Source organism: Pseudomonas sp. ANT_J12, assembly GCF_008370045.1.
GTDB lineage: Bacteria > Pseudomonadota > Gammaproteobacteria > Pseudomonadales > Pseudomonadaceae > Aquipseudomonas.
Genome location: NZ_VOBN01000024.1, coordinates 1 through 57671, shown reverse-complemented (window position 1 = coordinate 57671; position 57671 = coordinate 1). Strand labels below are relative to the sequence as shown.

Sequence of the window (57671 nt, the reverse complement as noted above, 5' to 3'; positions counted from 1 at the left end):
AACCCTGTGGGACCTGTGGGAGCGGGCTTGCTCGCGAAGGCGGTGTGTCAGCCAACACATGTATCGACTGACCCGACGCCTTCGCGAGCAAGCCCGCTCCCACAGGGGTTATGGGTGGGGGTGTTAGAGCCCGCCCATCAACAGGTATTTGATTTCCAGGTAGTCTTCCAGGCCGTACTTGGAGCCTTCGCGACCGAGGCCCGATTCCTTGATGCCGCCAAACGGCGCGACTTCCGTGGAGATGATCCCTTCGTTGATCCCGACCATGCCCGCTTCCAGGCCTTCGGCCATGCGCCAGACGCGGCCGATGTCGCGGCTGTAGAAGTACGCCGACAAGCCGTACGGCGTGTCGTTGGCCCGTTGCAACACTTCGGCTTCGTCCTTGAAGCGGAAGCACGCGGCCACCGGGCCGAAGGTTTCATCCTGGGCAATCAGCATGTCGCTGTTGGCGTCGGTGAGGATGGTCGGCTCGTAGAACGTGCCGCCCAGGGCATGGCGGCGGCCACCGCACAGCAACGTAGCGCCCTTCTCCAACGCATCACCGACATGCAGTTCAACCTTGGCCAAGGCAGCGGCGTTGATCAGCGGGCCTTGCTCGGTTTCACCGTCCAGGGCACTGCCGACGCGCATCGCCGCGACCGCTTCGGCGAGTTTGCCGGTGAAGGCTTCGTAGACGCCGTCCTGGATAAAGAAGCGGTTGACGCAGACACAGGTTTGCCCGGTGTTGCGGAATTTCGAGGCCATGGCGCCTTTGACGGCGGCATCCAGATCCGCATCGTCGAAGACAATGAACGGCGCGTTGCCACCCAGTTCCAGCGAGACTTTTTTCAAGGTTTCCGAGGCCTGGCGCATCAGCAATTTGCCGGTTCGGGTCGAGCCGGTGAACGACAGTTTGCGCACGACGCTGGAGGCTTGCAGCGCCCCGCCGATTGCCACGGCATCACCGGAAACGACGTTGAACACGCCAGCCGGAATGCCCGCCTGCTCGGCCAGCACCGCCAGGGCGAAGGCCGACAACGGCGTCTCTTCCGACGGTTTGAGGATCATCGTGCAGCCCGCCGCCAGGGCCGGGCCGACCTTGCGGGTGACCATCGCCAGCGGGAAGTTCCACGGCGTGATCGCCGCCACCACACCAATGGCTTCCTTGACCACGATGATGCGTGCGTCGGCCTTGTGGCTCGGGATCACGTCACCGTAAGCGCGTTTCGCCTCTTCGGCGAACCACTCCAGGAAACTCGCGGCGTAGACCACTTCGCCCATGGCTTCAGCCAATGGCTTGCCCTGTTCGCGGCTAAGCAAGGTGGCCAGGTCCTTCTGGTGGCTCAGCATCAGCTCGCTCCAGCGCTTGAGCTTCTGGCTGCGTTCCTTGGCGGTCAGTTTGCGCCAGGCCGGCAACGCCCGATTGGCGGCGGCGATAGCGAGGTTGGTTTCCTCGGCGCCAGCCTTTTGCACCTCGGTGATAAGGGCACCGTTGGCCGGATTCCACACCGGATAAGTGGGACCACCGCTGGACCATTGGCCATCGATGAAGTTGCCATTGCGGATCAGCGCGCTCATGCCACGGCCTCGGTCAAGTTGAAGCGTTCCAGCCCCGGACGGGCCGAGCGCAGGATGCGTTTGCCGGCGGTGTAATCGTTGATCACATCGCATGGCGTGTAGTTGCGTTCCAGTTCATGCAGTTCTTCGGCGTCAAGCTTGGTTTCCAAGGCTGCCAAAGCACTGTCGAACTGCGCGGTGGTGTCGGCGCCGACCAGCATGCAATCCACACCTGGATGGTTAGCGACCCAGGCCTGGGCGATCTGCGCGTTCGACACGCCACGGGCACGGGCCACGTGCTGTACCGAATGGGCGATCTGGAACGAGGCTTCGTCGCTGTACATCTGCTGGGTGAAGAAGTCGGTCTGGTTGCGGGTCGATTGCACGTCGCCGGTCAGCAGGCCACGGGCCAGTGGACTGAACACCGAAACACCCAAACCTTGATCGCGGCAGAACGGGATCATCTCGCGCTCTTCTTCGCGGTAAGCGCAGTTCAGTTGCAGTTGCATGTTGATCGGCTTGACCCAGCCATTGCGCTCGCAGGCCATGAGGATCTTCGCCAGTTGCCCGGTGAGCATGGTCGAGACGCCGATGTAACGGGCCTTGCCGGAGCGCACGATGTCGTTCATCGCGCTCATGGTTTCCTCGACCGGAGTGTTCACATCGAAGTAATGCAGCATGAAGACGTCGACGTAATCCATGTCCAGACGCCTCAGCGACGCATCGATGCTGTCCATGATGTGCTTGCGCGAATGGCCGCTGGCATTGATGCCGTTGCGGGTGCCGTAGCCGACTTTGGTGGTAATCACCAGGTCATCGCGACGGGCCAGGCGCTTGACGATGCGCCCCACCACTTCCTCGCCGACGCCGGCGGAATAGAAGTCCGCGAGGTCGATGAAGTTCACCCCGTTGTCGAGGGCGTGAGCGACGATAGGTTCGCTCTGCTTCTCATCGAAAATCCACGGTTTCCAGTCCGGGGTGCCCATGTTCATGGTGCCCAGGCACAGGCGGGAAACTTGCAGGCCGGAGTTGCCCAAACGAATGTATTGCATGGCGCGGACCTCAGGCTTTTGGCGTGTAGAAAGGGTTGCTGATGTGATCGACCACATCCGCCAGTTGCGCGGTTTCCGGCTTGCCGGTCAGGGCGGCGCGGATTGCGGTGCGGCAGGCGTTGTAGTTGTTCAGGTACACCGCATCGAGGTCATCGCAGGCCGGGTTGACCCAGTTGGCGGTGACGATGGCCCACTCATCCTCGGCTTCCGGCGGCAGCGTGCCATCCAGCAATGCTTCCAGAACAGCCTTGGCGATCCCGGCCTGGGACGCGCCCCACGTGGCGTTGCCGTGCAAGTCACTGCTGATCGCGGCCTTGTTTACATAAAGGGTCATCGGCTTGACCGGGATGTTCGGCTGGGCGATCACCATGAATGGGCAATGGCCCTGGCTCGGCGACGCCAGGCTATTGGCAAACGCCTGCCCCGCCGGACCGTTGCGCGGGCCGATCAGGATGTTGATGTGCGCGGCGTTCACGCCCGGGCCTTCGAAACCTTCACCGATGTACAGGTCGAGTTCTTTCATGGGTCATTACTCTTTTTGGATTTTTTGGGTGATCAGAAGCGCACGCAGATCGTGAAGATCGCGGGGCAAATGTCGGGGATCGAAGAGCGCAGCACGGGGCTGGCGAGGACGCGGCAGTGAGGCTGGGTCATTGTGCAAACGCTCTTTTTTGTTGTTGATGAGCTGGTTTGCGATTTTTTAACACTGGGGGTTGGCGGGGCTGTAACCATTAAAAGTCATGGGGGTATGAGGTTAGGTCATACCCTTTTTCAGGCTGTAGAAAACCTGTGGGAGCGAGCCTGCTCGCGAAGGCTGTGTGTCAGTTGATGTGAATGCTGACTGACACGACGCCTTCGCGAGCAAGCCCGCTCCCACAGGGGTATTGGGGTTGGCTTGGGTTATTGCGACATGGCGTCTTTTTTCATGGCGTCTTTGCTCATGCTGTCCTTGGACATGTTGTCTTTCTTCATCGTGTCCTTGCTCATGGCGTCCTTGGACATGCTGTCTTTCTTCATGGTGTCTTTGGCCATGTTGTCCTTTTTCATCGTGTCTTTTTTCATGCTGTCTTTGGACATGGCGTCTTTGGACATCGAGTCCTTGCTCATGCTGTCGTTGCTCATGGTGTCGGCGGCGTAGACGCTGGCGACGCCCATGGACAAGAACAGGGACAGTGCGGCGGTGGCTAGCTTTTTCATGGTGGTGTTCCTTATAGAGTTGAGTGTGCTTGCGGTGAAGTACTTGGGCGTTCCTCAGCTACCACCGAACCAGTTGTAGCCCTGGTCTTCCCAGTAGCCGCCGCTGTAGGTGTTGCTGACGAAAATCGCCTGAATGTGTTTGGGGTTCTTGTAGCCAAGCTTGGTGGGCATGCGCAGTTTCATCGGGAAGCCGTACTCGCGGGGCAGCACGGCGCCGTCGTAGGTCAGGGCCAGCAGGGTTTGCGCATGCAGGGCCGTGGCCATGTCGATGCTGGTGTAGTAGTCGTCGGCGCATTTGAAGCCGACGTACTTGGCGCTGGTGTCGGCGCCAATGCGCTTGAGGAAGTCACTGAAGCGCACGCCGCCCCAGCGGCCGATGGCGCTCCAGCCTTCGACGCAGATGTGCCGGGTGATCTGGTCGGTCTGGGCCATGGCCCGCAGTTCTTCGAGGCGCCAGTTGCGTTTGTCGGCGACCAGGCCGGTGACTTCCAGGCGGAAGCTTTCTTCCTCGACGGTCGGTGCTTCGTCGATGCCGTAGAAGGCATTGAACGGGAACGGTCGGGTGATCATCGACTCGGGATAGGTCGGCGCCATGGCGTTGGGGTTGAACAGCCAGCCCTGGACCCGATCGTTGAGGCGGGACATGGAGGACAGCGCGGTTTCGACGCTGTCGTTGTCGGTGATGTTGCAACCGGACAACATGGCCACCCCGCCGAGGGTCAGGCCGCGTAGCAGGAACGAGCGCCGGGAACGGTCTTCGATTTGCGGCGCCAGTACCTTCCGGGCTTCGCTGAGGATGGACGACTCGTCGAGTCCTTCGATGCGCTTTTTCATACCGGCTCCTTGCGACCAACAATCATGGCCCACAGCGTTTTCGGGACCAGCAGTACCATCACCAGATGCACCACGATGAAGGCCACCAACAGCGCCATCGCGATGAAATGCACCTGCCGCGCCCCTTCGTAACCACCCAGCAATTCACGCAACAACGGGAACTGCACGGACTTCCACAACACCAGCCCGGACACCACCATCAGCGTGATGTCGAGCATGACGAACAGGTAGGCGAAGCGCTGGACCTGGTTGTAATGACTGAGGTCGGCGTGCCCCAACCGCCCTCTCAGTGCCGCCCACAGGTCATGCAGGATGCCTTTGGGCGATACCGGGAAAAACCGACGCAACAGTCGACCGCTGGCAATGTTGATGGTCAGGTAAATGAGGCCGTTGATGGCGAGGAACCACATCGCCGCGAAATGCCATTGCAGCGCCCCGCCGAGCCAGCCACCGAGGGTGATCGACGCCGGGAAGCTGAAATCGTAGAGCGGCGAGGCGTTATAGATGCGCCAGCCGCTGCTGATCATGACCACGACCGCCAGGGCGTTGAGCCAATGGGTCAAACGCAGCCAGCGTGGGTGGCTGGCCTTGGGTGAAGCAGTTGGCTGCGACATGTCCGGCTCCTTGTTTGTTGTTCGATGGGGCCGAGTATGGAAGCCAACTGTTCGCCAAATCCTCACGTAAAGTTAAATTAATCGTGATAACTATCCGGACGTCCCCGGGATTCATTTGTGGTTAAAATGCCGCCCACTCACATTGCCGACGTTGCCCGATGAACCCTGACGCCCTCGCCACCCTGCACACCCACCTACTGACCGCCCTGGCCACCGCCCAGGCCGAAACCCGCCGCTTGTTCCACGGCCGTGGGCGTTGCTGGCCGGGGCTGGAGCAGTTGACCGTCGACTGGTTGCAGGGGGTGGTGCTGGTGTCGCTGTTCAAGGAGCCGGAGCCGCAACAGCTGGAGGATCTGAAGCAACTGCTGATGGGCCTCACCGGGTCCGCCGAATGGCAGCAATCCGGCGCGCATACATTGTTGCTGCAACACCGTTACCTGCTGCAAAGCACCACCGAATGGCTGCTTGGGGATGCGCTGGAAGAAATGACCATCACCGAGGGCGGCCTGAAGTATCGGGTGGACCTGGGCCGTAAACAGAACGCCGGGCTGTTCCTCGACATGCGCTACGGCCGCGATTGGGTGCGAGCGAATGCGGACGGCAAGCGGGTGTTGAACCTGTTCGCCTACACCTGCGGGTTTTCGGTCGCGGCCATCGAGGGTGGTGCGGCGCACGTGGTCAACCTGGACATGTCCAGTTCGGCGTTGAGCCGTGGCCGTGATAACCATCGGCTCAATGGCCACGACGTGAGCCAGGTGACATTCCTCGGCCACGACCTGTTCAAGTCCTGGGGCAAAGTGATTGGCAAGGGACCTTATGACCTGGTGATCATCGATCCGCCATCGTTTCAGAAAGGCAGTTTTTTGCTGACCAAGGATTACCAGCGGGTGCTGCGTCGGTTGCCAGAACTGCTCACCGAACAGGGGACGGTGCTGGCCTGCATGAATGATCCGGCGTTTGGTTCGGACTTTTTGATTGACGGCGTTACCCGTGAGGCGCCGAGTTTAAGTTTTGTCGAGCGGCTGGAGAATCCGCCGGAGTTTCCGGATGCGGATATTGAGTGCGGGTTGAAGGCGTTGGTGTTTCGGCAGGGCTAGCTGAAGATCAAAAGATCGCAGGCTTCGCCAGCGCCTACATTGACCGCGTGAAAACCCGAGCCTCAACGCGGCTGCAGCACCAACGCAAACAACTCCCCATGCCCGCTGACATTGAGCTTGTGGTAAAGATTGCGCCGATGCACCTTCACCGTTTCCGGGGAGATGCTCAGTTGTTGGGCGATGGCTTTGCTGGAGAAACCCTGAAGAATCAGGCGCGCAGTCTCGACTTCACGCACCGTCAACCGTGCGTCGAAACGATCGAGCAAGGTCGCCAGATCCCCGGCCACCGTCGTTGGCCCTTCCGGCGGCACCAATTGCAGATGCCGGCCCATCGCCGCCAGCACCCAGTCGCGCACGCATAGAAGTCGGCCGTGTTCTTCGGGGGTGAAACGCGTCGAACGACCCAGCGACAAACCGAGCACGGCGCCATCCACATTAATCATGAACTGCAATTCATCGCCGCCCACCACCGAGCGGAAGTAACTCTGGTAGTACTCGCTCTGCTGAAACTGGTCCGGGGCCACTGAATCGAGGCTGTGCAAGCCGTCAGTGATGCCGGCGCAGGCTGCCTGGTAGAAGGGATCAATCAGGTACATGCCGGCGCTGTAGTCAGCCAGTTCCTCCTCCTCGTGCGCGCTGGCACGGGAGTCGAAATCGATCAGCAACTGCGGCACCCGCCCTGCCTGCATCACCGCGACCAAGGCATTATCCAGCGGCACCAGCAACCGCAAGGTATCCACCAGCGCCCGCCAGAAACCGTCGCGGCCCAGCGCGCCAAACACTCGGGCCAGCCCTTGGTGCACCGGCAACTCTTTCAGCAACGCCTCCACGCTCTACCCCTTTTGTGTAACCCATGATGGGAATGGGTGACGAGCACCCCGGTCGATACGCTGCATGCACTTATTGACCACCGGCCTGTAGCAGGCCAGGAGTGCCGCATCATGAGTCGTCATCGCACGTATATCAACCTGGGACTGGGCGCCTGTCTGTCGGCCTGGATAGCAGCCGCAGCGGCGGATGAACCGACCGTGCACGTCTACAACTGGTTTGACTACATCGGCCCGACCACGCTGAAGGATTTCCAGCGCGACACCGGGATCAAACCCGTCTATGACACCTTCGACAGTGGCGAAGTACTGGAAGCCAAGCTGATGACCGGTCACAGCGGTTACGACGTGGTGGTGGCCAGCAACTTCATTCTGCCGGCCCTCATCAAGGCCGGAGCCTTGCAGAAACTGGACCGTAGCCAGTTGAGCAATCTGCACCACATTGACCCGGTGTTGCTGGAAAAGCTGCGCGCGAACGACCCGGATAACCAATACGCCGTTCCTTACCTGTGGGGCACCGACGGCATTGGCTACAACGTCGACAAGGTCCGCGCGGTCCTCGGCGATCAGGCGCCAGTGAATTCTTGGGACCTGCTGTTCAAAGAAGAAAACCTGGCCAAGCTCAGCCAATGTGGCGTGGGGATTCTGGACGCTCCAGCCGAGGTCATCCCGATCGCCCTGCACTACCTCGGCCTGCCGCCCAACAGCAGCAACCCCGCGGACTACAAGAAAGCTGAAGCGCTGATGCTCAAGTTGCGTCCGCACATCACCTATTTCAATTCGTCGAAGATCCAGACCGACCTGGCCAACGGCGATATCTGCGTCGCCCTGGCGTGGTCCGGCACCGTGTTCGGTGCCATGCAAGCCGCCAATGAAGCGGCGAAGGGTGTAAAGATCGAATACAGCATCCCGGTCGAAGGTGCGCCGATGTGGTCCGATAACCTGGTCATGGTCAAGGATGGCAGCAATCCACAACAGGGGCTGGCCTTTATCAACTACCTGCTCCTTCCCGAAGTTGTCGCCCCCGCTACTAACCTGGCGCTCACCGCCAATGCCAACAAAGACGCGACGGTGTTGCTCTCGGACGAGGTGCGCGGGTACAGCAACATCTACCCCTCCGCCGAAGTGATCGCCAAGGCATTCACCCTGCAACCGCAGCCCCACGAGATCGAACGTGTGCGCACGCGCTCCTGGAGCAACATCAAGAACGGTCAGTAAAAACACCGCCGTCCCCTGTAGGAGCAAAGCTTGCTCGCGAAGAGGCCATCCCATTCAACAAAGATGTCGCCGCCTGATCTACCGCTTTCGCGAGCAAGCTTTGCGCCTACAAGGGGTCTGCCAATGAGTTTGACTTGAACATGAGAACGACAATGAAACCACGTGCCCGCGACCTGAATATCCAGTTCGGCCAACTGCAACCCGGCCCGCTCAATGCCATCACTGATGTACCCGGCGTGCGGGTCGGCCACAGCGATGTGCGCGGCCGCACCGCTAACGGCCGCGACATCCTCACCGGCGTTACCGTGATCGAACCTCGCGCCGGTTCCACCAGCCAGCAGCCGTGTTTTGCCGGGGTCCATGTGCTCAACGGCAATGGCGATGCGACCGGTCTGGAATGGATTCGCGAGGCCGGGCTGTTGACCAGCCCCATCGCCTTCACCAACACCCACAGCCTCGGCGTGGTGCGCGATGCGCTGATTGTGCTGGACCGCGAGCAGCAACCGGACGACGGGCGACTCTACTGGAACATGCCGGTGGTGCTGGAGACGTTCGACGGTTTGCTCAACGACATCAACGGCTTTCACGTGAAGCCCGAACACGTGGCCGAAGCCCTGAATACAGCCGTCGGTGGACCGGTCACCGAAGGTAATGTCGGTGGCGGCAGCGGCATGATCTGCCATGAATTCAAGGGTGGGATCGGTACTGCGTCGCGCCGCTTGAGCAGCGCTCAGGGTGGCTGGACGGTGGGCGCCATCGTCCAGGCCAACCACGGCATTCGCAACGAATTGCGCGTCGATGGTTACCCGGTCGGGCGCTATATGGAAAAGGCTGACTCGCCGTTTCTCAAGGCGTCGCTGCCGCATCCGGGCATGGGCTCGATTGTCGTTTGCCTCGCCACCGATGCGCCGTTGCTGCCGCACCAATGCACCCGTCTCGCGCAACGTGCCAGTCTCGGCCTGGCCCGCACCGGCGGGGGCAATGAAGACCACAGCGGCGACATCTTCATCGCCTTCGCCACGGGCAATGATGTGCCGCCCGCGGCGTATGAAAGCAAGAAAGCGCCGACCTGCGACAACTTGCGCATGGTCAACAATGACCACATCAGCGAACTGTTTTTGGCCGCGACCGAAGCCGTCGAGGAAGCGATCATCAACGCCCTGCTGGCGGGGGAAACGGCTGAGGGTAACGGGCATGCAGTGCCGGGGCTGGATGCCACAACACTGCTCGATGCCTTGCGCCAGGCAGGTTGGCCGGGAGCCCAATAAAAGAACCTCCCGAAGTCGCTGACACCACCGCAACGGGGGATGCTCATGGATCGCAGGCGTCCCCCGTACATATCGATCGCCACGCTGCTTCTGCCAGCAGGTCCCGATAATCCTTCGGCCGTCCCTTCACCCGCCCCGACAACCACGTCCGGCAGTAGCTTTCCGCCTGACCGATGATCAGTGACGGCATCAATTCCGCCGGAACCCCTTTCAACTCATCGCCCCGCTCCGGGGCTGACAGCCATTCCCACAGCTGGCGGTTGCGGGTTTTGTTGCGGGTCGCCAGTTCGTCCTTCAATGGCCCTTTGGTCACGGCAAATCGCGCGTGGTACTGGAACCGTGCCCACTCGGGCTGGTTATCGACCCAATCCACATAACTGTGCACCAGCGCGTAAACCCCGGCGCGCGTCGTTTCGGCGTCGGCCAGATAGCTGTCGCGAAGCTGCGCCTGATCGTCCAGCGCAGTGAAAAACAGCGCGGCCACCAAGCCTTCCTTGTTGCCGAAATGGTGGTAGATCGCACCGACGCTGGTATCGCATTCGGCGCGGATCATCTCGATGGTCGTGGCCTCGATCCCCTGCTCATTGAACAGCTTGAGGGCTTTTCGAAAAATGTCGCGCTTGAGTTCGGCTCTTCGTCCGGGGTAGCAGCGCTCGAGTAAATCTGCAGTTTCCATGCTGAACACCAGCCCAAAAAATCAACGGCAAGGCAGACACCTGCCCACGGATAAGTCGCGCTAGGTTGACAGATTTCCCATCGACAGAATACTGTTCCGTAACAGAACATTATTCTGTTACGGAACATAATTCTGTTAATCCACCCCTCAGCGAGGCTTCAACATGAACCAGGTTCTCAGCCTGTACACCAGCGCCGGCCCCGAAGCGTTCAGCAAAATGGTGTGCCAGATGGCGCCCTACTTCAGCACCATCCACCCGGTTTTCTCGGCACTGCGCCAAGGCTATGCAAGCGTGCAGGTGCCATTTTCCAGGGAAATCACCAACCACCTGGGCACCGTGCACGCGATCGCCCTGTGCAATGCCGCGGAACTGGCAGCCGGCACGATGACCAACGTGTCAATTCCCGAAGGCGCGCGCTGGATTCCGAAAGGCATGACGGTGGAGTACCTGGCCAAGGCCAAGACGGATGTGACGGCGGTCGCGGATGGGGAAGCGGTGGACTGGTTGACCGAGGGCGACAAGATTGTGCCGGTGGACATTCACGATGCCGAGGGCAAGAAGGTGTTCACGGCGCGGATCACCATGAACGTGAAGCTTTCCTAAACACTTTTAACTGTAGGAGCGAAGCTTGCTCGCGAAGGGGCCGGCACATCCAACATTGATGTCGGCCAACAGGACGCCTTCGCGAGCAAGCTTCGCTCCTACAGAGGGGATGTGTGGTCAGACCAACCGCAGTCTTGGAGTGATGGCTGGCACGGCCTCATCACCCAACCGCCCGCGCACAAACTCATTGGCCTTGCGCGTCAACTGATCCAGATGCCGGTCGCGCTGTTTCTCGGCATCGGTCATCGCCCGTTTGCCGTGCTTTTGCAGCAGGTAGGTATGAATCTGCCGCACTTCCAACGCGCTGTAGATCGGTGCCGTGTCCAGCACCGCCATCAGGCCGTCGGTCCCGTGATCGCGGGTGTTCATCAGCACTTGCGTGGCGCGCACACCCAGCACCTGGAAGCCCATCGCTTCAAAATACGGGACTTTTCCAACGCTGCACGTCAACTCAGCGTGAGGGTAGCGGCCGACCATTTCCCGCAGCATCGCCCGGGCAACACCCTGGCCGCGATAGCTGGCATCGACGGCCATATAGGCCACACCGCACGCCTCGGGATCGTCCTTGACCGGCAGGTACAACACAAAGCCGATGACCTTCTCCGGGTCGTCCACATCCGTCGCCACGATCAACTCGACCGCCAGCCCCTTGGCCCCGCTCAACGCCTCCAGATACAGGTGGACCTCATAGCCGATCGCGTATTGGTACACGTTGTACAGCAGGTTGCTTTGCGGCAGAGCGACCGCGCTGATGTCGGTCAGGTTGTCGACCACCAGTTGCAGGATCTGGCTGGTGATGTGCTCGGGGCACGGGGTTTTGAAATGGCTGATCTGGGGCATTGCGCGACTGACTCCGGCGGTTAAGGCGTACCCGCGACGTGAAGAATGCGTCGCGAGTGCGGCCATCATAACGCGCGACGGGGCAATTCCCCGAAACTGAGGGGTTGCCCCAGCGAAACAGGCTTTCTCACACAAATAAAAATCAATGCAACCCGTTGATTAGCAAACGGTTTAAACAAAAATATCGCCCATGGCGCGGCTTTTGCTTTATTCCTCTTTAACGCACCGACGGCCCTCGCTTCCAGGTGATGGCTGCTATCGCCGTGCCGGCCTGACGCAAGGGGAAAAAAAATGAAAAGCCCAGCCTCGGAGCACCGTTGGCCCAGCCGTTTGCTGGGTTCGGGTGTCGCCTCCGTCATGCTCATCACCTTCAGCCTGACCACGGCCAGCGCGGCCCCGCTCGATGATGTCGGGCAACCGCCCCCCACGGATCCCTCGGCCTTTACCAATCCCCCGGCCGATCCCAAGGCTGCGCTGGAAGCACTGAAAACCTTGCCTGAGGCCAATCAAGGCGCGATTGCCCTGCCCAATGGCGTGTTCGGCGACCGCACTACACCACGGGCCGACAACGTATTGCCCCCATCTCTGCAAACGTCGTTCAACTTCCCCACCAATGGCAAACCCAGCCCCTTGTTTGGGGCCGAGCCTTTTACCCAGCAATTGCTGTTATTCGAAGAGTTCGGCACGGAAAAACTCGACCCGACCACCCCGCCACCGACCCTGACCTTCCCGGTGCCGACCCTCGGCCCGGCGCCCCAACAAGACCCGAACAACGTCGCCCGCAGCGGTCCATCCAGTGCCGCAATCGAAGCCTTCATGCGTCAGCCGGGGTTGTTTCCGTTTCCGGCGCAGTTCTCCAATGTGCTGGACCGCAACCCCTGGAAGGCACAGATCGAAGCCTTCCTCAACCGCCACCCGGTGGGTTCGCCCGCCGAGGGCCGGCCACCGGGCAAAGGCTGGTCGCATCAGCGCTGGAACGAGTTCTTTCCTCAGGTGCAGTTCAAGACCGTGCAAATGGGCACGCGCACCAATCAGGGCCTGCGTGACCGCAAACAACTACACAATTACGCCAATGGCGAATTCGCCCCCGGCGGGCTCTACTACCAAACCTCGGACATCCCGGAAACCGCCGGCACCACCCGGGGCATCGACGCGCGCTTCCACTCCAAAATGCCGATACAGAATCACAACTCGTTATGGACGTTCGACGGCACCTTTCCGCCCAAATTGCTCATGGTGCGTTACGGCCAACCCGTGCTGATGCGTCACTACAACGCCCTGCCGATCGACCCGGCGGCCAACGCCGGTTTCGGCCTGCACACCATCAGCACCCACGAACACAACGGCCATTCCCCAGCGGAAAGCGACGGCTACACCAACGCATTCTTTTTTCCGGGGCAGTACTACGACTATCGCTGGCCGCTGCAACTGGCCGGCTACGACACGATCAACACCACCGCCCAGGACCCTCGGGCGGCGTTCCCCTGCTCACCGGGCGAAACCCTGTACGTCAACGACGCCAACCCCGGCCTCAAGACCTGTGACCACGGCAGCATCAAGATTCGTGGCGACTGGCGCGAGACCATGAGCACTCACTAGTTCCACGACCACATGCTCGATTTCACCGCACAGAACGTCTACAAGGGCAACGCGGTGATGATGAACTACTACAGCGCCCTGGATCGCGGCAACGAGGCCATCGACGACGGCGTCAACCTGCGCTTGCCCAGCGGTTCGGCGCTGCCCTGGGGCAACCGCGACTATGACGTCAACCTGCTGGTGGCCGACAAGGCCTGGGACGAGAACGGTCAGTTGTGGTTCAACCCGTTCAACACCGACGGCTTTCTGGGCGATCAGATCCTGGTCAACTGGCAGTACCAGCCACGCCTCAAAGTGCGTGCGCGCAGCTATCGCTTCCGCATCCTCAACGGCTCGGTGTCGCGCTTCTTCAAGTTGGCCCTGGTGCGTGAAATCAGCGGCAACGGCGGCGAGTTTCCAGGGCCGGCGGGCTCGGGGGTTTCCTACAATCGCGTGCCGTTCCATATGATCGGCAACGACGGCAATCTCATGGAACACACGGTGCCGTTCGACGGCAGCATGGACCTGGACGGCGACGGTGACCGTCAGGACCACAACGCGATCCTGCCGACCCAAGGCATTGCCGAACGCTACGACATCATCGTCAACTTCGCGAAAAACGGCATCCAGCCCGGCGACAAGCTGTACTTCGTCAACCTGCTGGAACACCGCACCGGCAAGGGCCCGGAGAAAAACGAACTGGCCCTGGCGGACGTGTTGTCCGAGAAATACAAAGCGGTGATCAAGCAGACCAGCAAAGGCCCGCAATGGGACAAGGGCGACCCGGCCGTCGGCAAGTTCCTGCAACTGCTGGTCCAGCCCTACAGCGGCCAGGACGTGAGCATGAACCCGGCGGACTACGAACCAGCCAAACCCGGCAAGCCCGCCGGCAAGACAATGATCCCGCTGACCATTGATCGCGACAACCCGAGCGACCAGGCCAAACTCAAACTGGCGCGGCATCGTCATTTTGTATTCGGTCGTTCCGACGGCACCGACGAGGCGCCCTGGACCATCAAGACCGACGGCGGCCTGGGTTACGACATGGACCCGCGCCGCATTAGTGCTGCGCCGCAATTGGCCAACGGTCCGACCGACGCGGGCTATGCCGGTGACGGCACCCTTGAGGTGTGGAAAATCGAGAATGGCGGCAACGGCTGGAACCACCCGGTGCACGTGCATTTTGAAGAAGGGGTCATCCTCAGCCGCGACGGCAAAGCGCCGCCGGAATGGGAAAAATGGGCGCGCAAGGACGTCTATCGCATCGGTGAAGGCATCGACAGTTCCGTGGATGTGGAAATGGCGATCCACTTTCGTGAGTTCGCCGGCACCTACATGGAGCATTGCCACAACACCCAGCACGAAGACACCTCGATGCTGCTGCGCTGGGATATCGAGCACCCCGGGCAGTTCCAATTGATGCCCACACCGCTGCCCGGTTGGGACGGTGTCACCTACGTGAACTCCGCCGCACTGCCGACTTTCCGCACCGGTGATCAAGGTGAGGAAAACAACGGCCCGAATAAAAAACCCGTGGCCAACCCCGACAGTGCCATCAGCAATAACGGCCTGCCGCTGACCATTAACGTGTTGGCCAATGACACCGATCCTGACGGCAACCTGCCGCTCAAAGTGGTGGGCCTGAGCCAGCCGGATTCGGGCCAGGGCACGGTCAGCACCGACGGCCTGCGCGTGGTTTACACCCCACCGGCCATCGTCAACGGGCCGTTTACCGCGACCTTCACCTATCAGGCCAGCGACAGCAAGGACGCGGTCTCGGACAAACCGGCCACGGTGTCGGTGGCGGTCAGCGCGGCGGCGGTCAATGAAGACTTGCAGGTAACCAGCGCCACGGTCGTCGCCCGCAGCAACAGCCGCTACACCTGGGATTTAGCGGGAACCACCTCGCGGGCGGCAGGCAACAGCATCACGGTCAGCGCGAGCACCACGGGCGGGGCGCTCAATCTCGGTGCGGCGGCACTGACGCCGAGCGGGACCGGCGCACGCTGGCGGCTGTCTGTCACCACCACCGGTGACGGCCCGACGCCAAGCCCCACCGCCACGGTTCGCTCGGCCCTTGGGAAAACGGTGACGGCGCCCATCGCGGCGCATTAACGATGGGGGCCTGGCTCAAGACCGGGCGCCAATCGATTACGGAACAATCGGTCCAGAGAGAGCGGATCGCCGGCCCGTTTTTCCCATCAGGCAATCAGCTTAAGGTGGCCTCCATTCACTCATTGGAGGTCACCATGAATCACCCCACCCTGCTTTCCACGATCAACATCGGCCCGCACACCCTCGCCCACCGCGTGGTCATGGCCCCCCTGACCCGCATGCGTTCCGAACCCGGCGACCTGCCCGGCGCGTTGATGGCCGAGTACTACTCGCAACGGGCCACCGACGGCGGCTTGATCATTTCCGAAGCGACGGTCGTGTCCACTACCGGCAACGGCTACCTCGGCTCGCCCGGCCTGTACAACGACGCGCAAATCCCTGGCTGGAAAGCCATCACCGAAGCGGTGCATGCCAAGGGCGGGAAGATTTTCCTGCAACTGTTCCATGCCGGTCGCCAGTCCCACAGCGACATGCAACCCAATGGCGCACAACCGGTGGCCCCATCGGCGGTCGAGTACGACGGCGTGGCCTACACCGCCAGCGGCTGGGTGCCGAGCACTCCGCACCGGGCGCTGAGCGAAGCGGAAGTGGAAGCGCTGGTGGACGATTTCCGCAGCGCCGCCGAACGTGGCCTGGCTGCGGGTTTTGACGGTGTGGAAATCCATGGCGCCAACGGTTACCTGATCGATCAGTTCTTGCAGGACGGCAGCAACCGCCGCACCGACGCCTATGGCGGCAGCATCGCCAAGCGTGCGCGGTTTTTGTTGGACATCACCAACGCGGTGATTTCGGTCTGGGGCAGCGAGCGCGTTGCGGTGCGCCTGGGCCCAAGCGGTACGTTCGGGGACATGAAGGACAGCGATCCCGAAGCGTTGTTTGTCTACGTCGCGGAGCAATTGGCACCGTTGAAACTGGCGTACCTGCACTTGATCGAACCGCGCGTGTTGGGCAACTCGATCGATGAGAGCAAGGACCAGAATCCCGTGGCCGCACAGTTGATTCGTCGGCATTACGACGGTTTGATCATCGCGGCGGGTGGTTTCACCGCCGAGTCGGCCGAGCAGATTTTGCGCGCGGGCGATGCGGACCTGGTGGCGTTTGGGCGCGACTTTATTGCCAACCCGGATTTGCCGGAGCGGATTCGCCAGGGTCGACCGTTGAATGCTTATGACCGGGATACGTTTTATGGGGGTAATGAGGTCGGGTTTACGGATTATCCGTTTTATCAGCACAGTGCCTGACAGGTCCCGGCCCATGCGTTGAATGTTCGGACGCCTTCGCGGGCAAGCCTCGCTCCTACAGAGATCACGCGATCCATTGTAGGAGCGAGGCTTGCCCGCGAAGGCGTCACCTCGATTTACCCGATCACCCTTTGCAAATCCCCCGCCCGCCTCTACTCTGCGTCAACCCTCCTGCATCGAGCACACCTCCCATGATGGACAGCCTCAGCGGTATCACGGCCTTCATTCAGGTGGCCGAAACCCGCAGTTTTACCGAAGCCGGGCGCCTGCTGGAAATCTCCTCCTCAGCCGTCGGCAAAAGCGTGGCGCGCATGGAAGAACGCCTGGGGGTGCGGCTGTTCCATCGCAGCACCCGCAGCGTCACCCTGACCACCGAAGGCGAGCTGTTCCTGGACCGTTGCAAGCGCATCCTCAGCGAAGTGGAAGCCGCGCAAATGGAGCTGCTGGAGTTGTCCACCACGCCCAAGGGCAAGGTGCGCATCAGCGTGCCGATTCAGAACGTGTTGATCATGCCGGTGCTCGCCGGGTTCATGCGCGCCTACCCGGACATCGAGCTGGACGTGGACATGTCCGACCGCATGGTGGACGTGATCGAGGAAGGTTTCGACGCAGTGATCCGCACCGGCGCGCCGCAGGATTCGCGGCTGATGGCGCGCAAGTTGGGGGGCTATCAATTGCAGTTGGTGGCCTCGCCCGAGTACCTGGAACGCCACGGCGAACCGACGCACCCGGACGAGCTGATCAACCACGTGGCGTTGCTGCACAAGTTTCCGGCGACGGGGATGATCGAGCGCTGGCCGCTGCGCGTCGGCGATACGCACATCGAACCGAATCTGGCGAAGGCCATGGCCTGCACCACGATGGATCCACTGACGTATCTGGCGCTGGATGGGGTGGGGATTGCCTGCCTGCCGGACTTTTCAATCCGTCAGCCGTTGGCCAATGGCAGGCTGAAGGTGGTGCTGGCGGACTACACCGACCACACCGGCAACCTGTGGATGCTCTGGCCTGCATCAAAGCAGACCGCACCGAGGCTGCGGGTGTTGATCGATTTCTTCAAGGACAACATTCTCAAGGTTTGAACTAGCGTTGCAGGGCCTCGGCAATCGGGGCCTTGCTGATGCCGAAACTGAGCATCACCGCCAACCCGAGTACACCGATCACCGCACCGAGCCACAGCGCCGACGGCACGCCGAAGTGATCGACCATCAAGCCGCCAAACAGCGAACCCGAGGCGATTGCCACCTGGAAGGTGGTCACCAACATGGCGGAACTGGCTTCGGGCAATTGTGGCGAGGTCAGTTGCATCCAGGTGCTGACGCCTAATGGAATCGCGCCATAAGCAATGCCCCAGACCAGAACCGCCAATGCCACGCCCCAGCCATGCAGCGCGGGCAAGGCCAGTTGCGCGATCACCATCAACACCACCACCGCCCCCAGGGACAGGCGCAGATGCTTGACGATGCTCCCAGCCATCGCGAAGTTGGCGAGCATGCCGACCAGGCCGAAGCCGAGCAGGATCCCGGTGATTGCACTCGGTGTATAGCCGGCGTTTTGCCCAAGGAATGGCGCGATGTAGGTGTAGGCCGTGAAGTGTGCCGCCACGACCGTGCCCAACAGCAACATGCTGCGTCGGGCGTTGCTGCGGCGCAGGAAACCCAACAATGCGCGCACCTGCAAGCCTTCGCGGGACGGCAACGACGGCAAGGTCAGCCACTGCGCGAGCAACGTCAGCAACGCCAACCCCGCTGTCGCCGCAAACGATATCCGCCAGGAAAACAACGTGCTGACAAAGGTCCCGAACGGCACCCCGAGCACCGTCGCCAGGGTGATGCCGCCGAAGATCAGCGCCGTTGCTTTTGCGGCTTTTGCTTCGCTGACCAAGCGCCCGGCCGCCGCAATCGCCACGGCCCAGAAACCGCCCAGTGCGACACCCAACAGACCTCGGCCGAGCAGCATGATCGTCAGCGAAGGCGCCAGCGCCGATACCACGTTGGAAGCCACCAGTAACAGCGTCAATAACAGCAGCAGATGCCGTCGATTCATCTTCCCGGCGCCCAGCATGATCGCCGGTGCCGAGACGGCCGCGACGATGCCCGGCACGGTCACCATCAACCCCGCGACACCATCGGTAATGTCCAGGCTGTTGGCAATCTGCGGCAGGATGCCCACCGGCAGGTATTCGGTGGTGACAAACGCGAAGGCGCCGAGGGCGACCGAGAACACCGACAGCCAGTCGCGGGCGGAGGATGGCGGCTCAAGCGCAAGCGCCGGGGTGGCCGGTATCACGTGTATGTCGTTCATGGGGAAAGCTCCACAGTTATAAGTGGAGCCATGGTAGGGAGCGGCCCGGCGCGGAAAAACGGTGCAGCGCTCCGATCACTGTGGATCGATGACTCCGCAATCCGACGCTCCGGGCCACGGATTAGCGCCGTTCCTGTCCAAAGAGTTCGTGCCTGCGCCCTGTTTTTCCCAGCGTTCCCGCTCCCTAGACTGGGCCTCCTCAGCCATCCACTTTACGAGGCCACACCCATGACTACTTCACGTTCTCCCATTCGCGTCGGCATCGTCGGCGTTGGCACGTGGGCCCGCCACGGTCACCTGCGTGTATTGGCGCTGCTGCCGCAATACCGGGTGCAAGCGGTGTACAGCGAACACCGCGAACGCGCCGAAACGGCGGCCAGCGAATACGGCATTCCACAGGTCGCCGACTCCCTCGACGCCTTGGTGAATAACCCCGAAGTGGACCTGGTGGTGGTGCTCAACACCGCACCGCAACACGAGCAAACCGTGCGCGCCGCCATCGCCGCCGGCAAAGACGTCTACTGCGAATGGCCGCTGACCACCACCACTGCGGCGTCCGAACAATTGGTACATCTGGCCAAGGATGCCGGCGTGCGTCACATCGTCGGCCTGCAACGCCGCCACGCGCCGCACAACCGTTATCTGCAAGACCTGTTACAGCAGGGCTATGTCGGCCAGTTGCGCTCGGTGCGCCTGCACGTAAGTACGCATTATTTCCAGGCGCTGCGTGCCAACTCGCTGCGCTGGACGGCGCCTGAGGAAAACTTTTCGAGCGTCGTCTCGATCTACGCCGGGCACTTCCTCGACATGCTGTTCACCGCCACCGGTTGGCCGCTGAAAGTGTCGGGGCTGACCGTCAGCCAGTTCCCGAAAGTCACCATCGTCGAAACCGGCGAAGTGCTGGACAGCACCGCGCCGGATCAACTGGTGCTCAGTGGCCTGCTGGAAAACGGCGCGGTGGTGTCGATCCATATCGAGGGCGGCAAACGCAACGGTTCCGGCGTGCAGATCGACATCACCGGCGATCAGGGCGACCTGAAAATCACCAACCACTGCGCCTTCGGTGGCGTGGGCGATGACTACGTGATCGAGGGTGCCCACGGCGATGACCAGCCGTTGCAAAGCCTGCCGGTGCCGGACAGTTATCAGCGCCTGCCCGAATCCGGATTGCCGTCGGCGGTGTTGGAACTGGCGGAGTTGTATCACGTGTTTGCCCAGGACCTGGCGGATGGCACTCACGCGGCGGCGACGTTTGAGGATGCGGTTCGGATGCATCGGTTGCTGGATGTGGCCAAGGTTGGAAATCAATTACCGCTCTGACCCATCACCTGTGGCGCGGGGTTATGTGGTGAGGCGGCTTGTGAGGCGAAGGGGCTTGTGTGGCGAGGGGGCTTGCCCCCGTTGGGCTGCGAAGCGGCCCCAAAACCTGCAATCCAGTTGTGTCAGGTATACCGCATTCAGCGGTTTTACGACTGCTGCGCAGCCGAACGGGGGCAAGCCCCCTCGCCACACGGAATATCGTCGGGCAGCCGCCGATTCAGCATCGACCACGACGCATCGACTGGCGTGGGGGGTTCTCGAAGCTTGGCTTCATGGCAATACGTTCCTGCTCGGCGCCTGACTACAAACGCCAGAATCGAATCACCGGCGCCATCACAAAACCCGAGCGGCTTTGATACAACCCCGTTACCCAACCTGTTACCTGCCCGAACAATCCCCTGCAAACCCCCATCACGAATGTAACGTCAAGACACTTCGCCCCCCTGCCCGCCGCGCCTAGTGTGAAGCCGTCAATGGGCTTACAGGGTTGTGACACATCATCAGCATCGCCCGCCTCCCGCCAGTGGAGGCATGGAAGACCTGTCACGGGTGCTGCCTGATGGTTGCTCGGATTCGACGCCCGCTGCCCATTGATTGCCTAAACACAACCCAGACAGAACAGAGGGACACCATGAGTAAGTCAAACGTTGCAAGCACTCAACAAGCACTGCACGACGACGTTCAAGCGGCCGTCAAATCGATTCTCGGCGCCTCAAGTTCAACGGCCCTGAAAACCACCGACTACAGCAAAGTGCTGACGTCGACCCTGGCCGCTACCCAGAAATCGGTCAAGATCCAGATCGCTTCCGGTGACCTGACCACGCTCAAGCAGTCCGGCTACAAGCTGTGCTTTGCCAAGAAGGTCGGTACCGAAGACTACAACGTGGTCTGGCAGTCCTACGTCAATTACCTGAGCAACAACACCTTCAGTTGGACGCCGCAATACCAGTTGTTCGGCTCCAATTCGTTCCAGGCCAACGTTCAAGTGGATGTGTCGACCAACCTCGTCACCATCGGCCTGGGCCAACAGTCGATTCTTGACTCGTCCGGCTTGCTGGGCAATGCGACCACCGGTGGGCCCGACACCTCCATCACGCTGGTCAATCAATACGGTGCAATTCACCCCGGCGTCAGCCAGTTGTCCACGGGCATCGACGGCAAGCAGGTCGCCACCCCGATCTACGTGGCCATTAATCAAGTGGTCACCGGCCAGACTGTGCTGACGCCTGTCGAGACCATTCTTGTCTGGTTCGAACAGAATGTGCAGACCAGCACCATGTTCAGCACCTCGCGCTCCCAGGCCATCGAGGTCGACCTCACCTTCGATAACAACGCGACCCGTCTCTACTCGGGTGGTTCCTGGACTGTGGTGTAACGGTGACATCGGGGGCAACCTCGCGGTTGCCCCTTCTCTCAGGCATCGTCACTGCCCCGGTCGAAATAGCCCGTCAGTGAACGGCAGATCGATTCGGCCAGGTCTTCCTGGGTCGCGATGCCGTAGGGGTGACTGCGATCAAATTGTGCCGACCAGCGAATCCGCCCCTGAGCCACATCAATCAGGCGCACCGACGCCCGGACCCGGGCCGGCTCCACCCGCACACTGCCCTCCAGTGAATAACTGCCACGCCCCACCCGCTCCGGCACCGGCGTTTTCACGCTGCTGCATGGCACCTTCATCAGCACATGGTTGGCATGGGTCTGGGAATGCTCGAAGGACTCAAACAGCCGGCAACTCAACTCTTCGCACAAGCCTCGGGTAAAGTCGTCGCCATCATGGGTGATGCAGGTAAACGGCTGCAGTTGCAGCACCGGATGAGGGTGGCTGGCCACTTTCGGCCTGAGCCGTTCGTACGCCAGGCGATAACTGCCGGCCGGCAAACTCAGGCGCATCAGGTCGTGTTGACCGAGGGTGGTGTAATAACTGTTGAGCTTGCGCCGCAGGCGGCCGACCTGCACCCGCACCACCGGATCGTCGACCGTTGAATACACCGCCGGGTCACGGCGAAACACCGCGAGGCCAATGGCGTGTTCAGTCAGGGGAGTGTTCGACAACTGCAAGTCATGCTCGACCAGAAACCGCAACAAGCCACCCATTCGCCGGGATTTGGCAAACAACGGGCTGGCCAGCAGCAGCGCCAGCACCCGCTCCACTTCATCCCGACCGAACGGCTCGGGAACCGCGTGCACACGTGTTTCGGCAATGCGTTTGATCACCATCAGTCTGCCTCCATGCAGATTGTTGCGTTCAACGTGGGCGTTGCACGGGCGAAGCTTAGCAGTTGCGCGGGATTGTGTAGTGGCACCTTGGCATATAGCGCTGGGGGCTAACGCTCCGGGGCTACCATTCGAAAGCGGATGTTGATGTCTTTGGAGACCACACCGTCTGCCCACTCCCCGGCGCCGATCTTGAAGTCGTCACGATTGAGGGCGAACTCACCGACAAAAACCCCAATGCCACTCTCCGGCTTCAACTCGACCTGAACCTGGACCTTACGGGTGATGGTTTTGAGCGTGAGGTTACCGGCAAACAGATAGCGGTTATCGCCCAGGGCTTTGACGCTGGTGGATTCAAAAGTCCCCAGCGGGTAGGTGGACGTGTCAAACCACGCAGGCTTTTGCAACTCGGTGTTGGCGTCACTGCTGCCGGCATCAATGCTGCTCAGCTCAATACGCAGGGCGGCATGGGCGGCGACGGGGTTTTGCGTGTCGAAATCAAGAGTGCCTTCAAACTGACCGAACGTGCCGTAGACCCGCGAGCCAAACTGGTCGAAGGTGAAGCTGATCTGGCTGGCCGCGGTGTTGACCTGGCTGTATTCGACGGCCTGGGCCCCTGGGGAAAAACCGACCGCAACCACCGCCGACAGTGCGGCAAACTGCGGAAATCGAAAGCGCATGGAATGCTCCGGTCAGAGGGGCCCGAGGAACGCACGAGCATAAGGCCTGGCATCCTTTTAAGGAAAGTCTAGCCATCAATCTTGTCGCCATGGTCATCAAGCGCCAGTTGAAACTGGACGCGCACCTCAAACCCTTGCGTCCTGCCTGGCGCCGGTGATGCCAGGGTCAGGCTGGCACCGACACCTTGCACAATGGTTTTGGCAATTGCCAGCCCCAACCCTGAACCGCTGGCTTCACTGTTGCCCCGCACAAAGCGCTCGGTCAGGCGCTGCAACACCGGCGCGGGCACCGTCGGGCCACCGTTGACCACCTGCAGCAGCGCTTGATCGGACAGGCTGACCTCGACCGGTTGGTCCGCGGCGCCATATTTCAGCGCGTTTTCGATCAGGTTACGCAACAGGACGCCGAAAGCGTCCGGATCAATCGCCGAGTAAACGCTGGCCTGACGGGGCAATTGCAACTCGATCCGCTGTCTGCTGCTGTGATTCCACTCATCAACCACATGGGCCAGCAAGGGAATGAGGTCCTGAGGCGCCTCGGACAACAATCCGCCTCCCTCAGCCTTGGCCAGTTGCATGAGTTTTTCCGAGAGCCGGGCCAGCTCGCGCAACGAGTTTTCGATCTTCGCCGCACGCACGCGCAATGGCCCTTCGGGTGTTTCATGGCGCAGCCGCTGGATCTGCGCCAGGGTCGCGGCCAGTGGGGTACGCAGTTCGTGGGCGCTGTTGGCGGTAAAGCTGCGTTCGGCCTCCAACGCCTTGCGCAAACGCTCCAGCAAATGGTTGACCGCGCCGGCCAACGGGTTGATTTCTGCCGGCAGTCGCGCCACGTTGATCGGTGACAGATCGCCCACACCACGAGCCTCCACGGCACGACGATAGGCCAACACGCTGCGCAGGCTGATGCGTACGAACAGCCAGGTGCCCAACAGGCTGATGGGAATCAGCGCCAGCAACGGCAACAACAAGGCAAACAAGGCTTCCCGGGCGGCCTCTCGGCGATGATTCAGCGGTTCGGCGATCTCGATGAACAGCGTCCCCCGCAGCGCACTCGCGCCATACAGACGGTATTTACCGGTGGTGGAAAACCCTTCCGTCGGCTGTTTGTTGAAGATCTTCGGGTTGGCGTCGTGGGACTTCATCAGAATCTCGCCCTTGGCATCGCGCACCAGGTATGTCAGGTATTCCTTGTGGGTTTTCAGGGTGGCAATGTGCTGTGCTTCGCGGGGTTCTTCACGGTTGCTGATTTCCAGCACGGCCAGGGGCAGGATGCGTTGTGCGGTTTCCTCCAGAGCGCTATCGAACGCCTCGTTCAACTCATGTTGCACCACCAGCCAGGCCCCGACGGTCGCCCCTAGCCAGAGCAAGGTCATGCCCAGGGTCAGCCCCAGGCCAAGGCGTTTTTGCAGACTCGACGGCGACTTCATACGGACATCAACCGGTAACCCATGCCGCGCACGGTTTCGATCAGGTCACGCCCGAGTTTTTTACGCAAGCGACTGATATACACCTCGATGGTGTTGCTCTCGATTTCCGCACCAAACGCATACAAACGTTCTTCCAGCTGCGACTTCGACAACAATGCGCTGGGCCGTTGGACAAACGCCTCGAACAGCGCCCATTCCCGCGCCGTCAGGTCCACGCAGGAGCCGGAACGATGAACCGTGCGGGCGTTCATGTCGATCTGCAGTTCGCCGAGTTTGATCAGCGGGTTGGGGTTGCCGCTGTAACGTCGGGCCACGGCCGCCACACGGGCCGAGAGCTCAAACAGGTCGAATGGCTTGACCAGATAATCGTCGGCCCCGGCATTGAGTCCGGCAATGCGATCGGATATCTGGTCCTGGGCGGTCAGGATGATCACCGGGGTCACGTCCCCCGCTGAACGCTGTTGACGTAAAAAGTCCAGCCCGCGCCCGTCCGGCAGCATCAGGTCCAGCAGGATCAAGTCGTAAGGCGTGGTGCGCACACTGTTGCGCGCATGGTCCAGGCGCTGCACCCAATCGACGGCATGGCCGTCATCGGCGATCTGCTCGCGCACCGCCTCCCCCAGCCCTGGTGCATCCTCGACCAATAAAACCCGCATCTGGCACCTCCTGTGATGGTTGTCGTGCAGCACCTTAACGGCCTCACCTGACGGGAATCTGAAGATTCAGCTGGTTGTCAGGAATGCACCTTAGGGTATGCCTCAGACGCCACGCCGGCAGGAGACAGATCATGAAATCAGCTTTTATTACCCGAATCGCGCTGCTGAGCGTGCTGCTCAGCGGTTACGCCCTGGCCGATGACGACTGCAGCGAGCCGGTCAGTGATTGGCAAGCGCGAGACACCCTGCGTCAGCAGGTAGAGCAGCAATACGGCTGGAGCGTGCAACGGATCAAGGTCGACGACGGTTGCTACAAGCTCAAGGGCGCCGACCGCAAGGGCAACGCCATCGAAGCCCGCTATGCGCCCGCCTCCCTGCACCTGCGCACGCTGCAGATCAATTTCGGCGACGACGGTGACGCCCGGGACTACCTCGCCAGCCCCAACGCCGAATGATCATTGCAGTTTTTCCCGGGGCTTTCAGGTTGCTGTCAGCCAGCAGGTCCAGGCTCTCGCCACAACGCTCAAACAGGACTCCCTCATGAAAAAAATCATCGCTGCAACCTGCCTTGTCGGTGCCATTGCCCTGCCGGGGCTGGTTCAGGCCCGTGAAGTGACCCTGACCACCCAGCTCAAGGACTACAGCGGCAACGATGCGTACCTGGCGATCTATGTCACCGACGCCAATGGCCAATACCAGAAAACCCTGTGGGTGGCCGGCAAGAAGGCCAAGTACTACCGGCACTTGACGGATTGGGCCCGTGGCAGCGGCATGAACCCGAGCGAGTTCGACGGGGTCAGCGGCGCCAGTGTCGGCAGCGGGGGCACCCTGAAAGTCAGCGTTGAACTGGCAGACACCTTGATTGACGCCGGGTATCAGATCCGTATCGACAGCGCCGTGGAAAACAAGCGCGAAGGTCGAGCCGACGTCAGCGTGCCCCTGACCACCAAAGGTTCAGGCAAGCCGGCGACCGGTAGCACTTACGTCGACTCCTTCACTTACGACCTGTAACACCCACAACCCTGGAGGCTGAACATGCTTCGCCAGTTCCATTCACTGCCCGGTTTGATCGCCGCCCTGCTGGTCATGATATTGGCCATCAGCGGCGCGGTATTGTCCGTAGATCCGGCCCTGGAACGCCTGCACAGCACATCCACCGCTGCCGGGCAGCTCAACGTCGGACAGTTGGCCGGGCGTGTCGCCAGCCACTTTCCCGGCGTGGAGCAAATCCAGCGCACGGCGTCCGGGACGGTCATTGTCTACTACAACCAGGACGGTCAGTCCGGGGCCGAAAAGGTCGACCCGCTGACCGGTCAGGGCCTCGCGCCCTATGAGCCGTCAGCCTTCTCACGCTGGATCAAAGACCTACACCGCTCGCTGTTCATCGGCACACCGGGCCACGGAGTGGCGGGCGTCGGTGCGCTGTTCATGTTGATCCTGTCGGTGTCCGGCGCGCTGTTGCTGGCCCGGCGCCTGGGCGGCTGGCGCAATCTGCTGCGGCCACTGCGCGGCACGTTCAGCCAGCGCTGGCACGCCGAAGTCGGACGCTTGGCCTTGCTCGGTCTGCTGCTGTCGGCGCTGAGCGGGCTCTACCTGTGCGCCAGCACTTTCGGTTTGATCGCCGACGGCAGTCAGAGTGAACCGGCCTTCCCCACCCACATCAGCACCGGCCCGGTGTTGCCGGTGGCCAACCTGCAAGCCCTGCGTTCCATCGACCTGAATGATCTGCGTGAACTGGTGTACCCCAGCCCCGGCAACCCACAAGACGTGTTTTCTCTGCGCACCGCCCAAGGCGACGGTTACGTCGACCTGGTCAGTGGCGCGTTGCTGTCCTGGCAAGCCCACGACTCGATGCACAATGTTTACCAATTGATCTACCGGTTGCACACTGGTGAAGGCCTCTGGTGGTTGGGCCTGCCGCTCGGGCTCTGCGCCCTCTGCGTGCCGTTGATGAGCGTAACCGGCATGCTGCTCTGGTGGCGCCGCCGCAAGGCCGTCCCGAACATCCGCCACAACAGCCCCGCCCAATCTGCCGACAGCGTGATTTTGGTGGGCAGTGAAAACAACAGCTCCTGGGGATTTGCCAAAGCCTTGCATGATGCCCTGCACCTGGCCGGACATCGGGTGCATAGCACAGCGATGAATACATGGACGGGCGATTACCGCGATGCCAAACGGGTGGTCATCCTCACCGCGACCCATGGTGACGGCGACGCACCGGCCTCGGCGTCGCAGTTCCTGACACGGCTGAACACCGTCGGCCTCAAACCCGACCTGCCGTTTGCAGTACTGGGTTTGGGTGACCGGCAGTTTCCGCGTTTCTGTCAATACGCCCATCAGGTGCACGATGCGATGGTGCAGGCCGGCGGCTCGCCGCTGCTGGGGCTGGAAACCGTCAACCGCCAGTCCGCTCAGGAATTTGCGCGTTGGGGCCTCGCGTTGGGTGAAGTGCTCGGGCATGAGCTGACACTGGTACATACTCCGCAGCAGCCACAGTCCCATCAATTGCAACTGACCGAGCGCATTGTCTACGGCGAACAGGTGAATGCACCGACTCACGTACTGCGCTTCAAGGCGCCCGGCGTACTCCCGGACTTTCTGGCCGGTGATCTGGTCGGGATTTTCGCCCCCGATAACCCGGTTCCGCGCTTTTACTCGCTGGCCAGCAGTTCAGAAGACGGTGTGCTGGAAATCTGCGTGCGTAAACACGAAGGCGGTGTGTGCTCGCAGTTCCTGCATGGGCTGAAGATCGGCGCGCCAATCGAAGCCTTTATCCAGCCTAACCCGCAATTTCGTCCGGCGTCGGGCGACCACCCGGTGATCCTGATCGGCGCGGGCACCGGCATTGGTCCCCTGGCCGGTTTTATCCGCAACAACAAGGCGCGCCACCCGATGCACCTGTATTGGGGCGGACGCAACCCGACCTCGGATTTTCTTTACGAGCCGGAGCTTAATCGTTACCTGGCAGACCGTCGCCTCACGGCGTTGCGCGCGGCATTTTCCCAGGTTCAAGACCGCAGCTACGTACAAGACCGGCTGATCAGCGATGCCCTGGCCTTGCGCCGGCTGATTGAGAAAGGCGCCCAGGTGTTGGTGTGCGGCAGTCGAGAAATGGCCAAAGGCGTGATGCTGGCCCTGGATGAGGTGCTCGCCCCTCTCAATCTGACTGTGCTGACCCTAAAGGCACAAGGACGCTACCGTGAAGATGTCTACTGACAGGCAACGCTACAGCCTCAACGGCGAGACCATGGGCACTCGCTACACCGCCCTGTTCTATGCCGAGGCCGGGATCGACACCCACGAAATCGGCCTCAGCCTGGCGCGCGCCGTGGACCGGGTGGACCAGCAAATGTCCGTTTGGAAGCCCGACTCTGACCTCAACCGTCTCAACGCTGCCCCCGAGCAGGAGTGGCTGTCAGTGCCCGAAGAGCTGGCCACGGTGTTGTCCGCCGCGCTGCGGGTCAGCCAACAATCCGGCGGCGCCTTTGACATCGCCGTCGGTGACCTGGTGAACGCCTGGGGTTTCGGTCCCGGCGAACAGTCCGTCACGCAGCAGACGCCCGGAACGCCGCCACCGCGCGCTCGACTGTCCGCCCGCGCGGCGCTGGTGGTTGACCCGCAACGCAATCAGGTTCGTAAACGCGCACCGCTGAACCTTGATTTGAATGGCATCGCCAAGGGCTTTGGCGTCGATGAACTGGCCCGTTGCCTGGAGCGTTTTGGCATTGATCGCTACCTGGTCGGCATCGACGGCGAGATGCGCGCCCGTGGTGTCAAACCCGATGCGCAACCCTGGGTCGTGGCCATTGAAAAACCCTGTCGCGGCGTGCGTGAAGTCATGGGTGTGATGGAGCTTGGCGACGCCGCCATCGCCACGTCCGGGGACTACCGACATTGGATTGATGTGAAGGGGCACGCCTATGCCCACACAATGGACCCGGTCACCGGCGCACCGCTGAACAACCCGCTCGCGGCGGTCACCGTGGTAGCGGCCTCGTGCATGCTTGCCGATGCCTGGGCCACGGCGCTGATGGTGTTGGGCGAGATCGAAGGCCCACGCCTGGCTCAGGAACGCGGGATGGACGCGTTGTTCGTGCTGCACGACGGTGAACAGTTCAAAGAAATATCCATTGTCGGCGGCCAATTGCAGGCGCAGATTGAAACCCGCCCGATGCGAACAACCTAATGACAGTGAGTCCCGCTAAACCATGAAATTCATGCACAGGCATACCGAGTCTCACCGCAGCGATCGAATTGGCTGGCTGCGCGCCGCCGTCCTGGGGGCCAACGACGGAATCGTCTCCACCGCCAGCCTGTTGATCGGCGTCGCCGCCGCCAACGCCACTCACTCAACGTTGCTGGTCACCGGGATGGCCGGGCTGGTGGCAGGCGCCATGTCCATGGCCGCGGGTGAATACGTCTCCGTACACTCTCAGGCGGACACCGAACGGGCTGACCTGTCCCGGGAACGAGCCGAACTGGCCAGCGACCCGAAATCCGAACACATAGAACTGGCCAACATTTACAGGCATCGCGGTGTCTCACCCGAGTTGGCCCATCAGGTGGCCGACCAACTGATGGCCCATGACGCCCTCGGTTCTCACGCCCGGGACGAACTGGGCATCAGCGCAGTACTCACGGCCAAACCGCTGCAGGCTGCCCTCGCCTCGGCCGCCAGTTTTGTGGTCGGTGCCGCCTTGCCGCTGGCGGTGGTTTTCATCGCGCCAGCGCCCAGCGTGGTGCCGTGGATCTGCGCGATGTCGCTGGTGTTTCTCGCCAGCCTGGGCGCCGTCGCAGCCAGGGCCGGAGGTGCCAACGTATTGATCGGTGCCTGGCGTGTGACGCTGTGGGGCGTGCTGGCCATGGGTATCACGGCGCTGGTGGGATCGCTATTCGGGGCCGTGGTTTAGTTCGCGTTTATGCCTGAAACACAAAGGGCGCCCGATCCAGGATCGGGCGCCCTTTGTGCGTTAACGACTACACCACGCCGACGAAATCACTCGCCGTCAGGGCGACATGCCCGACCAGATCGATCTGAAAATCGGCCGCGTTACCTGTGTTTACATTGCCCTCCACATAAGTGTGGTCGACCCCGCCGACGTTGACGAAGTGGTATTTCAATTGCGCCTGGTTGTTGAACTCGTTGCCGGCGCCATTCCACTCGCCAAGGAAGGTGAAGTCCTGATTACCGGCCGAACCGGCGCCGGAGGTCCGGGCATCAATCAGCGACAGATCGATGTGGTCGGTGCCGTGCACAAAGTCGGTAATCACGTCGCGGCTTGCGGTCGATGTGCCGGAGTCGTTGATGGAGCTGAACACAAACGTGTCCGCCCCTGCACCACCGGTCAACGTATCGCGGTTGCCATTTCCGTTCAGTGTGTCGGCACCGCCACCACCGCTCAAGGTGTCGATGTTGCCCTGGCCGGTCAGTACGTTATCGGCATTGTCGCCCGTCAGGCTGTTGGTGCCGCTGCTGCCGACGACATTCTCGACGCCAGTCAAGGTGTCGTTACCGGTTTGCGAGCTGAAGGCCGAACCGGTGGTCAGATTGACCGTGGCGTTGAACGAAGTCCCGGACAGGTCGTAGGTATCGATGTCAGCGCCACCGTCATAAGTGTCGTTGCCATCGTTGACCGACGCCTGGAAGGTGTCATTGCCAAGACCACCGAACAGGTTGTCCAGGCCTTGCCCACCGCTCAAGGTGTCATTGCCACTGCCACCGTCGATGAAGTCGTTACCGCCTTGTCCCAGCAACTGGTTGTTGGCCGCATCGCCCTGGATGTGATCGTTGCCAGCGCTGCCGATGACGTTTTCGATACCGGTCAAACTGTCACTGCCGGTCTGGGCACTGGTTGACGTACCGGCCTGCAAATCCACTGTGGCTGCCGCCGAAGTGGCCGACAAGTCATAGCTGTCGGTGCCCGAGCCACCGTCATAGCGGTCGTTACCGTCGTTCACCGATGCCAGCAGCGTATCGTTGCCCGCCTCGCCGAAGATCGAGTCATTGCCCGCCAGCCCGCTGAGTTGGTTGTTACCAGCGTTGCCATGGATAACGTTATCCAGCTCGTTACCGATGCCGTTGATGTTGTTGGAGCCCAGCAAGGTCAGGTTTTCGACGTTGGCACCCAAGGTGTAGCTGACCGAGGACATGACCGTGTCCGTGCCCTCGTTCAGGCTCTCCTGAACCACATCGCCATTGGTATCGACCATGTAGATGTCGTTGCCGGCGTTACCGCGCATCGTGTCGTTGCCCGAGCCGCCATCCAGCAAGTCGGAACCCAGGCCACCGTTGAGCACGTCGTTGCCCGAATAACCCATCAGGATGTCCTGAAAGTTGGTGCCATTGAGCGTGTTACCGACGAAGTTGGTGCCCTCGATAAAGCGTCCGACTGCCTCCGACGGGTCAGACGTCAACTGCTCCACCGTGCCGTTGTTATCGGTGTAAGTCGTGATCACCCGCAGTTGCTGGCCGAACTGTGCCGAGGTCGGCGCAAAGGTCGCCGCATTCGCCCCGGCGATGCTCAACCAGGCCGCCCCCACCAGCGCTTGCCACTGATAGGAGAACCCGCTCGGCCCAGGCAAGCCGTCGGCGTCCTGGATCGCCGCCGTGTTGGCGGTCAGCCGATATTGGGCCGGCACCGGACGGCTCGGGGTGGTTGGCGCGGTGGCAAACCCTGACAACACCACATTACCGGTCGGCAGATGATTAGTGATGCTCAGGTTCACCGTGCGATCGGCGAAGCGCAGTTTCTCCACGCCTATCACGATGTCGGTGCCATCGATGTTCGCCGCGCCGACCCGCAGGTCCACCACTTTGAATGCGGTGATCAGTTCGCCACCCGGCCGGGTATCGGTGAACTTGGTGATGCTGTAGTTGGCAAAGTTGCCCGAGAACAGCGCCGTGTCCGCCGCACCATCAGCCGTGCCCGGGGCTTGATGGTTGTCACCCAGAATGAAATCGGGGCGAGTCGATTGCAGGCCGGTAAAGTGTTGAGCAAACCCCTGGCTGGCGAGCAAGTGATTCAGGTCGGCAAGTTTGATCGAATCACCGACGATCACATCATTGCCGCCGTTACCTTGGGAGACATCATCACCACTGCCGCCAATCAGCCAGTTTTCCGTGGCATTACCGATCAGGCCCGCAGAAGGATTGGCCGGAGCGGCCGAGTTCGGCCGGCTGTCGCTGAAACGTGAGCCGATCAAGCCTTCAATGTCGGTGAGCAAGGCATTGAACGGTTGGAACAGCACTGCAGTGCCGGGTGCCGCCACGATGTTCTGATTGTTGAGGTCGGCCGCCGCATCCAGCGCAATATTCACATCGCTGAACGCGGCGATATCGAACCCGACATCACCAATGGCTTCATCACCGTCACCCTGGCCAGGTGCACCGCCCAGGCCTGGCAACAGAATATCGTCACCGGCACCGCCGAACTCCTGGTCACCGGTGGAGCCACCGGAAATGATGTCGTCGCCATCCTCGCCAAACAAAATGTCCGGGCCGTCGCCACCGTAGATCTCATCGTTGCCGTCACCACCATGCACCAGGTCGGTATCGCCACCGGCATCGATATAGTCATTGCCGGCACCACCGTAAATTTCGTCGATCCCGGCCTCGCCGTAGAGGTGATCGTTACCGCCACCGCCAATCACCACATCGAGCACCCCGGCGCTGGTCCCGGCATAGATGGTGTCGTCCCCTTCCCCGCCATCGAGGAAGTCCTCGATATCACCACCGTAAATCACGTCGTTGCCGTCGCCGCCATAGATATGGTCGGCGCCAGACTTGCCGTCGAGCACGTCGTCGCCACCTTCGCCGTAAATCGTGTCATCGCCGTCCCCGGCGTCGAGCCAGTCGTTGTAGTCAGTCCCCACCAACACTTCGTGGGAGTTGTAGCCCACTGCCGCCGTGCCATCGGGGTTTTGCCCCTGATCCGGGCGATAGTCGCGGATGTAGGTTTGCGCCACGTGGGTTTCCGGGTTCGCCAGGCTCATCAGCAAGCCGTTACCGCCGATGCCGCCACTGCCGCCGGTGGAATAAACGCCCACATGGTTGGCCGCGATCAGGGTGCCGTACTTGTGCTCGCTCTTGTACGCCGTCGCACTGGCGCCGGAATCGGTGTAGCTCAGTTCGATGTAGCTGTCGGCGTAGCCGAACACATCACCGGCCAGGTGCCGGGCGTCGGTGGTGCGCTCGATAATGTCCTTGAATTGCTCGGTCACCACCTGCTCGTTGAGGTTGGTCATGGCCGGCAAGCCGAGGTCGAGGCGGAACAGGTAGTAGAACCGGTCACCGTCCATCAACCGTTCCATCTGGTCCTCGAAGATCGCGTTGAACGTGGTGCCCAGTTGCCCGGTGTAGACATGTTTTTCCGCCAGGCCACCGATCCACAGATCAATCGCGTTGTAGCCGTCATAGCCCGCCACATGATTGCCGTTGGCATCCGCCGCGCCGGACAGGAAATACGCCGCCTGTTCGGCCGTGACACTGCCACCGGCATAGTTGACGGTGAGGCCCGAAGTATCGGCATCGATAATCGCCTGGGCATGAGCTTTGTCACCGTCGAAGGAATACGCGGCGATGAAGTTCACCAACGATTCGGGGTGAATCATGTTGTTGGCGAAGTCACTCCAGCTCGTATAAGGCGTCAGGCCATCGACGATCAGGTTGGTGTGGTGCTGCGCGCCGGCCGGTGACGCCCGTTCGGCAATCAACGCATCGTGGATCTGCTGACGCGCCTGGTTGAGGGTTGGCAAGCCCAGGTCGCGGCCACGGGCCAGGTTGATCGTCGCCAGGTCCAGCGGCTGGCCGAGCAAACCTTGTTGCAGGGCCGGGGTGACGAACTCGTCGATTTCGTTGCTGATCTGCCGGGTCATGCCCAACGCAATGGCCGTCGGCCCGATATCGGCGAAACCACCTGGGTTGAGAAAGGCCTGCTCCAGCGCATAGTGGGTAATCGAGCCCGTCAGGTCGTAGCCGCCACTGGCGTTTTTCTCCAGGGCATCGATGGTTTCACGCAGTTGCGAGTGGCCGAAGCGGAACGCCGCCTGGCCGTATTCCAGCGAAATGTTGGTGTTGATGCCCGAGTCGTAGGTCACGAATTCCGGCAGGTCCGGGGTAATCAACCGGGCGTACTGGTCGATCGCCACGTGCTGGTATTCCATTTCCACGGTCAGCTTGGCGGCATAAAACAGCTTGTCCTGATCCCAGGACACCGTGACGCCATCGGCCAGCGTGAAGTTGCCGTTGGCATCGCTGTAGAAACCACCGCTGCCATTGCTGATCTGCACCTGCCAGTTGTGCCGCACCGTGACGTCGGTTTGCGCCAGCACCTCGTTCTGCAGGTTGATCAGCTGCACGTTGTGGTCTTCGTGGAAGACGTGGTGAATGGCGGTCAGCCCGAAGTTTTCGTTTACCCGGCCGTCACCGGCAATGTAGTGGTCGCCCACCGATTGCAGCAGCAGTTCGTTGGCCACCGCAAAGTCGGCGCTGCCGGCGGCGGCGCTGATGGTGAAGTCGGCAAAATTGACGAAGCTGAACAGGTTTTTCGGCCCTGAGTTGTCGTAGTTGAAGACCATGCCATATGGGTTGTTTGCATCGAAGGTGATGCTGGTGATGTGCGCGTCCAGCGACATCAGCTTCGCTTGATCAATATGCAGATCGTCGAAGCGCGGGTTCATGTCCAGCAGGATCGCTTCGCGGGTGTACACCGCTTGCACGCCGGCGGTGGTCGGGTCGGCATCCAGTACATGGCCGTGGGCGTCGCGTACACGGAAGTTGGCGATGTCGTCCCAGGTCAGGTCGTCACGCCCGGTGGCCAGTACATGGGCGCGCAGTTCGCTCAAGGTCGGCAGCGTCTGATGGGTGACCACGCCGTTGAGGGTCCAGGCAGCGTCGTCACTCAAGGAGGTGCCATCGAACAGCGCGGCCCCGGCGATGAATTGACCGGGGTGATTGGGGTCCGCGACCCACTGGCGCAGCAATTGGGTCACGGCGTCGTTGGAGCCGTAAGTCTGGTTCTGATCAATGTACGGCGAGTCCAGGTTGACGTATTGCGCCTGGCCCTGGCCGTCCACTTCGCTGACCGAAGCGCGGTGCACTTTGATCGAGTAAACCGGTTGCCCGTCCGGGCCGATGGAGCCGTACAACGGATCGTCCGGCGCCAGGGGAATGGTGATCGTCGCGTTCTGGTTGGGCTTGTTGATGAAGTCCAGGCCGTGGTCGAAGAACTGCCCGAACAAGGTGAACCAGCCAGTGGTCGACGGGTCTCCGGCAACTGTGTTCTGGTTGCGAATGTAGTACTGACCGGAGTCCGGCGAGGTGGTATCGACTTCGCCGATGGCACCCAGAATCCCCGGATCCGTGACGATTGCCACACCTGTTGCGGTGTGCTGGATGTGCCCGTTGGCGTCGGTGGCAAACGTCACACCGCCACTGACGATGGTCTGGCTGATCATCCGGGGCGTGTAGTCCACCAGTGAAGCTGTCGGATCGCTATACAGTGAACTACTGTCAGTCATGGGCGTGGCGCCGACGGGCACACCCTGCCCCGTCAATGCCGCGTTGCTCAGGTCCTGATGGACGTAATGCGTGTAGTCGGAATGAGTCAGGCGAATGAAGTTTTGACCGAAACTGCCCCAGGCCTGACCGTCCTGGGTCATGTTGTTGAAGTGGCCAGAAACGTTGCGCAGGCCGATCGGGTCGCGGGCGCCGTTGTACCAACTGGTCTCGCCGGGAGGCGTGTCCAGTGGGTTGAAACTGCCCAGCACACCGAGCACATGGACATTGCCGTCCGAGCCATCGTAGCCGTACAGCGGCTGACCCGCAGTGTTGTAGCCAACGATGTGAATGGTGGGAAAAGACACCTGCTGCTCAAGAAACGAAATATCGTTTTGGTTGAGGGTGAAGCGTTTTAGCGCATACATGGCGAGCTCCAGATATTCGTTGAGTTGCAGGGTTTTCCAACCGACTTATCACGATGATCAGGGAAACGAACCGATGGCAAAAGATGCAAAAGTCGAATCAAAAAACCAGACTTTTGTCAGTGATCAGGCTGAGACTTTGGTCGGGCCCGCACCGTCATCCGCGGCGGGTCACACTCGCCACTGGCGCAGCCGAATCAAGGCCAGGACGCGCAACCTGAGCCGCTCCACCCAGTTTGTGATTGCTGCCGCGTTGATCCTGGGGCTGACAATGTTTTTCGTCGGCAAACTGGTGAGTGCACGAATAGAACGGGCCGCCGTGCAAAGCGCCGCCGAGGCCGGCGCCCATTACATGGAAGCGTTTCTGGAACCCTACGTTCAGGAGATGAGCCGCGATAACGGGCTGTCGCCCACCAGCATCAAGTCCCTGGACCGGCTCATGGAAAGCCGTTCGCTGAAGCGGCACATCGTCTCGATCAAGATCTGGCGCGCCGACGGCACCGTGGTGTACAGCACGGACAAATCCATCACCAATCGTAAATTCCCGATGGACGAGATCGCCCAAGCACTCAAGGGCAATGTGGTCACCGACCTGGAGGACCTGGATCAGGAAGAGAACGAGTTCGAGCGAAATCTGAACGTGCCGCTCTATGAAATTTATGCGCCGCTGCGCGAATTCCACTCTGGAAAAATCATCGCCGTGGGCGAGTTTTATGAAAAGGCTGAAAGCCTGGAACAGGAAATCAATCGGGTACGTCAACAAGTGTGGATGGTAGTCGGCGCCGCGACGCTGGCCATGCTGGCGCTGCTGTTCTTCCTGGTGCGACGCGGCGACAAAATCATTCAGCGCCAGCAAGTGGCTTTGCGCTTGCGCTTGCTGGAGCAAACCCGGTTGCACGTCAGTAATGCCGCGCTGCAGCGCAAGATGACCACCGCGACCCAGGAGTTTTCACGCATCAACGAACTGACCCTGCGCCGCATCGGGGCGGACCTGCACGACGGCCCGGCGCAACTGTTGACCCTGATTCTGATCCGGCTCGACGATCTGGCCGAGAACTGCACGGAAGTCGATCAGGAGTCGATGGAAACCATTCGCGGCGCGGCCACCGATGCGTTGCGCGAGGTACGGGATCTGTCTCGGGGGTTGGCCCTTCCGGAAATCAACGAACTGACCCTGTTGGAGGAGTTGCGGCTGGTGGCACAACGGCACGAGCAACGCACCGGCACCAAAGTCAAACTGAAACTGGGGCCGTTGCCGGAAGCGGTGCAGCTACCGCTCAAGCTTTGCATCTACCGTTTCGTCCAGGAAACCCTGAACAATGCCTACCACCACGCCCAAGGCAAAGGTCAGGTTGTCAGCGGGAACCATGTCAACGGGACGTTGCTCATCACCGTCAAAGACAGTGGCCCGGGCATGGCAGCCGACGCCTTGGTGGCTGACCCCGACGGCAGGATACGGTTGGGGCTGGCCGGTTTGCGTTATCGGGTCGAATCCCTGGGCGGGCAGTTCAGTATTGATTCATCACCCGGCAAAGGCACCTTGGTCAACGCACAATTCAAGCTGTAGTCAGGAGCCATCCCGGACGCCCAGATGCGCCGCCCCAGGGCTGATGTGCAGTCGGCTGATGGCCTCGCGCTCCCAATAACGCCTCAGGGCCGTGACCGCTTCCACACGATTGCGCGCATGCAGCTTCTGCATCACGCAGGTCATGTAGTACTTGACGGTTTTTTCACTGATCAGCAGCTTTGACGCCACTTCCTTATTGGTCAGGCCTTTTGAGACTTCTCGAATGATTTGCTCCTCCCGATGGGTGAGGTCGATCTTGTGCACTTGCGCTTCGTGCTTTTTGAAATTGATCAGCAGCTTATTGGCAAATTCGGGCGTGATGTACGTTTCACCCCGGGCAATCGAGCGGATCGCCAGTACCAGGTCCGGTCCGCTGACCCCTTTCAATACATAGCCGCGCGCCCCGGCTTCAAGCGCCGAGTAAGCATCATCCTCGGACTCGGAAACGGTCAGCATCAACACTTTGACGTCTGGCAAATGCGTGGCAATGAAGCGCACCGCGCCAAACACATCGCCCGGCATATTGACGTCCATCAGCATCACATCCGGACGTTCGCGCTGGGCGATATCCCGGGCATCGTCCGCGCTGGCGCCCTGCTCCACGACTTGCAGGTCAGCCCTTTTTCTCAGCGTATTGGCCACACCTTCACGCAACAACGGATGATCGTCGGCAATGCCGATTCGAATAAAAGGGTTCATGACGCACTCCCCGGGAGGCCAAGTACTCGGACACACATTGATTAATAGCAGGTAACCCCATCGCACGCCGGTCGTCGGTCGGGTACGGCCAGGGCCAAAACGTCGAAAATTAGACTTAGGTCGGACGAAATTCAGCCGTCAACAAGCCCTCATCATCACAACCCGCTGAAAAATACGTCGCCAACTCATTGTTTTACAACACAGTCAAAACCGCCAAAAAAACGCCAACGGCATAAAACCCGGACCTGCCCCTGATCCGACCAACAGTCGCTCTCCTACGCTGAGGTACATAAAACCACGGCATTGGAACCTTCCGATGGACAAGAAAACCCAGCAGCGATCCGAGTTTGCCGAAGTGTTTTTTCGGCTGCGCCATACCTTCTATTCGCTGGCCGGCTTCAGTGGCGTGATCAACGTGCTGATGCTGGCACCGGCCATTTATATGCTGCAGGTGTACGACCGGGCACTGGTCAGCAGTAACCTCACCACGCTGCTGATGCTGACGATTCTGATGATCGGTTTGTACACCCTGCTGGCCATGCTGGAAGTGGTGCGCACACGGGTGCTGATCCGGGTTGGCAATCGACTGGACATGGCGCTGAACCGTCGCGTATTTACTGCCGCCTTCGAGCGCAATCTGCAGCGTGCCGGCGGCAACCCGGCGCAGGCTCTGCAAGACCTCGCGCAAGTGCGTCAGTTTCTCACCGGCAACGGCCTGTTTGCGTTCTTCGATGCGCCATGGACGCCGATCTACCTGTTCGTCGCCTACCTGATTCACCCGTTGCTTGGGGCCGTTACCTTCGGCGGCTCGCTGATCCTGGTCGCCCTGACCTGGCTCACCGAAATAGCCACCAAAAAACCCTTGGGTGAAGCGGGCATGGCCGCCCAGGTCTCCGGCACCTTCGCCAACAACAACCTGCGCAACGCCGAAGTCATCGAAGCCATGGGCATGTTACCGGCGATCACCCGGCGCTGGTTCGGCAGTCACCTGCGGATACTGGAAATGCAAACCCTGGCGTCCGACCGGGCTGCCTACATCAGCGGTTTGGGGCGTTTTGTGCGGATCACCCTGCAATCGCTGATCCTTGGCACCGGTGCCTTGCTGGCGATTGAAGGCTCAATCACCCCCGGCATGATGATCGCCTGCTCGATCCTCAGCGGCCGCGCGCTGGCGCCGGTGGAACAACTGATCGGCGCCTGGAAGCAACTGTTGACCAGCCGCCGCGCCTGGTCGCGATTGAGGAACCTGCTGCAGGAATTCCCGCCCCGGGCCGATGCGATGAAGCTGCAGCGGCCGTTGGGCATGCTCTCGGTGGAGCACCTGCACGCCGGGGCGCCAGGCATGAGCCAATCGATCATTCGCGGCCCGCACTTCAACCTGTCGCCAGGCGAATCCCTGGGCATCATCGGCCCGTCCGCATCCGGTAAATCGACCCTGGCGCGTCTGCTGGTGGGCATCTGGCCGGTGCAAAGCGGCAAGGTACGCCTCGACGGCGTGGACGTTTACCTGTGGAACAAGGAGGAGCTCGGGCCTTGGGTCGGTTACCTGCCCCAGGACGTGGAATTGTTCGAAGGCAGCATCGCCGACAACATCGCGCGCTTCGGTGAAGTCGACAGTGACGCGGTGATCGTCGCGGCCAAGCGCGCCGGGGTGCACGACATGATCCTGCGCTTTGCCCACGGCTACGACACCGTCCTGGACGTGGACGGCAACCCGCTGTCCGGCGGGCAGCGCCAGCGCATCGGCCTGGCCCGCGCGCTCTACGGCGAGCCGGCGATCATCGTGCTCGACGAGCCGAACGCCAACCTCGACGACGCCGGTGAAAAGGCCCTGATCGAGGTCCTTGAAGACCTCAAGGTCCGGGGTTGCACCACGGTCCTGATCTCCCACCGCCCGAGCATCCTCGGCACCGTCGACAAAGTGCTGATGCTGCGAGAAGGCAGCACCCAACTGTTCGGTCCCCGGGAGGAAGTGTTTGCCGCCCTGCGTCAAACCAGCGTGCTGCCGACCGTGGGCGCACCCACCCTGTCAGCCGTTCGCGGGAGAGAATAAATGGGCGCCTTGAGTCTCGATCCCCGTGGCCAGGAACTGCAAAGCGCAGCGGCTAATATCGATGTCGATGACCACCGCCCGGCACGCTGGGGCGTGTTGCTGGTGATCCTCGGGTTTGGCGGGTTTCTGCTGTGGTCGTGGCTGGCGCCGCTGGACGCCGGGATCGTCGCCACGGCCACGGTCAAAGTCACCAGCAACCGCAAGACCATCCAGCACCTCACGGGCGGCAGCGTCGAAGCGATTCTGGTGCGCGAAGGCGACAGCGTCAGCAAGGATCAGGAACTGGTACGCCTCGACGCGACGCAAGCGTTGTCGGAACAAGGGGTGGTCAATGCCCAGTTCATCGCCACCAAAACCATGGAAAACCGTTTGGAAGCCGAACGTGACGGCTTGCCCGACGTGGTCTTCGACCCCGCCATGGTGCAGCGCTACGCCGGTAACGAGCACCTGAACAACGCAATCCTCCTGCAACGGCATTTGTTCACCACGCGCCGCGCCGCCCTTGAGGGCGAAATCGGCATCCTGCGTGAATCACTCAACTCCGCCGAGGCGCAGATCAAGGGTCTGCAGCACATCTACGGCGCCCGCTCGGCACAGATCGGCTTCCTCAATCAGGAACTGGTCGGGGTGCGGCAACTGGCCGCTGAGGGCTATGTGCCGCGCAACCGCATGCTCGAACTCGAACGCACTGGCTCGGACCTCAATGCCTCCCAGGCCGATAACCTCAACAACATTGCCCGGGCCAAGGGCCAGGTGGCGGATATCAAGTTGCGCATCCTGCAGCGCGAGTTCGACTACCGCAAGGAAGTGCAGTCGATGCTGGCCGATGTGCAGAAGGAAAACAGCGCCCTCACCGACCGCTTGCAGGCCCTGGATTATCAGGTGCGGCACACGGTGATCCGTTCGCCCATCGACGGCATGGTCCAGGGTTTGAGCGTGTCGACCATCGGCGGTGTGATCGCTCCCGGTTTCAAGATCATGGAAATCGTACCGGGCCACGAACCGTTGCAGATCGACGCGATGATTCCGGTGCAAGCCATCGACCGCATGTCACCAGGCCTGCCGGTGAGCATCTCGTTCCCGGCGTTCAACCACGTGCAGACACCGAACATCCCGGGCCAGGTGCTGACCATTTCCGCCGACCGGCTGCTGAATGAAGAAAACAAGCAGCCGTTCTACCTGGCGCAGATCGAAGTGACGCCGGCCGGCATGGCCATGCTCGGCAGCAACCACATCCGTGCGGGCATGCCGGCCTCGGTCACCATCAAGACCGGTGAGCGCAACATGCTCAGCTACCTGTTGAAACCGCTGCTGGACCGCGTCAATAGCGCGTTCAAGGAGCAATGACGTGAAGCGGTTCATTGGCATTGCCGCTTTGCTGACCCTGGCTCAATCAGCCGCAGCCCTGGACCTTCGCGAGTCCTGGAATTTGATGCAGTTCCAGGGCCCGACCTACCTGTCCGCCGGTCACGAAAGAGATGCGGCCCTGGAAAACCGTGCCATCGGCCATTCCGGGCTGTTGCCCAAAATCGGCATCACCGCGTTCGACAACCACATCAACGGCACGCAAAAGCAGCCGGATTTTTACGGCAACAGCCACACCAACGACCTGAACTACAACTCCCGGGGCGCGACGTTGCAACTGCGCCAACCGCTCTTTAACAAGCAAAAAATGGCCGAATATCGCCAGGGCGAATACCAGGCCGACTACGGCGTGGCGGTGTTCGATGGCAAGGCGCAGGACGCGGCAGTGAAGCTGGCCGGGCGTTACTTCGACGTGTTGCTGGCCCACGAAACCGTGGAACTGGCGACGGCCAAACTCAAATCCTTCGATGAACAAGTGGCCTCGACCCAACGGCGCAAGGACCTGGGCGACGGCACCATCACCGACATCGACGAAGCCGTGGCCCGGCGCGACCTGGCCCAGGCTGAACTGATCGAAGCCGAAGACAGCGTGACCGTGGCCCGGCGTCTGTTGCAGGAATACCTCGGCCAGCCTCCCGAAGACATCGCCACCCTGCAAGACACCTTCCCGACCCCGCCCCTGCAACCGGACAACCTGCAGGAATGGATCATCCGCGCCGGCACCGACAGCCCCTCGATTCGTGCCCGGCGCTTGAACGTCAACACTGCTGACGAAGAAGTGGCCAAGGCCAAGGCCGGACACTGGCCGACCCTTGATTTGGTGGTCGGTTACACCGCCGCCGACAGCGAAACCCTGTCCACCCAAAACCAGCGCAACCGCTACACCTCCGCCGGGCTGGAGCTGAACATTCCGCTGTACAGCGGCGGCTACGTCAGCGCTCGCGCCCGGCAAAGCGTCGCCACCCGGGACCAGGCCGAAGAGGACTTGAACGCCACCCGCGAGGAAATCATCTCCGGTACCACCCGGGAATTTCGCGGCGTGCAAAGCGGCGAAGCGCGCATCCATGCACTGGAAAAAGCGGTCAAATCCAGCGAGCGCTCACTGGACTCCTCGAAAAAAGGCTTCCTGGCCGGCAGCAGCACCAACGTCGACATCCTTAATGCCCAGGAGCAGATCTACACCGCCCGCCGTGACTTGTTCGAAGCCAAGCTGCGTTACCTGCTGGCCAAACTGCGGCTGGCGGCGGATGTGGGGGCATTGGGGGATGACGACATCGCCAGCGCCAATGCTTATCTGGGGCCGAAATTGGCGTTTTGAGCCGATGCACCGAACGCTTGAGAAACATCAATAAACAGCCAATCGGCATGGGTTACCTTGACGTGACGCTCGCGCCCTGAGGATTCCCCATGCCTTCTACCCCCACCGAAGTGGATGTCGCCATTATCGGCGGCGGCCAGTCCGCACTCGCCGTGGCTTACTTCCTGCGCCGGACCCAGCGCTCGTTTGTGATCATCGATGCCGAAGCCGCACCGGGCGGCGCCTGGCGCCATGGCTGGAATTCGCTGCGACTGTTTTCACCCTCGACCTGGAGTTCCCTCCCCGGCTGGATGATGCCGCCGGTCACGGACGGCTACCCAAGCCGCGACAACGTAATCGATTACCTGCGCCAGTATGAACAGCGCTACCACTTCCCCATCGAGCGCCCCTATTGGGTAGACGCTATCGAGCGCCGGGACCATCGCCTGCACGTCAAAGCCCAGGGCCGTAGCTGGCTGGCCCGCACGGTGGTCAGCGCGACCGGCACCTGGCGCCATCCCTTCGTGCCGCATTACCCCGGCAACGAAACCTTTACCGGCCAGCAATTGCATTCGGCCCACTACGTGGACCCCAAGCCATTTGCCGGAAAAAAAGTCCTGGTGGTGGGCGGTGGCAACTCCGGCGCGCAGATCCTCGCTGAAGTGTCCCAAGTGGCAGACACCACATGGATCACCCCGCAAGCGCCGCAATTTCTCGCCGATGACGTCGACGGTCGAGTGCTGTTCGAACGCGCCACCGAACGCTGGAAGGCCCAGCTCGCCGGCATCGTCGTTGAGCAACCGGTCGGCGGATTGGGCGATATCGTGATGGTGCCGCCGGTCCTCGTCGCCCGGGAGCGTGGCGTGTTGCACGCCGTTCGACCTTTCCAGCGCTTCTCCGAAACCGGCGTGGTGTGGGCCGATGGCACCCAAAAACCGGTCGATGCGGTGATCTGGTGCACCGGTTTCCGCCCGGCCCTCGGCTATCTGGAATCACTGGGCGTTTACACCGCCGATGGACGTGTCGCCGTCGAAGGCACCCATTCCATTCAAGAGCCGCGCTTGTGGCTGGTGGGCTATGGCGATTGGACGGGGGCCGCCTCCGCGACGCTGATCGGCGTCACGCGCACGGCACGCAGTACCGTGGAGGAGATCGGGCGATTTTTATCGGCGCAATGAATCGAGGGGAGCGCTGCGGTGAGGCCTGCGGGTTGTTCCGAGCGATTTAACCTTCAATAGCCGGCCTGCTTCAGGCCGCAGCCGGGCCATGGGTGTACGCGCGCAAACTGACCCGGCAGGGTGAAACCTACGCCAGCCACCGTGCCTTGCAACTGCACGACCTTGCTGTGGTCCGGGACATTGGTCCTGTAAGGGTGTACTTGAGCGAGCTCTATTGTGGAGGCCCGGCAAACGGGATGTTTGCCGGGCCATCTCTATGACCAGGGCGCGACGCATGCCCCTTTCAGCCGAGCCGGGGCAACGGCTTGACGATCATCAAACTGCAGGGGCCGTGGTTCAGCACACTCTCGGCGGTACTGCCGATGAACCTGTCGACCCCAGGGTGATAGGTCGTGCCCAGCACCACCATGTCGAAGGCATTTTGCCGGGAGAAAAGCTCGATCACCTTGTGGGGGATGCCGGTCAGTAGATGCCGGCGTTTTTTCTCGATGTCATGGCGTTCGGCAAGCACATCAAAGGCCTCTTCCTGGGCATCGTTGACCGCGTCTCTCAAACTGTCATCCAGGCAGGGGGTCGGCAGACTCCGCTGCGCGCCGCCCACCACCGACCAGTTGTTGACGTTAAGCACGTGCAACGCGGCGCCACAGGAAAGCGCCAGCAGCGAGGCCAGGTCGAGAACCCGGTCATTGAGCCCTTGGGTCAGATCTTCCAGATGGGACAGATCAATGGCCGCCAGAATCTTCAACGGTTTGGGGTGGCTGGCTTCGGTCACCAAGAGCAAGGGGGCCGGACAGTCGCGCAGCAAGCGCCAGTCCAGCGGGCGGTGGAAAGCACGGTCGAGTGCGGGCACATGGTGGGTGTCCTTGATCACCAGATCCGCGTGGAAGTCATTCACATAGGTCAGCACCTGCGCCAGGCTTGACTTGGCCCAGACCACTTCCGTCGTCACCTGCAACCCCGCGCTCTGCTGAAACCGGGCTTGCTGCTCCAGCCAGTGACGATGCACCTGCAAGTAGCCCTCTCGTGCCTGGGCCATGGCGTCGTGGTCAAACACCCCGGCCAGCGCCAGTGCCTGCACATAATCGAAGGCCACGATGTGCAACAACGCGCCGGTGGCTATGGCCAATGCCTGCGCCCGATCAAACGCCGGGGTACGGGTCATTTCGGTGGGGGCAATCAAAAGGATTCGTTTGAGTTTGAGCATCACATACCTCGTCCAGGGAACGCTTTACCGGCCTGACTGCACACGGCAACGAACGAGCGCATGTTGGTTTCCCTCGGTTTATCGTAGCTGGAGCAAGCTGTCGTTCGAGTATCTGGCGTTGTCGGGCGCCGGCTCTGATCTTTGTCAACAAATGGGGGCTTTGGGTCAATGCACGAAGCCACGGCAGGCTCGCAGCGGTATTGTTGATATAGCTCAACGCATCAACGTCGCTCAGGCGTAGAAAAAAGCGGACGGCCTGTGTGCCTCATGGCACGGAGCAACACGTGCCCCCTATCACTGGAGTTGGCGATGCTGGCAGTCACGCTGATCAATACGCTGGTGGTCATCATCGTCGTCGTGATCCATTACGAATGCCTGTCGCGCCTGAACGATTGGCTGCCCCGGCTCAAGCTGTGGAGCCGTTTCAGGATCGTCGTCGGCGTGTTCGGTGCGCTGCTGGCCCACGCGATAGAAGTCTGGTGCTTCGCGCTGGTCTATTACCTGATGGCGCGCTCCGGCGAATGGGGCGCCCTGATTGGCAGTTTCGACGGCTCGTTCATGGACTGCGTGTACTTTTCCTTCACCACCTACACAACCATCGGCTTCGGCGATATTTCACCCGTGGGCAACCTCAAATTCCTGACCGGTCTGGAGGCCCTGACCGGCCTGGTGCTCATCACCTGGACCGCCTCCTTTCTGTTTCTTGAAATGCAAAAGTACTGGAAGCACAAATAACCAATTTTCGTCGGCGGCGGGCCGGATTCAGACGCGCCTCAGCCGGTATCCCCCGGGAATCCGAACCGTCCAAGGCTTGATTTGCATCACCTCCCAGGCCATCACCCGGACCAAAGGTGCAGCGGATTTTCCCCGTTCGTCGATTAGCCCGGCAAACGTCCGAACGAAAGCCGCATTCAATGACCCGCGATCTATGCTACGAGCACCCCAAGACGGTGCCATATTCCATGCCCGAAGCCCGCCCGCTTCAAATTCAACACCTTAAGGCCGCATGCTCCAACTGCAGTGTTTTGGAGCTGTGCCTGCCGATTGGCCTGACCAGCCCAGAGGTCGAGCGCCTCGACACGCTGATCGTGCAACGTTTGAAGGTTAAAAAAGGCGCAACCCTCTACCGCGCAGGCGATGCATTACGCTCGCTGTACGCGGTGCGTATCGGCTCGTTCAAGACCAGCGTGCTCTCGGTCGATGGTCGCGAGCAGGTCACGGGCTTCCAGATGCCCGGCGAAATACTCGGCCTGGACGCTATCAGCACCGACCTGCATGCCTGCAACGCGTTTGCCCTGGAAGACAGCGAAGTCTGCCCCATCCACTTCGCGCACCTGGAGAAACTCGCTCAGGAGCTGCCGTCACTGCAGCACAACCTGAACAAAATCCTGAGCCGGGAAATCGTGCGCGATCACGACATGCTGATGATGCTGGGCAATATGAACTCCGATGAGCGCCTGGCAGCCTTTTTGTTGAACCTGTCCCAGCGTTTGAATATGCGGGGGTATTCCTCGCGCAACTTCGTGCTGAAAATGCGCCGTGAGGAGATCGGCTCCTACCTGGGGCTGCGTCTGGAAACGATCTGCCGCGGCATCGCGCATCTGCGGGATCAAGGGCTGGTGGAAATCTCCGGCCGAAATGTCGACATCCAGAACATGGAAGGCCTCAAACAACTGGTTGTGGGCTGTCACCGCCCCTTGCGCTAGCGCCGCACGGCAGCCGCCGCCACGACGTGAGCAGGATGGCGGACCTCCCTTCACCATTACATCCGCCGGGTACTCCTCCACAAACACACAAATCAACACCCCCGTCGCGGGTGTCTGATCCAGATCAGGTTTACACGCCGCCAACGGCGTACAAAGGAATGAACGGCGTGGTTCGTCACCGCGCGCCGACCTTTGAAACCGGATGGAGGATCACCCCATGCTCACCGTCAAAGACCACAATGATCGGGCGGCTGCCGCCTACGCCGCAGTCACCGGCAAATACTGGATCGAAGCGCTCAAGGACGGCCGCCATGTGTTGATTCGCCCCCTGACGGAAAAAGACCGCGACCGTGAATACGCGTTTATCAAGCGCCTGTCTCCAGAGTCCCGGCACATGCGTTTTCTCGCCCACATCAACGAGCCCGGCGCCGCCATGCTCAATCAGTTGATGGACGTCGATGACAAACAGCGCGCGGCCTTCATCGCGCTGGTCCATGAGAATGGCCATCTGATCGAGATCGGCTTGGCCCGTTACGCCGCCACCGGCGAAAGCGAGTGCGAATGTGCGGTAACAGTCGCCGATGAATGGAAGCACTTGGGGCTGGCCACGGCGTTGATGGAGCATTTGATCAAGGGCGCTCGCAAGAACGGTTTTCGCCAGATGTATTCGGTGGACGCCTCCAGCAATGCCCCGATGCGTGACCTGGCCAAGGCCCTGGGTTTCGAAACACGCAACGATCCCGACGACAGCTGTCAGGTCATCCATCGTCTTTGCCTGTAAACAATCGCCCCGCGACGGACCGGCCAACGGTTCATCGCGGGGCGATTCTGCGTCAACTCAGGATGACAGCGTGCGCCCTGGCTTGATTGCCAGCACGCTGCACGGCGCCCGATGCAAGAGTTGTTCGGCCGTGGTCCCCAGGAGTTTTTTCAACCCGCTGTGTTGTACGGTCCCCATGACAATCACGTCCGTCCCATGCTCCATTGCAAAGTCACAGATCCCCGACAGCGGTGCGCCCTCGATGAAATGGCGACGATCCGGCGGTACGCCATGACGTTCGGCCAGAGCGGCAAACGCCTCGTGTTGCGCCGCGCCCAGTGCCTCATAAATCCCGTTGGCCAGCGGCAATGCGCCTACGCCCATGTCTTGGGCATACAACGCCGTCCAGTCATACACATGCACCAGTTCGAGCGTGGCCACGCATTCTTCGGCCAGCTTCACCGCTGCCTCGATAATCCGGTCATTGAAGACCAGGTCCTGCTCCTCGCTGCGCAGCACATCGACAATCGCCAACACGCTGCGCGGCCGTGGGTGAACAGCATTCGTGACCAAATGCACCGGCACCGGGCAGTCGCGCAGCAACTGCCAGTCCAGGGGTGTGAAAAATACCCGTTTCAACGCTGATTCTTCCTGGGCATCCTTGATGATCAGCGTCAGCGACATCTCGTTGACGAAATGCAGGATTTCTTCATAAGGATGCTGTACCCACACCACCTCGCTGGTGACCTCGACACCGTGCCGGCTCATCAATCCGGCTTGCGCCGCGAGCCATTGCCGATGGGTTTGCAAATAGCCTTCCCGGGCCAGGTTGATCTGCTCGGGGGCAAACAGGCCGGCCACCGCCAGGGCCTGCAGATAATCAAACGCCACGATGTGCAAGGGCAATTGCATGGCGAGCGCCAGTGCCGCGGCCCGGTCGAACGCCGGAGTGCGGGTCATGGCTGGGGGAGCGATTAACAGTAAACGCTGAGTCTGCGACATGGGGCACCTCGGCACGCGGCCATCTCAATGCAACGAATTGATCTACAGATTGAGCATTCCGGCCCGGGGCGACTTGATCTTAATCAGCTGTAACGTTCCTTTTTGCTGTTCACGTCGCACGTTTAAAGTCGATTTTGATCAACCCTCCCCGCTCTTTCCCCTGGTCTGGAACAACGTATCCCGCGCCAACGGCAGCATCGGAGGGGACAATGATCGAAAACAACCAGCCATTACGGGTAAGAGCATTGGATGCTGCGACAAATCCGGTATTGATCACCGAACGAACTGGTTGCATCGTCTGGATCAATAACGCGTTCTGCCTCCTCAGCGGTTATTCCAGGCCAGAGCTGGTCGGCAAAACCCCGCCTCTGCACTTCATGACGGGCCTCAGTGCAGCAAGGTGCCGGCCCACATCGCCAGCGTCAGCCCCAGCTGCCCGGGAATCACATAAGCGGCAAACCGCCGCCCGCCACTGATCCAGGCCACCAGGCATTTGCTCACGGCGTTGCTGCTGACCGCGATCAGCGCAGGGGTGGCCATGGCGTCGAACGGCAACTGACCGGATTTGACCAGGGCGGCAATCGACGCCGTCGAGGAGTGAGCGTCGGCGAAACCGGTGAAGGTGGCCGTCAGCATCACCCCCACCTCACCAAAGAGGTTGAGCATGACCGACGACAGCAAGGTGATGCCGGTCATGGTCAACGTGACGACCAGGGCCAGCTTGAGGTTGAACGCACCTCCAACCTTGATCGGCTGGCTGACACCGGTCGGTCGCTGGGAAAACATCAGGCACAGGCCATACAGCGCCGTGGCCGCGACACCGCACAACAACGGCCCCCACATGTGGCGCAACAGCCCGATGTCAACCGCTCCCAGAATCAGGCCGACCTGAATGACAGTGGCCAAATTGGACAATATCGCCGCCGCGGCCAGGACTCTGAGGTTGCCCGGTTCCTTGGTAACCAGATGTCCCATGGTGGCGATGGTCACGGTACTGGAAGCAAACCCGGAGGCGATGGAGCTGATCGCATAGCCGTAATGAGTGCCCAACGCACGCACGGCGACATGCCCCACGGCCCCCACCGCCATCAACAACACGGTCAGGGTGCAAATGGTGCGCAGATTGATCGCGGCATAGGGACCGATGAAACGGTCCGGGGCCAGCGGCAACACCACCAGTGCGACGATCAACAACACCAAGCCATCGCGCATTTCAGCTTCGGTCAATTGGCTACGGGCGAAGTGGTGCAGTTTTTGACGATACGTCAGCAACCCCGCCACCACCACGCCAATGGCAATGGCCAGTTCCGGCGCAGAGCCACACAACGCGCCCAATACCAACACCGTGAGTAACGCCACTTCACTGGTCACGCCGGGGTCATCGCTCAGGCTTCGCCAGTACGCCACCGTGACCAGCAACGCCACACAGATCGCCATGATCCCCAACAGCAAGCCACCACCGACCTGCATCGCCACATAGCCCAACAATGCCGTGATCGCGAACGTGCGCAAACCGGCACAGGCACGGCTGTCGCCTCGTCCCTTGTGCCGCTCGCGTTCAAGACCGATGAGCATGCCGATCCCCAGTGCAGCCGCTGCACCTGCCATGCCGAGTGTGTCATTCATTGGATGGATGTCCGGGTGGGCCGTGCCCGCCCTGGTTTCGACGTCGAGGGTCAATGGGCACAAGACTGCACCGACCTGTTCAAGGATAGTTTGATCATGATCAACCCATTGAGAATCGACGGCATCGCGGCAACCACACATCGGACGGCCCGCGCCGTAAGGCATCGGTTTGATACAGATCAAGTCTGAAACGCCGTCCAGCAGCATCTTGGTCAGATGTCACCGCCAACACCTCTCGCGGCCCTGTCGGCAAGCGTCGGTGTGATAATCCAAGGGAGATTTCCATGTCTGAGCAATCACGTTTCATGCTGGTCGCCTCACCGCTGATGCAAAACAGCCCTGCTTTCGACCGGGCCGCCGCACTGGCCAAGGCCGAAAATGCGGCGTTGCACATTGTGGCCTTCGATTACCTTGAGGGCTTGGCGACCGCCGGTCTGGTCAACGAACAGGCGCTGGAACAGATGCGCTTGGGCTATGTCGAGCGCCATCGCCAGTGGCTGGAGGACCAGGCCCGGCCCTTGCGCAACATCGGCGTCACTGTCACCACGGAAGTGGTCTGGGTCGAAAGGCCCTTGCAGGAAATCCTGATTCACCTCAAAGAACAGCCAATCGCCTTGCTGATCAAGGCGCTGGAACACGAATCGCTGCTCTCGCGGCTGATGTTTACCCCGCTGGACATTCACCTGCTGCGCGAATGCCCGGTGCCGTTGCACTTTGTGAGTCATGTGCAGCATGCCTTGCCGCGAAGAATCGTCGCGGCGGTCGACCCCTTCCATCGCGATGGCCAATACAAAGACTTCAACGACCGGATCCTGCGCGAGGCGGTGAAATTGGCGACCGCATGTAACGCCCAGGTCGACGTGATCTACGCCCATGACCTGTCCTCCATCAGCGCCGAGGAATTCGGCTTCGACAACGCCTCTGCGTTCTTCTCCTCCAGCAATGCCAAGACCTTGTTCGACGCGCAGAGCCAGACGTTCAACGAACTGGCCGAGCGCAACGGCATCCCGCCGGAGCACCGCCACATGATCATGGGCAACCCGGCCAAGGTCCTGGCCAGTTATGCCGATGCCTACAACATCGATGTGATCGTCATGGGCTGGGTCGGCCATCACGGCATAGAGCGCCTGGTGGGCAGCACCGTGGAACACCTGCTGTACAAAATGCCCTGCAGCGTTTGGGTGGTGTCACCGGAGGTACTGGCGGATTGAGCAACGGACGCCAAACGGAAAAAAGGGGCCGACGTGTGAGCGTCGGCCCCTTTGTATTTCGCATTAAGCCAGCCTGACCGAGACAAACCACGCTTAAGAAAGCAGCGCCCTGAGTCGTTCTGGGACGGCGACGACTTCTTTGGTCTCAGGCGAAATACACACGTGGGTGACCGTCGCGGTAAACGCTAACGTCTCGTCCCGGACAAAACCTTCGACCCGAAAAGTGAAGGAATGAACCCCCACCTTGGCCACACTGACTTTGATGCTCAGCTCATCATCCCAGGTCAACAGCTTGAGCATCTCCACCGACATAGCCCGCACCGGCGGCAGCACATCAAAACCCATCAGCGTTCGAAGGCCGGGGGCGCCCAGCCAACTGTCCAGCGCGGTGTAAATGGCCTCAATGGCGAAGTAGGAAAATCGCGGCGTAAACACCACGCCAGCGGGGTCGCAGTCGCCGAATGAAACGGTTCTGCTGACAAACACTGCATCAGGCATTAAATAGTTCTCCCTGTTGTTTAAATGGAAGGCGCATCCCCATGAAAAGCACCCTCGACCACCTCGCCATTGTCGCCCCCGACCTCGACAGCGGCTGCGCCTTCGTCAGCCGCGCGTTCGGCGTCGACCTGCAACCGGGCGGCGCGCATCCGCGCATGGGCACCCATAACCGGTTGCTGCGCCTCGGCCCGGACACTTATCTGGAAGTGATTGCCATAGACCCATCGGCCCAACGCCCCGACCGGCCGCGCTGGTTCGGCATGGATGATTTGACTGTTGATACGCCGCCGCGTCTGGCCACGTGGGTCGCCCGCACCGACGACATCCACGCCATGAGCGAAACCTGTCGTGCCATCCTCGGCAATTCCGAACCCATGACCCGAGGCACCCTGGCCTGGCAAATCACCCTCCCCGCCGACGGCAGCCTGCCGCTGAACGGGTCAGCGCCAACGTTGATTCAATGGGCGCAAACGCCACATCCCGCGAGCGCCATGCGGGATCAAGGCTGTGAGCTGGTGGCGCTGGACGTGTTCGATCCCGATCCCGCAAAAGTCCAGGCGCTACTCAGCGCGATCAACTTTACCGGGCCGGTTCATCTGCATGCCTTGGAAGCGACCGCAAAGCCTTACCTGGTGGCGCATATCCAAACCCCAAGCGGCCTGAAAACCTTGCCGATTGTTCATGCTTAAGATCCCGCGCCTACACCAACCGCTCAATCTTCTGATGCCGCCAAACAAACTTGTAATACACCGTCTGCAACGCCAGCATCCCCAAATACGCCACCGGAAACGCCATCCACACGCCCTGCAATCCGTACTTCGCATCCAACAGATACGCCACCGGCAACTGCACCCCGACCACGCAAACAATCGAAATCACCATCGGCACCAACACCGTGCCGCTGGCGCGCATGATCCCGCCGATAATCGCCTGGAAGCCAAATACCAACAGACTCCACAGCATGATGTGCAACAGATGCTCCGCCATCGCCCGGGTCGAATCCTCCGTCAGGAACAAACCCAACAACCAGTGCGACAACAGATACCCGAGCAACACCAAACCACCGGTCAAACACACGTTAATCAATATCCCCGTGCGCAGAATCGGCGTGATTCGCTCCAGCCGCCCCGCCCCAATCGCCTGCGCCCCAAGAATCGACGCGGTGATCGCAATCGACAACGCCGGAAACTGCACGTAATTCACAATCTGCGTCACCGCCCCATACGCCGCCGTCGCCTGGGAACCGTGCTGATTCACCAACGCCAGAATCACCAACTCCGACGCCGACAACACCACCATCTGCAACCCGGTCGGCAACCCGATGCGCAACACTTTGCCCAGAATGTCCAGGTCCAACCGCATCGCCGCAAACATCTCCCGATCCGGCGCCAACGGATGCCCCTTACGAATCAACCGCCACGCCAACCACCCCATCGCCGACAAATTCCCCGCCAACCCCGCAAACGCCGCACTCTGAATCCCCATCGGCGCAAAACCCAGCCAGCCTTTAATCAAAGCAGGCGTCAGCGCCAGACCAATACACGTCGAAACAATCAACGCCACCAACGGCGAAACCGTATCACTCACCCCACGCAGCAACTGCGTAAACAGCACGTAAACCAACAGCGACGGCATGATCCACATCATCACGTGGGCGTAGGCCACCGCATCGTCCAACACATCCGCCGGCGTGCCCAAGCCCTGCAAGGCTGGCCGCGCAAACACACTGCCCAACACCGCCGCCACCAACCCAATCATCGCGCCCAACAGCAAGGTCGTAGCGGCGATGGTCTTCACCAGATGGGTTTCGCGAGCGCCCCAGGCTTGGCCGATGAGCACACCCGCGCCGGCGCCGAGGCCGATGACCAGGGCGATGAAGAAGAAGACTATTGGGAACATCCCCGAGACGGCTGCGAGGGCTTGGGTGCCGAGCATTTGGCCGATGTAGATGCTGTTGATCGTGCCCGACATGGATTGGAGGAAATTGGAGAGGACCATGGGGGCTAGGAAAAGGAGGTAGGTTTTCCAGAGGGGGATGGAGGTGGTGGGGGTTTGCATTGAGGGTCCGTCTCAGGTGGGGGGCTGGGGCTTGGGGGGATTCTACGCTAGGGGGGTGGTGTCGATGCGTTCGTATTTTGAGGATTTGGTTAGCGTGAGGAATGTCTGCTTTCGGCCAGAACCAGTCAATCGGTCTCTGAGAAACTAGGAGGGATTTAAAGTGGTGGCCGGGAAAAGGGAATCCACTACATGATCCAGTGTAATTCTATTAAAAATTAGGTAGTTAGAGATTATATGGCTATGCATTTTACTACCCTTTTTTTCCATATTACCGCTCTGGCGTTTAGTAGGATGGCCAATATGGCCTTTTAATGCTACGTATGCTTCTGCCGGATTCGGACACTAGGCGCCCAGATTGCTCTGGGCGCTTGCACCCAAACGTATGACAGGAGTTGCTAGGCATGAGGGATACCTTTCCAGTAGAACACGGTCTGTCCGCATCTGTGGCCGATGGGTTGGTCTACCGATCCGAGGGGGCGATTTCCCTCACTGATGTTCAGTACCTCGCGTTGGAGTCTGGCGTGGCGCATGGACAAAGCATGCTGGTGGTTTCCCCTACCTCCACGGGAAAGACTCAAATTGGGCTCTGGGCTATTGCTGAAGGATTGCTCGCCGGGAATAAAACAGTTTATTTGGTGACCCATCGCGCACTGGCCAAGCAGAAATTTGAAGACTTCAAAACGTTGTTGTTGGACAGATATTTGGAGAGCGATGGTGCTTCCATAGTTATTGCCACGGGGGACTACGTCGAAGATGCCACAGGACAGTATTCTGCGGCTCCTCTAAGTGCTCCTCTGGTAATTGCGACATATGAAAAATATTTAGCGCTACTGTCGGCATCAGGTGTGCCGAAAAGCATGCAAAATACGATTGTCGTGTGCGATGAAATTCAGCTGATGGGAGACGAAAACCGCGGGCAAAATGTTGAAGTCCTTTTAACACTTATGCGGAACGCGGGTTGGAAACAGTTTGTAGGGTTGTCAGCAGTTTTAAAAAGCAAGGACGCCCAGGACTTGGCGAACTGGCTGCGGGTTCAGCTTATTTTCGATCAAAAGCGCGAGAAACATTTACGGTATGAATGCTGGATTGGCGATCAGATTTATTCAGTAAGCAGTGCGAAACCTGATGTGATGGAATCGGACAAGCGACTGCCTGTTGGAGTTAAAGCGGAAACGATTTCAGCTTTAACATATCTGCTTAAGCAAAATAATCCACCGCTTCCAATCATAGTTTTCTGCATGAAAAAGCAAGATACTTATGATCTTGCTGAGGCTTTTGTAGCTTCGTACCACAAGGGCAAGCTAGGACAGTTGTCTTTAGAGTTTGATACCTTGCCTGAAACTTCAGCGAACACGATGCTGGCGAAGATACTGGGCCTCCGAGTTGCGAGTCATAATGCGGATTTGACTGACGAAGAGCGAGGAGTAGTGGAGCGTTACTTGTCAGAAAATAAGCTGGATGTTGTATTTGCTACAAGTACTTTAGCAGCTGGTGTAAATTTTCCTCTGGGGGCAGCAGTATTTGCTAATTGGGAACGTTGGGACGGCCAGCAAAGGCAATATGTCGCAATAGATAGCGCAGAGTTCCACAACATGTCCGGGCGGGTCGGGCGTATGGGGTTTGAACATACAGAAGGGCGTGTAATATATTTTGGTACCGGGCCGCAACGCGCATTAGCTACAAGTTATTTGTCAATAGAGCAGCTTCCTGAAATTAAAGCGCGAATTGTGCCTGCTAGGTTCGGTCAGCTTTCACTGCAACTAATATCTTCAGGGTTGTGCAACAACAGAGCCGAGCTTGAAGAGCTTGTTTGCACAACGTTCAGTGCGTTAAGGGAAGAAGATAACAACTTAACTGCATTTAAGACGTGGCCGAGTAAAGTCGGTGTTGCTCTGGCCGGGTTGATTGATGCTGGCTTCGTAGTTGAAACATCCGGTGGGGATCTAAGCCCTACGCCAGTGGGGCGAGCGGTCGGGTTCAGTGGTTTGCTACCTGAAACTGGGGTGTTTTTAATAAACTTTCTGTCTAGGAAATCACTTTGTTTAGCAGAACTCATTGGGCATCTTGAATCGGCGGATCTCAAGTCTAGGCTAGAGATGCTTATCTTTTCCGCATGCTTATCCAGCCCTGAGTTTCGTCCGAGAAATGGAGTTAAACCTACTAGGTTTCTGCCATATCAGTTGAAAGATCCCATTTATGATGCGCAGCACCTCGCAGATGACCTAATGGAATCAATTTGGCAGGTTGATCCAGTACCTACTAATGCGGCATGGTTGTGCCAGAAATGGACTAGCGGTGTTGAGATTAGGGCAATTGAGCGTGAAGTTAAATCTCTTAGTGCTGGTGCTGTCAAAGAAATGAACAGGAACCTATCCTGGGTCCTACAGGGCTTGGCTGGGATAGCTATGTCCGCCGCCGATAAGCGCGTGCCGCCAGTTCTTCGTCCGCCACAATTAAGAGTGGATGATACTTTGCTGCGCGCTATATCTAAGCTGACGCGCTACATTCAAAGATTAGCATACAGAGTCCAAGAGGGATTGCCGGACGATATTCTCTGGATGACAGGGGTATCTGCGGCGGGTAGTGCTTTAAAGCTGTATAGGCATGAAATGTTGCTCTTGAAGCACCATGGAGTAACAACGCCGCAATTGCTTATGCTTGGCAGTCCTGAGGCGAACTCAGCAAGAGTTTTAGCTTTTGTAAAATCTAAGCCTAATGCGCAAGCTAAAGCAAATTGGGTACGAGACGCTTGTCGAGATTGGAAAGTTGACCAGCGGAAGCGAATGTCTGTTAGGCATCTAAAGCGAGCTAGCAGATGCGATAGTAAGGTCCTAATTGAGAACTATTATGAGGCAAAAGGTGAGGCGTTTGAAGTGGCGTTCGAACAGGTGCTTGTTCAACTAGGTGTAGCGTTTGAGAAATTAGATGACAGGACAAAAACTGGCGCACCCGACTATCTAGTCAAATTCTTCGATTCGCCTTCGGTTGTGGTCGAGCTAAAGTCGAAAGAGGGAGATAAGCTTGTCGATTACAATAAAGCGGTAGAGGTTTTAGCAGCCTCCGAAATTCATAACTTTAGAGATTGCTTTTGTGTGACTCTTTGTATCCGCTCCATGAACCCCACATTCCAAGCGGATAGCTGACGGCTGATGCTGTGCTCCCGATTTCCATCAGGAGTCCATCACCATGATGCGTCCCAATGCCAGCGTTGAAAAAGTGTACCTCTACC

At 60.3% G+C, this 57671-nt stretch carries 47 protein-coding genes and 1 pseudogene; 26 read left to right on the top strand and 22 right to left on the bottom strand.

The annotated features are described in order from the left end of the window. Positions 1-123 precede the first annotated feature (123 nt). From FQ192_RS29480 to FQ192_RS29455, 6 genes are all read right to left on the bottom strand, one after another. A complete protein-coding gene (locus FQ192_RS29480; RefSeq protein WP_123408721.1) occupies positions 124-1557 on the bottom strand; it encodes an NAD-dependent succinate-semialdehyde dehydrogenase in 1434 nt (477 codons plus the stop codon). Then, positions 1554-2588 (bottom strand): aldo/keto reductase, encoded by a 1035-nt coding sequence (locus tag FQ192_RS29475; RefSeq protein WP_149661686.1) that lies wholly within the window; start codon positions 2586-2588, stop codon positions 1554-1556. Before FQ192_RS29475 ends, FQ192_RS29480 begins: the two co-directional genes overlap by 4 nt. 10 nt (positions 2589-2598) lie before the next feature. Continuing rightward, positions 2599-3111: a formaldehyde-activating enzyme gene (gene fae, locus FQ192_RS29470; protein ID WP_054615233.1), complete on the bottom strand. Its 513-nt coding sequence runs from the start codon at positions 3109-3111 to the stop codon at positions 2599-2601. 377 nt (positions 3112-3488) lie between these two features. After that, positions 3489-3785 carry a pentapeptide MXKDX repeat protein gene (locus FQ192_RS29465; RefSeq protein ID WP_149661685.1) on the bottom strand — a complete coding sequence of 99 codons (297 nt, stop codon included), beginning with the start codon at positions 3783-3785 and terminating at the stop codon, positions 3489-3491. Between the two features lie 54 nt (positions 3786-3839). Further along, on the bottom strand, positions 3840-4619 hold the full coding sequence (locus FQ192_RS29460; RefSeq protein ID WP_149661684.1) for a molybdopterin-dependent oxidoreductase: 780 nt from the start codon (positions 4617-4619) through the stop codon (positions 3840-3842). Beyond that, positions 4616-5233: a cytochrome b/b6 domain-containing protein gene (locus FQ192_RS29455; RefSeq protein ID WP_149661683.1), complete on the bottom strand. Its 618-nt coding sequence runs from the start codon at positions 5231-5233 to the stop codon at positions 4616-4618. The genes FQ192_RS29460 and FQ192_RS29455 overlap by 4 nt, the downstream gene beginning before the upstream one ends. A gap of 158 nt (positions 5234-5391) precedes the next feature. Here FQ192_RS29455 and FQ192_RS29450 point away from each other — a divergent pair, with 158 nt between their 5' ends. Next, positions 5392-6330, top strand: coding sequence for a class I SAM-dependent methyltransferase (locus FQ192_RS29450; protein WP_149661682.1), 939 nt, complete (start codon positions 5392-5394; stop codon positions 6328-6330). A gap of 62 nt (positions 6331-6392) precedes the next feature. On the opposite strand, the gene FQ192_RS29445 is transcribed toward FQ192_RS29450, so the two are convergent. Beyond that, on the bottom strand, positions 6393-7160 hold the full coding sequence (locus FQ192_RS29445; RefSeq protein ID WP_149661681.1) for a helix-turn-helix transcriptional regulator: 768 nt from the start codon (positions 7158-7160) through the stop codon (positions 6393-6395). Positions 7161-7271: 111 nt separating this feature from the next. On the opposite strand from FQ192_RS29445, the gene FQ192_RS29440 reads away from it, so the two are divergent. Together FQ192_RS29440 and FQ192_RS29435 are read left to right on the top strand one after the other, a co-directional pair. Beyond that, entirely contained in the window at positions 7272-8375 is a 1104-nt protein-coding gene (locus FQ192_RS29440) for a polyamine ABC transporter substrate-binding protein (RefSeq protein ID WP_149661680.1), read from the top strand. A gap of 152 nt (positions 8376-8527) precedes the next feature. Further along, on the top strand, positions 8528-9643 hold the full coding sequence (locus FQ192_RS29435; RefSeq protein ID WP_149661679.1) for a P1 family peptidase: 1116 nt from the start codon (positions 8528-8530) through the stop codon (positions 9641-9643). Positions 9644-9686: 43 nt separating this feature from the next. On the opposite strand, the gene FQ192_RS29430 is transcribed toward FQ192_RS29435, so the two are convergent. Continuing rightward, the gene (locus FQ192_RS29430; protein ID WP_133839938.1) at positions 9687-10319 is read right to left on the bottom strand and encodes a TetR/AcrR family transcriptional regulator; all 633 of its coding nucleotides are present in this window, start codon (positions 10317-10319) and stop codon (positions 9687-9689) included. Positions 10320-10482: 163 nt separating this feature from the next. Between FQ192_RS29430 and FQ192_RS29425 the strand changes: the two genes are divergently transcribed. Then, the gene (locus FQ192_RS29425; protein ID WP_149661678.1) at positions 10483-10923 is read left to right on the top strand and encodes a hotdog fold domain-containing protein; all 441 of its coding nucleotides are present in this window, start codon (positions 10483-10485) and stop codon (positions 10921-10923) included. A gap of 117 nt (positions 10924-11040) precedes the next feature. Here FQ192_RS29425 and FQ192_RS29420 read toward each other — a convergent pair whose 3' ends face one another. Then, entirely contained in the window at positions 11041-11763 is a 723-nt protein-coding gene (locus FQ192_RS29420; RefSeq protein ID WP_149661677.1) for a GNAT family N-acetyltransferase, read from the bottom strand. A gap of 291 nt (positions 11764-12054) precedes the next feature. On the opposite strand from FQ192_RS29420, the pseudogene FQ192_RS29415 reads away from it, so the two are divergent. From FQ192_RS29415 to FQ192_RS29405, 3 genes and pseudogenes are all read left to right on the top strand, one after another. Continuing rightward, a pseudogene (locus FQ192_RS29415) lies at positions 12055-15456 on the top strand (Ig-like domain-containing protein). Between the two features lie 134 nt (positions 15457-15590). After that, positions 15591-16697, top strand: a complete 1107-nt coding sequence (locus tag FQ192_RS29410; RefSeq protein ID WP_149661676.1) for an alkene reductase — start codon at positions 15591-15593, stop codon at positions 16695-16697. A 194-nt stretch (positions 16698-16891) separates the two neighbouring features. After that, positions 16892-17779, top strand: a complete 888-nt coding sequence (locus FQ192_RS29405) for a LysR family transcriptional regulator (protein WP_149661701.1) — start codon at positions 16892-16894, stop codon at positions 17777-17779. Position 17780: 1 nt separating this feature from the next. On the opposite strand, the gene FQ192_RS29400 is transcribed toward FQ192_RS29405, so the two are convergent. Then, a complete protein-coding gene (locus FQ192_RS29400) occupies positions 17781-19001 on the bottom strand; it encodes an MFS transporter (protein ID WP_149661675.1) in 1221 nt (406 codons plus the stop codon). A 228-nt stretch (positions 19002-19229) separates the two neighbouring features. On the opposite strand from FQ192_RS29400, the gene FQ192_RS29395 reads away from it, so the two are divergent. Both FQ192_RS29395 and FQ192_RS29385 read left to right on the top strand, forming a co-directional pair. Beyond that, entirely contained in the window at positions 19230-20321 is a 1092-nt protein-coding gene (locus FQ192_RS29395; protein WP_149661674.1) for a Gfo/Idh/MocA family protein, read from the top strand. Positions 20322-20952: 631 nt separating this feature from the next. Beyond that, the gene (locus tag FQ192_RS29385) at positions 20953-21696 is read left to right on the top strand and encodes a hypothetical protein (RefSeq protein WP_149661673.1); all 744 of its coding nucleotides are present in this window, start codon (positions 20953-20955) and stop codon (positions 21694-21696) included. A 38-nt stretch (positions 21697-21734) separates the two neighbouring features. Here FQ192_RS29385 and FQ192_RS29380 read toward each other — a convergent pair whose 3' ends face one another. From FQ192_RS29380 to FQ192_RS29365, 4 genes are all read right to left on the bottom strand, one after another. Further along, positions 21735-22538 (bottom strand): hypothetical protein, encoded by an 804-nt coding sequence (locus FQ192_RS29380; RefSeq protein ID WP_149661672.1) that lies wholly within the window; start codon positions 22536-22538, stop codon positions 21735-21737. Between the two features lie 107 nt (positions 22539-22645). After that, the gene (locus FQ192_RS29375; protein WP_149661671.1) at positions 22646-23215 is read right to left on the bottom strand and encodes a YceI family protein; all 570 of its coding nucleotides are present in this window, start codon (positions 23213-23215) and stop codon (positions 22646-22648) included. 68 nt (positions 23216-23283) lie between these two features. Continuing rightward, a complete protein-coding gene (locus FQ192_RS29370; protein ID WP_149661670.1) occupies positions 23284-24642 on the bottom strand; it encodes a HAMP domain-containing sensor histidine kinase in 1359 nt (452 codons plus the stop codon). Next, a complete protein-coding gene (locus tag FQ192_RS29365; RefSeq protein ID WP_149661669.1) occupies positions 24639-25298 on the bottom strand; it encodes a response regulator transcription factor in 660 nt (219 codons plus the stop codon). Before FQ192_RS29365 ends, FQ192_RS29370 begins: the two co-directional genes overlap by 4 nt. A 131-nt stretch (positions 25299-25429) precedes the next feature. Here FQ192_RS29365 and FQ192_RS29360 point away from each other — a divergent pair, with 131 nt between their 5' ends. From FQ192_RS29360 to FQ192_RS29340, 5 genes are all read left to right on the top strand, one after another. Next, positions 25430-25753, top strand: a complete 324-nt coding sequence (locus FQ192_RS29360) for a PepSY domain-containing protein (protein ID WP_149661668.1) — start codon at positions 25430-25432, stop codon at positions 25751-25753. Positions 25754-25838: 85 nt separating this feature from the next. Beyond that, positions 25839-26309 (top strand): DUF2271 domain-containing protein, encoded by a 471-nt coding sequence (locus FQ192_RS29355; protein WP_149661667.1) that lies wholly within the window; start codon positions 25839-25841, stop codon positions 26307-26309. Positions 26310-26333: 24 nt separating this feature from the next. Next, positions 26334-28514, top strand: a complete 2181-nt coding sequence (locus FQ192_RS29350; RefSeq protein ID WP_149661666.1) for a PepSY domain-containing protein — start codon at positions 26334-26336, stop codon at positions 28512-28514. Continuing rightward, positions 28504-29484: an FAD:protein FMN transferase gene (locus tag FQ192_RS29345; protein ID WP_149661700.1), complete on the top strand. Its 981-nt coding sequence runs from the start codon at positions 28504-28506 to the stop codon at positions 29482-29484. Before FQ192_RS29350 ends, FQ192_RS29345 begins: the two co-directional genes overlap by 11 nt. A gap of 22 nt (positions 29485-29506) precedes the next feature. Then, a complete protein-coding gene (locus FQ192_RS29340; RefSeq protein WP_149661665.1) occupies positions 29507-30208 on the top strand; it encodes a VIT family protein in 702 nt (233 codons plus the stop codon). A gap of 67 nt (positions 30209-30275) precedes the next feature. Here FQ192_RS29340 and FQ192_RS29335 read toward each other — a convergent pair whose 3' ends face one another. After that, positions 30276-36221, bottom strand: a complete 5946-nt coding sequence (locus tag FQ192_RS29335) for a peroxidase family protein (RefSeq protein ID WP_149661664.1) — start codon at positions 36219-36221, stop codon at positions 30276-30278. Between the two features lie 73 nt (positions 36222-36294). Between FQ192_RS29335 and FQ192_RS29330 the strand changes: the two genes are divergently transcribed. Then, positions 36295-37785: a sensor histidine kinase gene (locus FQ192_RS29330; protein ID WP_149661663.1), complete on the top strand. Its 1491-nt coding sequence runs from the start codon at positions 36295-36297 to the stop codon at positions 37783-37785. On the opposite strand, the gene FQ192_RS29325 is transcribed toward FQ192_RS29330, so the two are convergent. Further along, on the bottom strand, positions 37786-38484 hold the full coding sequence (locus FQ192_RS29325; protein ID WP_149661662.1) for a response regulator transcription factor: 699 nt from the start codon (positions 38482-38484) through the stop codon (positions 37786-37788). 316 nt (positions 38485-38800) lie between these two features. On the opposite strand from FQ192_RS29325, the gene FQ192_RS29320 reads away from it, so the two are divergent. The 4 genes from FQ192_RS29320 to FQ192_RS29305 all read left to right on the top strand — a co-directional run bounded on the left by FQ192_RS29320 (position 38801) and on the right by FQ192_RS29305 (position 44377). Next, a complete protein-coding gene (locus FQ192_RS29320) occupies positions 38801-40537 on the top strand; it encodes a type I secretion system permease/ATPase (RefSeq protein WP_149661661.1) in 1737 nt (578 codons plus the stop codon). Continuing rightward, a complete protein-coding gene (locus tag FQ192_RS29315; RefSeq protein ID WP_149661660.1) occupies positions 40538-41884 on the top strand; it encodes an HlyD family type I secretion periplasmic adaptor subunit in 1347 nt (448 codons plus the stop codon). Position 41885: 1 nt separating this feature from the next. Beyond that, positions 41886-43220: a TolC family outer membrane protein gene (locus tag FQ192_RS29310; RefSeq protein WP_256672397.1), complete on the top strand. Its 1335-nt coding sequence runs from the start codon at positions 41886-41888 to the stop codon at positions 43218-43220. An 89-nt stretch (positions 43221-43309) separates the two neighbouring features. After that, entirely contained in the window at positions 43310-44377 is a 1068-nt protein-coding gene (locus tag FQ192_RS29305; RefSeq protein ID WP_149661659.1) for an ArsO family NAD(P)H-dependent flavin-containing monooxygenase, read from the top strand. A gap of 283 nt (positions 44378-44660) precedes the next feature. On the opposite strand, the gene FQ192_RS29300 is transcribed toward FQ192_RS29305, so the two are convergent. Then, a complete protein-coding gene (locus FQ192_RS29300; RefSeq protein WP_149661658.1) occupies positions 44661-45581 on the bottom strand; it encodes a universal stress protein in 921 nt (306 codons plus the stop codon). A 309-nt stretch (positions 45582-45890) separates the two neighbouring features. Here FQ192_RS29300 and FQ192_RS29295 point away from each other — a divergent pair, with 309 nt between their 5' ends. The 3 genes from FQ192_RS29295 to FQ192_RS29285 all read left to right on the top strand — a co-directional run bounded on the left by FQ192_RS29295 (position 45891) and on the right by FQ192_RS29285 (position 48068). Continuing rightward, positions 45891-46316: a potassium channel family protein gene (locus FQ192_RS29295; RefSeq protein ID WP_149661657.1), complete on the top strand. Its 426-nt coding sequence runs from the start codon at positions 45891-45893 to the stop codon at positions 46314-46316. A gap of 227 nt (positions 46317-46543) precedes the next feature. Continuing rightward, entirely contained in the window at positions 46544-47287 is a 744-nt protein-coding gene (fnr, locus tag FQ192_RS29290) for a fumarate/nitrate reduction transcriptional regulator Fnr (RefSeq protein WP_149661698.1), read from the top strand. A 217-nt stretch (positions 47288-47504) separates the two neighbouring features. Next, a complete protein-coding gene (locus tag FQ192_RS29285; RefSeq protein ID WP_149661656.1) occupies positions 47505-48068 on the top strand; it encodes a GNAT family N-acetyltransferase in 564 nt (187 codons plus the stop codon). A 57-nt stretch (positions 48069-48125) separates the two neighbouring features. Here FQ192_RS29285 and FQ192_RS29280 read toward each other — a convergent pair whose 3' ends face one another. Continuing rightward, positions 48126-49049, bottom strand: a complete 924-nt coding sequence (locus FQ192_RS29280; protein ID WP_149661655.1) for a universal stress protein — start codon at positions 49047-49049, stop codon at positions 48126-48128. A gap of 109 nt (positions 49050-49158) precedes the next feature. Next, positions 49159-49344, bottom strand: a complete 186-nt coding sequence (locus FQ192_RS34685; protein WP_256672398.1) for a hypothetical protein — start codon at positions 49342-49344, stop codon at positions 49159-49161. Between FQ192_RS34685 and FQ192_RS34680 the strand changes: the two genes are divergently transcribed. Next, positions 49259-49525, top strand: a complete 267-nt coding sequence (locus FQ192_RS34680) for a PAS domain-containing protein (RefSeq protein ID WP_256672396.1) — start codon at positions 49259-49261, stop codon at positions 49523-49525. The genes FQ192_RS34685 and FQ192_RS34680 overlap by 86 nt on opposite strands. Here the strand turns inward: FQ192_RS34680 and FQ192_RS29270 are convergent. Next, positions 49437-50675, bottom strand: coding sequence for a DUF4010 domain-containing protein (locus tag FQ192_RS29270; protein WP_149661654.1), 1239 nt, complete (start codon positions 50673-50675; stop codon positions 49437-49439). The genes FQ192_RS34680 and FQ192_RS29270 overlap by 89 nt on opposite strands. 284 nt (positions 50676-50959) lie before the next feature. On the opposite strand from FQ192_RS29270, the gene FQ192_RS29265 reads away from it, so the two are divergent. Next, the gene (locus FQ192_RS29265) at positions 50960-51886 is read left to right on the top strand and encodes a universal stress protein (RefSeq protein ID WP_149661653.1); all 927 of its coding nucleotides are present in this window, start codon (positions 50960-50962) and stop codon (positions 51884-51886) included. A gap of 93 nt (positions 51887-51979) precedes the next feature. Here the strand turns inward: FQ192_RS29265 and FQ192_RS29260 are convergent, their stop codons facing one another. Then, positions 51980-52384, bottom strand: a complete 405-nt coding sequence (locus FQ192_RS29260; RefSeq protein WP_149661652.1) for a thioesterase family protein — start codon at positions 52382-52384, stop codon at positions 51980-51982. Positions 52385-52425: 41 nt separating this feature from the next. Here FQ192_RS29260 and FQ192_RS29255 point away from each other — a divergent pair, with 41 nt between their 5' ends. Beyond that, positions 52426-53073 (top strand): VOC family protein, encoded by a 648-nt coding sequence (locus tag FQ192_RS29255; protein WP_149661651.1) that lies wholly within the window; start codon positions 52426-52428, stop codon positions 53071-53073. 10 nt (positions 53074-53083) lie between these two features. On the opposite strand, the gene FQ192_RS29250 is transcribed toward FQ192_RS29255, so the two are convergent. Then, on the bottom strand, positions 53084-54442 hold the full coding sequence (locus tag FQ192_RS29250; RefSeq protein ID WP_149661650.1) for an MATE family efflux transporter: 1359 nt from the start codon (positions 54440-54442) through the stop codon (positions 53084-53086). Between the two features lie 401 nt (positions 54443-54843). Here FQ192_RS29250 and FQ192_RS29245 point away from each other — a divergent pair, with 401 nt between their 5' ends. Next, positions 54844-57585: a DEAD/DEAH box helicase gene (locus FQ192_RS29245; RefSeq protein WP_149661649.1), complete on the top strand. Its 2742-nt coding sequence runs from the start codon at positions 54844-54846 to the stop codon at positions 57583-57585. The last annotated feature ends 86 nt before the right edge of the window (positions 57586-57671 follow it).

Excerpts from the sequence above, each read along its gene's own strand:
- FQ192_RS29480 (WP_123408721.1), bottom strand. The coding sequence starts at position 1,557 with ATGAGCGCGCTGATCCGCAATGGCAACTTCATCGATGGCCAATGGTCC.
- FQ192_RS29475 (WP_149661686.1), bottom strand. The coding sequence starts at position 2,588 with ATGCAATACATTCGTTTGGGCAACTCCGGCCTGCAAGTTTCCCGCCTG.
- fae (WP_054615233.1), bottom strand. The coding sequence starts at position 3,111 with ATGAAAGAACTCGACCTGTACATCGGTGAAGGTTTCGAAGGCCCGGGC.
- FQ192_RS29465 (WP_149661685.1), bottom strand. The coding sequence starts at position 3,785 with ATGAAAAAGCTAGCCACCGCCGCACTGTCCCTGTTCTTGTCCATGGGC.
- FQ192_RS29460 (WP_149661684.1), bottom strand. The coding sequence starts at position 4,619 with ATGAAAAAGCGCATCGAAGGACTCGACGAGTCGTCCATCCTCAGCGAA.
- FQ192_RS29455 (WP_149661683.1), bottom strand. The coding sequence starts at position 5,233 with ATGTCGCAGCCAACTGCTTCACCCAAGGCCAGCCACCCACGCTGGCTG.
- FQ192_RS29450 (WP_149661682.1), top strand. The coding sequence starts at position 5,392 with ATGAACCCTGACGCCCTCGCCACCCTGCACACCCACCTACTGACCGCC.
- FQ192_RS29440 (WP_149661680.1), top strand. The coding sequence starts at position 7,272 with ATGAGTCGTCATCGCACGTATATCAACCTGGGACTGGGCGCCTGTCTG.
- FQ192_RS29435 (WP_149661679.1), top strand. The coding sequence starts at position 8,528 with ATGAAACCACGTGCCCGCGACCTGAATATCCAGTTCGGCCAACTGCAA.
- FQ192_RS29430 (WP_133839938.1), bottom strand. The coding sequence starts at position 10,319 with ATGGAAACTGCAGATTTACTCGAGCGCTGCTACCCCGGACGAAGAGCC.
- FQ192_RS29425 (WP_149661678.1), top strand. The coding sequence starts at position 10,483 with ATGAACCAGGTTCTCAGCCTGTACACCAGCGCCGGCCCCGAAGCGTTC.
- FQ192_RS29420 (WP_149661677.1), bottom strand. The coding sequence starts at position 11,763 with ATGCCCCAGATCAGCCATTTCAAAACCCCGTGCCCCGAGCACATCACC.
- FQ192_RS29410 (WP_149661676.1), top strand. The coding sequence starts at position 15,591 with ATGAATCACCCCACCCTGCTTTCCACGATCAACATCGGCCCGCACACC.
- FQ192_RS29405 (WP_149661701.1), top strand. The coding sequence starts at position 16,892 with ATGGACAGCCTCAGCGGTATCACGGCCTTCATTCAGGTGGCCGAAACC.
- FQ192_RS29400 (WP_149661675.1), bottom strand. The coding sequence starts at position 19,001 with ATGAACGACATACACGTGATACCGGCCACCCCGGCGCTTGCGCTTGAG.
- FQ192_RS29395 (WP_149661674.1), top strand. The coding sequence starts at position 19,230 with ATGACTACTTCACGTTCTCCCATTCGCGTCGGCATCGTCGGCGTTGGC.
- FQ192_RS29385 (WP_149661673.1), top strand. The coding sequence starts at position 20,953 with ATGAGTAAGTCAAACGTTGCAAGCACTCAACAAGCACTGCACGACGAC.
- FQ192_RS29380 (WP_149661672.1), bottom strand. The coding sequence starts at position 22,538 with ATGGTGATCAAACGCATTGCCGAAACACGTGTGCACGCGGTTCCCGAG.
- FQ192_RS29375 (WP_149661671.1), bottom strand. The coding sequence starts at position 23,215 with ATGCGCTTTCGATTTCCGCAGTTTGCCGCACTGTCGGCGGTGGTTGCG.
- FQ192_RS29370 (WP_149661670.1), bottom strand. The coding sequence starts at position 24,642 with ATGAAGTCGCCGTCGAGTCTGCAAAAACGCCTTGGCCTGGGGCTGACC.
- FQ192_RS29365 (WP_149661669.1), bottom strand. The coding sequence starts at position 25,298 with ATGCGGGTTTTATTGGTCGAGGATGCACCAGGGCTGGGGGAGGCGGTG.
- FQ192_RS29360 (WP_149661668.1), top strand. The coding sequence starts at position 25,430 with ATGAAATCAGCTTTTATTACCCGAATCGCGCTGCTGAGCGTGCTGCTC.
- FQ192_RS29355 (WP_149661667.1), top strand. The coding sequence starts at position 25,839 with ATGAAAAAAATCATCGCTGCAACCTGCCTTGTCGGTGCCATTGCCCTG.
- FQ192_RS29350 (WP_149661666.1), top strand. The coding sequence starts at position 26,334 with ATGCTTCGCCAGTTCCATTCACTGCCCGGTTTGATCGCCGCCCTGCTG.
- FQ192_RS29345 (WP_149661700.1), top strand. The coding sequence starts at position 28,504 with ATGTCTACTGACAGGCAACGCTACAGCCTCAACGGCGAGACCATGGGC.
- FQ192_RS29340 (WP_149661665.1), top strand. The coding sequence starts at position 29,507 with ATGAAATTCATGCACAGGCATACCGAGTCTCACCGCAGCGATCGAATT.
- FQ192_RS29335 (WP_149661664.1), bottom strand. The coding sequence starts at position 36,221 with ATGTATGCGCTAAAACGCTTCACCCTCAACCAAAACGATATTTCGTTT.
- FQ192_RS29330 (WP_149661663.1), top strand. The coding sequence starts at position 36,295 with ATGGCAAAAGATGCAAAAGTCGAATCAAAAAACCAGACTTTTGTCAGT.
- FQ192_RS29325 (WP_149661662.1), bottom strand. The coding sequence starts at position 38,484 with ATGAACCCTTTTATTCGAATCGGCATTGCCGACGATCATCCGTTGTTG.
- FQ192_RS29320 (WP_149661661.1), top strand. The coding sequence starts at position 38,801 with ATGGACAAGAAAACCCAGCAGCGATCCGAGTTTGCCGAAGTGTTTTTT.
- FQ192_RS29315 (WP_149661660.1), top strand. The coding sequence starts at position 40,538 with ATGGGCGCCTTGAGTCTCGATCCCCGTGGCCAGGAACTGCAAAGCGCA.
- FQ192_RS29305 (WP_149661659.1), top strand. The coding sequence starts at position 43,310 with ATGCCTTCTACCCCCACCGAAGTGGATGTCGCCATTATCGGCGGCGGC.
- FQ192_RS29300 (WP_149661658.1), bottom strand. The coding sequence starts at position 45,581 with ATGCTCAAACTCAAACGAATCCTTTTGATTGCCCCCACCGAAATGACC.
- FQ192_RS29295 (WP_149661657.1), top strand. The coding sequence starts at position 45,891 with ATGCTGGCAGTCACGCTGATCAATACGCTGGTGGTCATCATCGTCGTC.
- fnr (WP_149661698.1), top strand. The coding sequence starts at position 46,544 with ATGCCCGAAGCCCGCCCGCTTCAAATTCAACACCTTAAGGCCGCATGC.
- FQ192_RS29285 (WP_149661656.1), top strand. The coding sequence starts at position 47,505 with ATGCTCACCGTCAAAGACCACAATGATCGGGCGGCTGCCGCCTACGCC.
- FQ192_RS29280 (WP_149661655.1), bottom strand. The coding sequence starts at position 49,049 with ATGTCGCAGACTCAGCGTTTACTGTTAATCGCTCCCCCAGCCATGACC.
- FQ192_RS34680 (WP_256672396.1), top strand. The coding sequence starts at position 49,259 with ATGATCGAAAACAACCAGCCATTACGGGTAAGAGCATTGGATGCTGCG.
- FQ192_RS34685 (WP_256672398.1), bottom strand. The coding sequence starts at position 49,344 with ATGCAACCAGTTCGTTCGGTGATCAATACCGGATTTGTCGCAGCATCC.
- FQ192_RS29270 (WP_149661654.1), bottom strand. The coding sequence starts at position 50,675 with ATGAATGACACACTCGGCATGGCAGGTGCAGCGGCTGCACTGGGGATC.
- FQ192_RS29265 (WP_149661653.1), top strand. The coding sequence starts at position 50,960 with ATGTCTGAGCAATCACGTTTCATGCTGGTCGCCTCACCGCTGATGCAA.
- FQ192_RS29260 (WP_149661652.1), bottom strand. The coding sequence starts at position 52,384 with ATGCCTGATGCAGTGTTTGTCAGCAGAACCGTTTCATTCGGCGACTGC.
- FQ192_RS29255 (WP_149661651.1), top strand. The coding sequence starts at position 52,426 with ATGAAAAGCACCCTCGACCACCTCGCCATTGTCGCCCCCGACCTCGAC.
- FQ192_RS29250 (WP_149661650.1), bottom strand. The coding sequence starts at position 54,442 with ATGCAAACCCCCACCACCTCCATCCCCCTCTGGAAAACCTACCTCCTT.
- FQ192_RS29245 (WP_149661649.1), top strand. The coding sequence starts at position 54,844 with ATGAGGGATACCTTTCCAGTAGAACACGGTCTGTCCGCATCTGTGGCC.